Source organism: Nocardia tenerifensis NBRC 101015 (genome assembly GCF_000308715.1).
GTDB lineage: Bacteria > Actinomycetota > Actinomycetes > Mycobacteriales > Mycobacteriaceae > Nocardia > Nocardia tenerifensis.
The window spans coordinates 1-44,872 of sequence record NZ_BAGH01000600.1; the positions used below are offsets into that span (position 1 = coordinate 1).

Here is a 44,872-nt window from a genome sequence, read left to right on the forward strand (position 1 = left end):
TGCCCCGAGTTCGGCGTTGCTCGGCGCGGTGTCGGCGAGCGATCGAAGGATCGCGAAGACGTCGCCGTCCAGGTCGACCGCGCCGGACACATAGGCCCGCCCGATGCCGAGTTCGCCTGGGGCCCAGACCATATGGCTCAACGCGTCCCGAGACCGGATGCGGATGGTGCCCGCGCAGGCTCCCTCGGGTTCGATCGTGCTGCCGTCCCAGAGCTCGAAGCGAATCGTCGAGCGAGCCCCCAGTACGGCCCGGGCCAACGGTGCTAACACGGACGCGACAGTCGTCTTGTTGCCCATGCGTCCACTATGGCCCGCGCCGCCCGCCGACCTCGGCAACCACCGGCCAGGAGTGTCGGCGTCAGTCGAGCATTTCGCGAGCGTAGAGGGCATACACGGCCGCGGTCCGGCGCAGCTTCAGCTCATCGACGTACTCGTTCGGCCCGTGTGAGACGTCGAGCCTGCCCGCCCCGTACGCGAACGCGGGGATGCCGAGCTGGGCATACCAGCGGGTGTCGAGGATGCCCGCGCACATCTCGAAGGCCGGCTGCTCGCCGGTCACGCGCGAGACGCACTGAGCCAGCGCCTGTCCCGCCGGATCATCGCGCTCGGTGCCGGCCGGCGGCTGGAACTGGGTCACCTCGACGGTCACCTCGGCGCCGATGTCGTCGGCGGCGGTCTCCAGGAGCGTCGTCAGGTTCTTCAGCTCGACCTCGAGGTCTTCCTCCGGGTTGAACCGGCTGTCGATGGTGAACCAGGTGGTGCCGGGGACCACGTTGAAGTTCGATCCGCCGCCGGAGAGCCCGCCCACCACAACCATCGAGCCGCGCGCGTCCTCGGCGTCCATCTCGAACCCCGTGTGCCTGTTCATCATCGAGCGGACGTAGTTCTCCAGCGGCGCCGCGATGCGCACCATGTGCTGGAACGAGTTGATGCCGAAGTTCGCCTGCCCGACGTGCGCCTCGCGCCCGTGCACCGTGACGCGCAGACTGACCGCACCGCGCGCGGCGTGCCAGATCTTGCCCGCGCTCGGCTCGGCCGTGACCATGGCGACCGCGCGCGGATCGATGAGCCCGTGTTCGCGCAGGTAGCCCGACCCGGCGACGCTGCCGGTCTCCTCGTCGCACACCAGGTGCACGACGATCTTGCCGTCGCCGAGCAGATCGAGTTCCCGGGCCGCGGCGGCGCCGTAGAGCATGCTCACGATCCCGCCCTTCATGTCGGCGGTGCCGCGCCCGATGATCTTGCCGTCCGCCCGCCGGGCGGTGAACTGCGCGCGATCCTGAACCGGCACGACATCGAAATGCCCATGGAAATACAGGGTTTTCGCGCCGGACCCCACGGTTGCCCGGACGATGCACGGATCCTCCTGCGCATCCACCGGCGGCACGCCGATGATCTCGCCGTCGAGACCGAGGGCCGCCATGGCGTCGGTGAGCGCGGCGGCGCAGTCGCGCAGGCCGCGCCCGGGCGGGTTCTCGGTCTCGTGCGCGACGAGGGTGGTCAGCAGTTCGGCCATCTCGTCGGCGCGCGGTTCGAGCCAGGCCTGCACACGGGTGGAGAAGTCGATCGTCACGAATTCGAGTCTCGCCGAGAACAAGCGATTGCGGGCGGGTTCATCCCGGACAACCTTCGGCGAGTCCCGGTCTTCGACTTCGGCGAGCTGACCACGGTCCGGCCGTAACGGCCGAACTGCAACTGCGCCCCGAGGTTCGTGGCGACCCCCATGACCATCACCTACGGCGATGGTCAGCTCTGCTGTTCGATTGCCTGCCGGAGCCGGTCTGCGTTCGGTCCGGACAGTTCGTAGTGCACTGTGACCGGCCGTGACGGGCCTGACTCGTCGCTAGGCGAGGGTGTCGGGACGATCTGCGCGACAAGGCTTTTCAGTTCATCGAACGTCAGTGCCCGCTGTGGTGCCGTTGGGTCGACATCATTGATGATCCCGCGTTGGATCGGTGCGGTGTTCTCGCGCGGCCACCACACTTCCAACGCCGACAAGGGGCCCGCCTCCAGGATCGCCAACAGCAGATCCTCGGTGCCGATGCAGGTGTGGCCGTGCTCGTGCGCACGGGCCGCGGCGCGGCGCAGTGCGCCGATCAACGCGGGTGCGACGCTGGTCACGGTCACCGAGGTTTCGTCGCGTTCGGTGGTGGTCATGCTCGGACAGGCTACCGGCCGTACTTCGAGTTGCCGCCGGAGTCGAACACTTCCATCGGAGATCCGTCCGGCATCGTGTAGAAGCGGGTGCCTACACACCACAGCCGGAATGTGCGGCCCGGACTGGGGCAGACCAGCTTGTCGTTGTTGGTGACCGGTTGCTCGGCGCAGCGCACGACCACCCCTCCGGCTTCTTCGCACTGCTGAATGGTGATCGCGCTCGCCTGCCCGCTAGCCACGGCCAGCGCGAGGAGCCCGGACGAGACGACGAACAATACTCTTTTCAAGAATCGTGCCGACGACATAGCCAAACCCTTTCGATTCCGATACCAGGCGGGTCTGCGTCGGCACACGGTCGTATCCGCGGCTGGCGGCGACGAGGTCGGGTACGTGCGAGCGCATCGCCGTGCGACGAGAGCTTCCCGCAACGGTCGACGGCTGGCGTGGTGACGGCCCGTGTCGCCGGGATAGTGTTGTCTGCCAACGCAACACATCGATGGTGTACCCGAGCTGGCGCGGGAACCAGAACACGATTTCGCCGAAATTGCACACTGCGGCACCGCAATTTCACACGCCTCCGTCACAGCCGACTATCCCGGCCAACGGCTCGGGTGATATCTGCGAGAACCTCACCTCGGTGAGTTCTGCCCTCGTACCCTGATCCCAACAGGGAGGGGGCCGGCGGCGATGACACGACGACGCATACTAGCGCGGTTCGACGATGAGCCCGAGCCCTCGCCCCTGCGCCGGGCCCGCCGTGCCAAGGACGTCACCCTCGAACAGGTCTGCGCGGCACTGGATCAGTTGTCGTCGACGGGCTCGTCGGGTGTGCACCCGAGCATGCTTTCCGCGTGGGAGCGCGGCCGGCACCAGACCAGCGACAAGTACCGGACCATGTTGGCCGCCTACTACAAGGTGCCAGTCGCGCAGCTGTTCGCCCACCAGGACCTCGCTGCGGCTCAGGACAGTGAAACACCGCGGCTGCTGCTCGATCACCGGCAGCTGCACCACGCGATGCTCGGCGTGGTGCGCAATGCCCGCCACTATTTGGCAGTCACCGGTTCACGCTCGCGCGACGGCGACTACCTCGCTGCCATCGAATCGGTCTTGGCCGCCCGGCCGAGCTTGGTGCACTACCGGATCCTGTTCGGGCCGCCGCGCCACGCCGTGCTGACCGATCACCTGCGTCGCCTGATCGATTTGCGTGATCCTGACGATCGCAGCCTCGGGGTGAAGACCTTGCACATCAGCATGGTCACCGCGGATATCCCTGAGCGATTCTTCGCCGCCAACGACACGACCGCGGTCGTGCCGGTGCCCTCCTTGACGTCGCTGGAGGGATTCGACACCGGGATCACCCTCGGGGTGGTCGGCGCTCGGCTCATCGACCACGCCCGCCAGCTCTATGCCGCCGGTCAGAAGGTGGAGAGCGCCGCCGACCTCGACCAGATCGCCGCACCGTGACTATCCCGCCTTCAACGCCTCGCTGATACACGGCGATGGTCTCGGCCGATTCGGTCACATGGTCTCGTGGCCTATCCTGCGAAAGACCAGCAGCGCAGCTCGACTGTCAGCCTGGACCCTGCCGGAATGCCCACCAGGAACGCGGCCCGCACCATCGACGCGAAGGAGCCCTCGTGACCTCATCGGCGACCGGCCCCGACACGGAGGTCACCCCCGTACGCCGCCAGTCTCAGAGGGAGGTCCCGTCCGTCATCGCGCTCGCTCGAGACCTGGTCCGCATTCCCTCACGCGGCGGAATCGACGACCCCGAACCTATACTCGCCTCGGTCGAGCAGTGGCTGCACGACCGAGCGGTTCCGCATCGTCGCCTGTACACCCCCGACGGCGCCCCGGCCGCGGTCCTCGTCGAGATCACAGGCGGGTCCAGCGGACCGACCTGGGTTCTCGACGCCTGCCTCGACACAGCGCCCTTCGGCGACGAGAGCGGCTGGTCATTCTCACCCACTGCCGCGGACGTTTCACCGACCGGGATGCTGCGGGGGCGCGGGGCAGCCGACTCCAAGATCGCGGCGTCGATGTTCTGTCACCTTGCCGCGGCGATCCGCCGACAGGCGCCAGAGCTCACGGGCAGCCTCGCAATTCTGCTCGACGTCGACGAGCACACCGGAAATTTCAGCGGCGCAAAAGCTTTCCTCGATGCCGTCGACTCCTCGATCATCGCCGGGGCGATGATCGGCTACCCCGGCGACAACGAAGTCGTCATCGGAGGCCGTGGCGTCTTCCGGGCACGCCTGCACACCTACGGCACCGCCGGGCACACCGGATCCTCCAAACCCACCATCGCGAATGCGGCCACCCGCGCCGCCCGGCTGGCGACACTGCTCGCCGACCTCGTGCTGCCGCGACCGGCAGTAGGCGGATTCCCGCTTCCGCCCAAGCTCACCGTCACCGAAATTCACAGCGGCGCAGGCTTTACCGCCGTCCCTGACCACGCGATCGTCTCGGTCGATATCCGTCTCACCGACGTCCTAGCCGCTGTCGACGCCGAGGAACTACTCAGCAAGACTATCTCCCAACTCGACACCACCTACCCCGCGCTCCGGCCGAGCGAGATCGAGTCAGTGTTGTCCTGGCCGCACTACCAGCTCTCGCCCACAGACCAACCCGCCGCCGCGCTCATCGAAGGAGCCCACCTCGCAGGCTTCTCGGTCCGGCCCAAGGTCGCCGGACCCTCCAACATCGGAAACCTTTTCGCTACCCGCGACATCCCGACCACCGCCGGATTCGGTCTGCCCTATACCGGACTCCACGGCACTGACGAACAAGTCGACCTCGAGAGGCTGGCCGACATCCAAGCCGCCTACCACCACGCTGTCCTCACACTCATGCGAACCGGGCACTGAAGAAGCGGGTCCGCGACGAGAAGTCCCCAGCTCAACATCGCCCGTGCAGATCGAGGATCTAGCCGGTCAGTGATTTCATCTGGGACATCCTTCGGCGATTCTCGGTCTTCGACTCGGTGTTTCGGCCTGAACCGAATCATGGTGACCGCGTCGTCGCGCGTTCATAGGCTCTGAGCAGTGACGACGAGGAGTTCGAAGATGATGGACAACGTAGCGGCGCCCGGCGGTGTCGCCGTGGCGGTGGCCCGTGTGGCCGAGGGTGTGGCGGCGGAGTGGCGGCGGGGGCGGCAGTGGCTGGCGCCGAGGTGGGCGCGCCGGGAACTTCCGGTGGCGCAGGGCTCGCCGATGCCGGCGAACGCCGAGGAACTTTTGCTGGGGGTCGACCCGCTCATCGCGGTACGGTGGCGAGGTTCTCGGTGATCGGAGGGTGCCGTGGTGCGGTATCGAGGCGTGTGGCGCAGGCCCGCCGCACGGAGCGCGGGTAGCCGCGGATGAAGCGGATCTATTGCACGCCGGACGATTTGCTGCGGGTCCGGATCGGCGCGCCGCTCGGGGCGCTCGCGGAGACCATGCTGGCGACGCGGGTGGTGCAGCGCGGCAATGTCGCGGGCTTCGCGGGCTGGCGCAGTCAGGTGCGTCGCGCGATCCCGGAGAACTTCGGGGTGCTCGCCGATATTCTGCCCGCCGACGACACGTTCCTCGACCTGATCACGCCGACCCTCGGCGCCCGGTCCATGCCCGCGGGCATCGAGGCGCTGCATCTGGCCTCGCGCGAGGAGCTCCGGCTCGAGGTGGAGACCGTCTTCCGCCGCCGCGCGGAGAAGGGCCAGACTCCGCTGCCCGCGTGGACGAGGGAGCTGTCGGACCGGGACGGCACCGCGCGCCGCACGGTCGCCGAGGCCGTGGAGACCTTTCACTCGGCCGCCTTCGGCGGACGCTGGGCGCACATCCAGTCCTACCTCGAGCAGGCCGCCGAGCGGATGGCGCGCACGATCGCCACCGAGGGCGTCGAGCAGATGTTCGCCGGGTTGGCGCCCTACGTCACCTGGCGCGCGCCGGTGCTCGAGGTGCACCGGCAGATGGATTGCCACGACGAGCAACTCGACGGCCGCGGCCTGACGTTCATTCCCTCCCTGTTCGCCTGGCCCGAGCCGATCACGCTGCACTCCATCGTCGACAAGGACATGCCGCTGATGGTGATCGTGCCGGTGCTGCGCGATATCGGCGACTTCGCCGCGGCGTGGGGCCCGCGCGCGACCAACGAGGCGCTGACCGCCCTGCTCGGGCGGACCCGGGCCGCCGCGCTCCAGGTGATCGCGGAGGGCTGTAGCACCACCGAACTCGCTCGGCGACTGGGTGTTTCGCCCGCGACGGCCAGCGAGCACGCGTCGATCCTGCGTGAGGCCGGGCTCGTCGAGAGCTGGCGGCACCGCAACGCCATGCGGCACGAGGTGACGACCCTGGGCGCCGCGCTGCTCGACGGCGATCTGAGCAACAGCGCACGCATCGCGTAATTCTTTGTGAGGCACGGGCTTAGGAGCTGTGTCGACCTCTGTCCGGCCCACCTCAGAAGTCGTCGGCGCAGCCGCAGGAGCCGCGCGTCGTCAACTCCGCGGCCAAACTGGTGACGCCCGGTTCGGCCGCGCCGCTGTCGATCTGGTTCAGCAGGAGCTCGACCGCCAATTCGCCCATGCGCCTAGTGGGTTGGACCATCGTGGTCAACCCGGGCCTGGTGTAGCGGGAGTACTCGATGCCGTCGAACCCGACGACCGCGAGATCGTCGGGGACGCGCAGGTTCGCGTCGTAGGCCGCGCGCAGCATGCCCATCGCCTGGAGATCGCTGGTCACGAACACCGCCGTCGGCGTCCGCGCGCCGCTCATGAGTTCGGCCAAGGCGCGATATCCCGCCGCCCCGCCGAATTCGGCTCGCACGACGACGCTTTCGGGCAACCCGGCGTCGCGCAGTGCCTGCCGGTAGCCCTCGACCCGCTCGTCGGCGGTGGACACGTGCGGGCCGCTGAGGCAGGCGATGTCCCGATGTCCGTGGGAGATAAGGTGATTCACCGCGATCCTGGCGCCGGCGAGCGAGTCGCACATGACGTGCGCGCAGCGCGCCGGGTCGATGATCCGGTCCACCGCGACCAACGCCATGTCGGCCGCCGCGCAGGCGTCGGCGATGCCGGACTCCCACGACGACGAGATCGCCAGCAGCCCTTCGACTCTGCGATCGATGAACGCGCGCACATACGCCCGCTCCCTGGCCTCGTCGCCCGCGGCGTTCCCGACGATCAGCGGGTAGCCCCGCGCGAACGCCGCCGCCTCGACGACCGCGGCCAGCTCGGCGAAGAATGGATTCGACCCGTCGGGAATGACCATTCCGAGCGCGTGGCCGCGGTTCATCCGCAGGCTGCGCGCCGACATGTTCGGCCGGTAGCCGAGCTGCTCGATGGCGGCTTCGATGCGGGCGCGGGTGGCGGGTGCGACGCGGCGCGGACCGTCGTTGAGGACGTAGCTCACCAGCGCGGGTGAGGTGCCTGCGAGCCGGGCGACGTCGGCTCGGGTGACTGCCATCGGGGTCACTCCTGTCGTGCTGGCAATTCGGGCGGACCGTCGAACAACCCTTGACAGCCCCGTGATTCGAGTCACACACTACACATCAATTCGTGTTGTCAACACGAGTTGAACTCGTACAGGATAGGTCGAATACCAGATGAGCACTCGATACCGGATCGGGCTTGTGGCCTTGGCACTCGTCAGCGCCGCCGCCCTCACCGCGGGGTGCGGGCGCGGCGGCGACGCCTCGTCCGACTTCAAGATCGCCGTAGTCACCCGCAACTTCACCAACCCCTACTGGGCGGCGCTGCGCGACGGCGCGCTGGCGGAGGGCAAGCGGCTCGGCGTCGACGTCGCAGTGCAGGCCGGGCAGTCCGAGACCGACGCCGACGGGGAGAACGCCCAGATCTCCACCCTCGCCGCGCAGGGCTACGACTGCTTCGCCGTGGTGCCGGTGAACGCGACCAACGTGATCACGCCGCTGGTTCCGGTGGCCCGAAAGAAGATTCCCATCCTGAACCTGGATACCCAGATCGACGCGGACGCCTCGAAGCAGGCGGGCGTCGAGTACGCGAGCTTCATCGGCTCCGACAACCTCGCGGCGGGCAAGGTCGCGGGGGAGAAGATGCTCGACGCGCTCGGCGGCAGCGGGAAGGTCATTGTGCTGCAAGGCATCGCGGGTGAGCAGAACGGCATCAACCGGGACAAGGGCTTCACCGACGCCGTCACCGGCAAGCTGGAGATCGTGCAGCGCGCGCCCGCCGACTACGAGCAGGACAAGGGCCTGACCGTCACCGAGGCGATCCTGAAGGCGCACCCCGACATCACCGGCATCTTCGCCGCCAACGACACCATGGGCCTCGGCGCCGCGCAGGCGATCAAGAACGCGGGCCGGACCGGGCAGATCAAGGTGATCTCGGTCGACGGCATCCAGGCCGCCCTGGCCGCGGTCAAGGCGGGCACCGTGTACGGCACGGTGACCCAATACCCTTACGCCGAAGGCGAACTCGCGGTGCAGGCCTGCCTCGCGCAGCACCAGGGCAAGAGCGTGCCCGCCAGGGTGGTCGCGCCGATCGCGTTCATCGGGCAGGACAATGTCGACCAGCAGATCGCCGCGTTCCCCCGGCCCATCACCACGTTCGACAATCCGCTCGCCGGGCTGGTGAACAAGTGAGCGTCGCCGAGGTGGCGCGCGCCGCGCCGGGCCGGCTCGGCGCGCGGCGCATCCCCGCCACGCTGGCCGACTACGCGGCGCCGATCGCGCTGGTCATCGTGTGGCTCGGCTTCTTCATCGCCACGCCGAACTTCTTGACCGCCAACAACATCGACGATCTGCTCGTCGCGTCGACGATCCTGACCGTGCTCGCGCTCGGCCAGCAGTTCGCCGTGGTGGTCGGCGGGATCGACCTGTCGGTCGGCGCCACGCTGCCGTGGTCGGCGGCGCTGCTCGGCTACTGCACCAGCCACGGGTATCCGGTGACCGTCGGCATCGTGGCGGCGATCGTGGGCGGGCTGCTGGTCGGGGTGGTCAACGGCCTGCTGATCGGGCACTTCCAGATGACCGACTTCGTCGTCACGCTCGGCTCGCTGAGCGTGCTCAGCGGCTGCACCCTGCTGCTCACCAGCGGCAACAGCGTGGCGGTGAACTCGCCGTTCCTGCAGAGCCTCGCGCTGGACGGTGCCGGACCGATCCGCTGGTTCTGGCTGCTCGCCCTGGTCGCCGCGCTCGGCGTGGCGGGAATTCTGTTCCGCGCCAGGGTGGGCACGCACCTGCTGGCCACCGGCGGCAATATCGACTCGGCCAGGGAGACCGGCATTCCGGTGCGTCGCATCCGGCTGCTCGCCTACAGCGCCTGCGGGCTGCTGTGCGGCGTCGCGGGTGTCATGCTGGTCGCCCGCAACGGCGGCGCGGACCCCTCCTTGCAGACCACCTATCTGCTGAGTTCGATCGCGGCGGTCGTGCTCGGCGGCTCGTCGCTGAGCGGCGGCAAGGCGTCGGTGCTCGGCACCGTGTGCGGCGCGATCCTGTTCACCTCGCTGATCAACGGATTCACCATCCTCGGCATCTCGCAGTACTACCAGCCGATCGCGGTGGGCGCGGTACTGCTGCTGGCAGCGGCCATCTCGCGATTGCGGAAGTAGGGACGTCATGACCGAACCGATGCTGGCGGCGCACGGGCTGACGAAGTCGTTCGACTCCGTCCGCGCGCTCGACGACGTCACCATGACCATTCCGGCGGGCGAGGTCACCGCGCTCGTCGGCGACAACGGGGCGGGCAAGTCCACCCTGGTCCGCTGCCTCACCGGGGTGCAGGCGCCCGACGCGGGGGAGATCCGGTTCCGCGGCGAGCCCGTCCGCCTCGGCTCGCCCGAGGACGCCAGGCGGCTGGGCATCGAGACCGTCTACCAGGATCTCGCCCTCATCGACGACCTGACCGTGTGGCAAAACCTCTTCCTGAACCGGGAACTCGTCTATCCGTCCTGGCCGATCAAGATCGTGAACCGGAAGGCGATGATCGGCCGGAGCGGGGAGATCCTGCGGGATCTCGACGTAGATGTTCCCTCGGTGCGCACCACCGTGCGCCGGATGAGCGGCGGCCAACGGCAGAGCATCGCCATCGCCCGCGCGGTCGCCTGGGGCAAGTCCATGGTGATCATGGACGAGCCGACCGCCGCGCTCGGCGTGCGCGAGACCGCGGCGGTGGAGAAACTGGTGCGCGGGCTGCGCGACCGCGGGGTCACGGTGCTCATCATCAGTCACGATCTGGCGCAGGTCATGCGCGTCTGCGACAACGTGGTGGTGCTGCGGCGTGGCCGCTCGGTGGCCGCGCACCGGGTGGGCGAGATCGACGGCGACCGGTTGGTCGCGCTGATCACCGGCGCCGCGCCGGGCAATCTCGAGACGGAGTCCGCTGTGGCACAAGAGGTCCCGTGACAGGGTCGGTCGCGGTGATCGGGTCGGTGAACCAGGACGTGGTCTGCGAGGTACCGCGGCTGCCCGGCCCGGGGGAGACCGTGCTGGCGACCGGGGCGCGGACGAACGCGGGCGGCAAGGGCGCCAACCAGGCGGTCGCGGCGGCGAAGGCGGGCGGACGGGTGGAGTTCGTCGGCCGGGTCGGCGGCGACTCGGCCGCCGTCGACCTGCGGGACTCGATGGCCGCCGCGGGCGTGAAAACCACTGGCCTGCGGGAGGTTACGGGCGCGCGAACCGGCCGGGCCTATGTGACGGTCGCGTCGGGTGAGAACCAGATCGTGGTCGACCCCGGGGCGAACTTCGCCTGGGAGTCCGGCGCGGAACTGTCCGCGATGGCCGAGGCCGAGCTGCTCGCGGCTGCGGATATCGTTGTCGCACAGCTGGAAATACCCGTTGCCGTGGTGGACTGGGCCGCCGGCGTCGCGCGGCGGTTCGTGCTGAATGCGGCTCCGGCGGCGGAACTCGGCGACGAACTCCTGAGACGGTGCGATCCGCTCGTGGTCAACGAGTACGAGCTGGCCACGATCAGCGGTGCGCCGACCGGCACCAGGGCGCAGGCGGGGCAGGCCGCGAGGTCGCTGTGCCTGCGCGGCGCACCGTCCGTGGTCGTCACGCTGGGGGCGGACGGTTCGATCCTGGCCCGTCGCACGGCGGACGCCGTGGAACTCACGTATCAGCCTGCGCCGCAGGTGGTTTCGGTGGACTCCACCGGGGCGGGCGACGCGTACGTCGGTGCGTTGTGCACCGCGCTGGCCGACGGGGTCGAACTGGGTGAGGCGGTGGCCTTCGCCACGGCCGCGGCGTCGCTGTCGGTCCGGTCGCCGGGCACCCACGACTCCTACCCGACACGAGAGCAGGTTGTCGCGGCCCGCACCGCCGTGCCGCGCGCCCGGCGACTCGACTTCGACGAATAGATGGGAAACCCGTGCGCACAGGTGGATTGATCCACGCCGGACTGATGGCGGCCCTCGTCGGCCTCCGCCACACCGACACCTTCGCCGTGAGCGACTCGGGTCTGCCCGTGCCGCCCGGCGTGCCGTTGATCGACCTCGGAATCAGTTACGGCATGCCGCGTTTCGCGCCCGTGGTCGAGCTGATCCTCGAGGAGGTCACCGTGGAGGCGGCCTGGGCGAGCGCCGACGTCGTCGCCGCGAACCCGGAGGCCGCCGACCTCCTGACGAATCGCTGGCACGCCGAGCTGATCGCGCACGACGAGTTCAAGCGCCGAATCGACCAGTGCCGCTTCGTGGTTCGCACCGGCGAGGCGCGGCCCTACGCCAACGTGCTGTTCCGCGCCGGCGTGCCGTGGTTGTGAACCGTTACCGAAGTACCGGAACGCCCATGGCGGCGAAGAATTCGGTGAGTGCGCGGGGAGCGTCCGGGGCGAAGCACATGGCGAGGCCGTCGGCGGACGCCTTCGCCGAGACCTCGGCGCGCGCGAACATCGCCGCTTCGTACCGGGCGAGCGCCGTGTCCAGGTCGCCGCGGTGCTCGACGAGGGCGCGGGCCAGTTCGAGTCCGTCGAGCATGGCCATGTTGGCGCCCTCACCGGCGAAGGGGGACATGACGTGCGCGGCGTCGCCGATCAGGGTCACGCCGGGCACCCGGGTCCAGCGGTGTCCGATCGGCAAGGCGAAAATGCGGCGGATGGCGAGGGATTCGTCGCTGCGCCGGATGAGGTTTCGTAGATCGGGGTGCCAGTCGGCGAAGTGGGTCAGCAGGTAGGCGCGGGCGGCGTGGGGGTCGGACCAGTCGAGGTCGGCGGCGGACAGCCAGTCGTCCGGCACGCGCAGGACGACGCCGAGTTCGATGTGCCTGCCGCCGTGGCCCATCAGCGCCTTGTTGTCCGAGGCGGCGAAGAACATGCCCGGCCCCGTCAGCGCGGCCGAGTCCGGAAAGCGTTGGCTCGCCTCGCTTATTCGTAGCTCCGCGTAGGTGACGCCGCTGTACTCCGGTCGCGCCGCCGACAGCAGCGGCCGGATCTTGGACCAGGTGCCGTCCGCGCCGACCAGCAGATCGACGGTGGTGTTCGTGCCGTCGGCGAAGGTGAGCCGGTGGCGGCCGTCGCCGAGCGGATCGGCGCCGGTCACCTTGTGCCCCCAGGCGATTCGGGACGGCGCGAGCGAGTCGATGAGCAGATCGCGCAGGTCGCCGCGGTCGATCTCCGGGCGGCCGCCTTGCTCGTCGCCCGGGTCGAAGTCGATGAACACGGTGCCCGCCTTGTCCAGTACCCGGGACGTCTGGCCCTGCGGGTGGGTGAGCGCGCGGAACCGCTCGTGCAGACCGGCTTCGTGCAGCGCGCGCTGGCCGGCGTCCTCGTGCATGTCGAGCGAGCCGCCCTGGCGTCGGTCTCGCGCGGAGGTGTCGGCCTCGTAGACCGTGCAGTCGATGCCGTGCTGTTGGAGGACGCGGGCGAGCACGAGTCCGCTGAGACCCGCGCCGACGACGGCGATGGAGCGTGGATATTCGGTCATGATGTTTCAACCTCCGGTACGGACGATATGTTTAAGTAGTTTACGGTGTACTCGACTAGTAAGTTACACCGTACACGACTGAGATTTTCTCGCCACTTCCCGACCAAAGACCCAGGCGTCGTTTACGACGTATACGTCGTCTACGCTGGTCAGGACCGCGATCTCCCGGGAGGCCAGCCGAGATGCCCGAACTCCAGCCCATGATCTGGGCCCGGCTCACCGAGCAGGGGCGCGGTCCCGCGCGGACGCTGGATCGCCGGAGAATCGTCGAGGCGGCGATCGCGATCGCGGACAGCGAGGGGCTCGAGGCCGTCTCCATGCGCCGCATCGGCGCACAGCTGAACCACAGCGCGATGTCGCTGTATCGGCACGTCGGCAACAAGACCGACTTGTTCGAGCTCATGTACGACGAGGTCCTCGGCGAACTCGACCTGAGTGGCGAGGGCGGCGGCTGGCGCACGAGGCTCACCGAACTGACGCGGGGCTACCGGCGGCTGCACCTGCGGCACCCGTGGATCATCGGGCTCGGGTATCGGCCGACCTTCGGCCCGAATTTTCGCAATGTCATGGAGTACGCGCTGGCCTGTGTGGGCGATCTCGGCCTCCCCATCGGCCGCATGGTCGACCTGGCCCTGACCCCACTGCAGTTCGCGCGGGGATTCGTGCAGGAGGAACTCGCCGAGGTCGAGGATCAGCGACGCACCGGATTGGACGAGGCCGCCTGGCGCAGGCACACGGCGCCCGCGATCCTGGAGCTCATCGACTCCGGCGACTACCCCACTCTCCGCCGGGTGCTCACCGAGACCGACACCCCGCCGGACTCCGACGCCACCTTCGAGGACCGCCTCACCATGATCATGGACGGCATGGCCGCCGCGCTCTCGCCGCACGAGTAGCCGAGCCCGCCCCCGGCGCCGGCATGGCCGGAAATGCTGGCGCATAACGTGTTAACCGTCGGCGGGAAGTGCGATCATCTGTTCCACCGCACTGAAGCTGCGCTGGGACACCGACGACGGGCCGACGCTCGCCATAGATCGCCGGCCCGCGTTCACCAAGCCCACCGACGCGGTGACCACGCGCTGGCAGAGCAGGCAGGGCGCATGGTCGCCGCTCGATCCCCCGATCGCCGACCGCGCACAGACCTCGGCGGGCTCGACCGTGGAGCTCTCCCGGCCTGGCAGCGCCGGCTTCTACGACGTCTACTTCCTCGCGCACGGGCAGCGCACCAAGGTCGCCGAACAGATCTACTCGATCGCCGTACCGTGAGCCGCGGCGTCCGAAAACCGCGTGAGTTAGTTCCGTTCGTGATCTAGCGTTCGGTAAATGGAGCTAGTCGTTCGCCAAAGCGATCGTAAGGCCGTCCTCGCGGCGGCGGTCACCGTGGTGCTGTGGGCCTCGGCCTTCGTATTCATTCGATTTGCGGGAGAACACTATTCGCCGGGCGCGCTGGCACTGGGGCGACTGCTCACCGCGGCCGTCGCGCTGGTGCTGATCCTGATCGTCCGGGGTGAAGGGCTGCCCGCTCGGGCCGCGTGGCCGGGGATCGTGGTGTCGGGGGTGCTGTGGTTCGGGGTGTACATGGTGGCGCTGAACTGGGGTGAGCAGCATGTCGACGCGGGCACCGCGGCGATGGTGATCAATATCGGCCCCATTCTGATCGCGGTGCTGAGCGGACTGGTGCTGCGCGAGGGGTTTCCGGCGCGGCTCATGGCGGGCATCGCGGTCGCGTTCGGCGGGGCGGTGGTGGTCGGGCTGTCGAACTCCGACGGCGGCAGCGCCGCGGTGCTCGGCGTGGTGCTGTGCCTGACCGCCGCGGCGGCATGGGCGGTCGCGGTCGTCGCGCAGAAGCCCGCGCTCGCGCACGCGTCGGCGTTGCAGGTGACCACCGGCGGGTGCGTCATCGGCACGATCGCCTGCCTGCCGTTCGCGGGGCAGCTGCTGCGCGAGGCCGCCGCCGCGCCGGTGTCCGCGACGCTGAGCATGGTGTATCTGGGTGTGTTTCCGACCGCTCTCGCGTTCACCACGTGGGCCTATGCGCTGTCGCGGACCACGGCGGGCAAGATGGGTGTGACCACCTATGCGGTCCCGGCTCTCGTGGTGCTGATGGCCTGGCTCGCGCTCGACGAGGTGCCGGGGCCGCTGGCCGTGCTCGGTGGCCTGCTGTGCCTGTCCGGCGTGGCGATCACCAGGTCACGGGCGGACAAGCCGGCCGAGCCCGAAGACGCGGTGGCACAAGAGGTGTCGAGCTCGACATAGATCCGGTGAGATGCCGGTCCGGTGGAAAGAGGTAGCGGTGGCTGGGAAGTTGTCGAGCGTTCGGGTGCGGCGCTGGGCACGCGGGCTGCCGTGAGTTCGGTGCGATGTCGGTCCGGGTGAAAGAGGTTGCGGTGGTTCGGAAGTTGTCGAGCGATCGGGTATGGCGCTGGGCGCGCGGGCTGCTCGGTGTCGTGGTCGCCGCGACCGTGGTGGTGGTCGGCGCCAATATCCGGCTGTGGACCGTCTCGTCCGGCCATCGGTACAGCGTCGACGCCGCGCCCTCGGCGCCGACGGTGATCGTGCCGGGCGCGAAGGTGGGCCCCGACGGTGCGCCGATGGCGTACCTGCGCGGCAGGCTCGACGTCGCGATCGAGCTGCTGCGGGCCGGAAAGGTCCGCGAAATCCTGGTGTCCGGTGACGCGGCGGGCACCTCCGGCGACGAGATCGCCTCGATGGCAAAGTATCTCGTCGAGCACGGCGTCGACCCCGCGCTGGTGCGCGCCGACGGCGAAGGCCTGTCCACCCGCGCCACCTGCGAACGCGCCAAGCGCCGGTACGGCGTCGAGCGGGCCCTCATCGTCACCCAGTACCAACACGTCCCGCGTGCGGTAGCCCTGTGCCGCGCCGAGGATTTGGACGCCGACGGCGTCACCGCCTACTGCGACTGCCGCCGAACAACCGTGATTCGCAACAACATTCGCGAATGGCTCGCCGCCCCCAAGGCTGTCGCCGCCATGCTCTGGCGCTGAGCCGGCCTGCCACCGACCCGGCCGACCGGCCAGTCGCACCCGCTCGCGGAATCAGCACCGCCTGTGTGCCCAGAGACGGTGCGGACCCTTGATACCAGTGTGGATTGCGGCAGCGCTCGCGCGGGGGGCGCCAGCGGCCGCATCGTTTGGCGTGAATACGCACTCGCTGCGGGCCCAGGAATGGTGCGGGTTCCTTATCAGTGCGGATTTCGACTGGCGGTCGCTCGGATGCGAGAAGGCCCCTGTCCTTCGGAAGGGAAGGAGCAGGGGCCTTTTCGTGGAAGGTTTACTTGTCCGGGTTCGGGGGGAACTGGCCCTGGGCGGTGACGGTGGTGCCGTTCAGGGTGTAGGTGACGACGGTCGGGCCGCCGGAGGGGCAGCACAGGGCGTCTTGCGGGGTCACCCAGCGGTACTGGACGGACACCGTGTTCCTGGTCTTGCCGAGCACCGTGGTGTACCCGTAGTACTTCGAGGTCGCTGTGCCGAGGTATTGGCCGTTGGTGAAGAACAGCACGTGGTAGCCGGGGTGGCTGCCGTCCCAGTCGACCAGCATCCAGGACAGGACGCCGTCACAGCCGGCCTCGATCGGGTCGTTGCTGGCCTCCAGGATGACCCACGGGTACCCGCCGGCATTGGGCGCCAGTCGGCCGACCGCGTTGCGGGCGAGCTGGGAGTTCGAGTCGAAGCACAACCCGTGTCCGCTGCCGTTGGGCGCCTGGTCGACGGGCGGGGCGGGCGCGGGCTCCTTCTGGTCGACCGGCACGCTGGCGGCCGGCGGTGCGACGGTGTCCCGAGCCGGATTCGGTTGGGGCTGCGGCGGATTGGCGGGCTGCTCGCCCGGCTGCGCGGAGGCCGGTGCGGTGCCCGGAGAGGCGGGCGCGGCCGACGGGATCGGCGTTCTGGTCGCCTGCGCTGCGGGGCTCGACTCGCACCCGGTCGCGCCGAGCACGACGCTCGCGGCCAGTGCGGCAAAAGCCCATGACTTGACGTTCATTGAAACCCCCGGAATCGGTGTGCTGGTCTGTGATTGTCTGCGTTGTCCTCGCAACGGCTCCGGTCTCCCGAGGCACGAACGCGGTCCTCCGTCCGCGAACCTGTGACGACAAACTATTCATCGGACCAATTAGGCCGGGTGTTACCGACTTTCACGTGTATCGAGAAACCAAAAATAGTGCCCCTACTGTCGGGGGCACCGACGTAACGGGTCCGAATTATCGGCGGCGCAGAGTGTCGCGTTGCCCGCGGCGGGTTCCGCCGGTAAAGATGCTGATCATCGAGCACCACCGATGACCTGGGTTTTCCGGCTGACAGCACGGCGAAACGAGGATGGACGTTGCGGAGATCGAGGGTTCCGGTAGTGCTGTCCGGCCTGCTGGTGGCGGGGTCGCTGGTCGCGGCCGCCATGATGTACGAGCCGCGCGGTGCGGAGCGAGCGGCCCCGGTCCGCGACGCCCCGGCGCGCGCGGAGATCGGGTCGGCGCTCGGCTTCGAGCCGGAGTTCCGGGCGCGGATCGCCGCGGCGGAGGCGTACGTGCGCAGCCGCCCCGGCTTCACCGGCATAGTGGTGCGCGATCGTCGCACCGGCGCGGTGTGGCGCAATGCCGATGCGGGAACCAAGATCTGGGCCTGCTCCACGTCGAAGCTGGCGATCGCGGTCGATCTGCTGCTGCGCGACGACCTCGGCGCGATCACGCTCGGCCCCGACGACCGCGAGCTGATGCACGAGATGCTGCACGCCAGCGACAACGACGCGGCGACGACCCTGTGGGAGCGCTACGGCGGGGAGAAGGCGTTCGCGCCGCGCTTCCGGTCGTTCGGCATGACCGGCCTCGAGTTCGCCGACCGGCACCCGGACTCCTGGGGTTGGATCCTGGCCACCCCGAACGATCTCGAGCAGCTGATCGATTTCACCCTGGAGCAGGTGCCCGCGCGGCACCGGAACTACCTCGTCGACGAGCTGCGCTCGGTCGACGGCGGGGACTCCCTGGACTCCGATCAGCGGTGGGGGATCTGGGGCGCGGGCGACCGGGCGGCGCCGGGCAACAAGAACGGCTGGTCCGACGACAACGACGACGGCTCGTGGCTGGTGAACTCCGTCGGATTCGTCGGCCCGCGGGAACAATTCACCGTAGCCATCATGAACAACACCAAGGTGATCGACGACGGCTACCAGGTCGGCAGGCAGACGGTCACCCGGGTGAGCGAGATCCTGTTCAAGGACTACTTCGGCTAGCGTCGACGCATTTCGAAGCGGCGCAGGGCATCTCACGCGCCAGCCGCACTCGAGGACTCAGGGCCGGTACGGCGGCGCGACGCCCCAACCCCAGTGCGGCATGGGCGCCTCCAGCGGTGGGGTGGCGCCGGGCTGGGAGTTCGCGTGGGCCAGCCGCGTGCCCCACTCGATGTAGGAGGCGAAGGCGGCGCGGAACTCCGGGTCGCCGGGCAGGCCGACCTCGTCGGCGGCGTCCATGAGCAGGTTCACCCACCGGCGGCGCTGCTGCTCGGTGATGGCCTTGCCGAGGTGCTCGCGCACCATGTGCGCGTAGCCGCCGCGCTGGGTGCTGTAGGCGTCGGGCCCGCCGAAGACCTCGGCGAGCCACATCGCGACGTACTTCGGATGCCCGGGGTCCATGCCCTGGAACAGCGGGCCGACCAGATCGTCCTTCAGGACCTCGCGGTAGAACACCTCGGTCAGGGCCTCGAAAGCCGCCGTGCCCCCGGCCCATTCGTACAGGCTCGGCACCGCGTCGGCGCTCGCCTCCGCTTCGCTGATTGCCTCGGTCATCGCCGACTCCGATCACGAACTCCATTGCCACACATCAGGCGAACGCCATCCTAACGGGCACGGCCGGACGGCGTCGGCCTCGGCGGAAAAGTGCTCAGTTCCACTGCGATTGGGTACGCGCGCGCCCGGACGAGCCGGTGTTCGCCATCGCCTGCAACTCGTCGAGGAACCGCTCCACGGCGTCGGACTTGATCTGCGGGGACTGGACCTGCTCGCGCACGCTCTCGGTGGTGTGGGCCATCACCTGCTCGGAGAAGTCGGCCTTGAGGTCGCGGATCAGCTGCCTGCGCATCAGCTCGATCTGGTCGCGACCCTGCTTGCGGACGCGATCGACCTCGGCGGCGGCGGTCTCGCGCATCTTCGCCACGATGTCGTCGGCGTCGGCGTGCGCGTCCTCGATGAGCTGGGCGAGTTCGGTCTTCGCCTCGGCCAGCCCCTCGTCGTAGACCTGTTTGGCCTCGGTCAGGCGCTGTGCGGCCTGGTCGTTCTCCTCGATCTGCTTGCGGATGTCGTCCTGTTGCTTGACCATCGCGCGCTTCACGTAGGGCGCAACGTATTTCACGATGACCCAGACGATGACCGCGAAGCCGAACAGCTGGCTGAAGAAGACCTGCCACTCGAAATGGATCTGATAGATGCCTTCGGCAAGGATGTCGCTGCTAGGAGTCATGACGACGCCCGTCCTGTCTGCTGGCCTCGGCTCGTCTCGGCCCGCCGCTCATCATCGACGCCGACCACGCGGTCGGCCAGCGACCGCGCGAGTGGCTCGACTGTTTCGCGCAGCTCGGCGGCGATCTGATCCGCCTGTGCCCGCAGTTGCGCCTCGGCCTCGGTGACGATGCCGTTGGCCTCCCGCTGTGCCTGGCCGCGCATCTCCTCGAGGATGGCCCGGCCCTCGGCTCGCGCCTTGCTCCGGATCGCGGCCGCTTCGGACCGCGTCTTCTCCAATGCCGCTTGGTGTTTGGCTTCCGCCTCGGCGAACAACTGCCTCGCCTCCCTGGTCGTAGCCAGGGTCTCCGCGGCTCGCTCTTCGCGTTCCGCCAGCACCTTGCGGATCGGCGGAACGACGAAGAACCAGATGACGGCGAGCACGATCAGGAAGATCAGCAGCTCGACGAAGAAAGTGCCGTTGGGAATGAGGAAATTCTCCGCGGCGACTACATCGGTTCTCGGAGTCATGCCCGGTTACTTGCCGGGAGTCGCGAATACGAAAAGGGCCATGAAGGCTAGATTGATGAAGTACGCCGCCTCGACCAGACCGACGGTCAGGAAGAAGATGCCGCGCAACCGACCCTCGGCCTCCGGCTGACGGGTGACGCCATTGATCAGCGCCGCGCCCGCGAGGCCGTCACCGATGCCCGCGCCGATGGCGCCGCCCGCCATGATGATGCCGCCGCCGATGAGGGCGCCCTGGATGATGGACGCGGTGGTTGGGTCTGCCATTTTCTACTTCCTATTCTCCGTTGTTGGCACGATCGGCAACTCGCCGATCAGTGGTGTTCGTCTTCCAGTGACATCGACTGACTGAAGTACAGGACTGTCAGCAGCGAGAAGATGAAGGCCTGAATAGCGCCGACGAACAAGTCGAACAGTTTCCAGACGGCGTTGGGTCCCCAGCTGATCCAGAAGGGGAACAGCGTGATCACCGAGAGCATGACGCCGCCGGCGAACATGTTTCCGAACAAACGCAGCGAGAGCGAGAGCGGCTTGGCGATTTCCTCGATGATGTTGATGAACACCATCGGGCCCCAGCCCGTGTGGCCCTTGAGCAACTGCTTGACGTGACCGAACGGGCCGCGCCGCGCGACGCCCGCGGACTGGTAGGCGATGAATACGAACAACGCGAGCGCGTAGACGAAGTTGACGTCCGAGGCGGGCGGGGCGATCAACTCGCCGTCACCGATCTGCACCGGGAGCACGGACAGCCAATTCGACAGCAGGATATAGACGAACAGGGTGACCGCGAGCGGGAGGGCGAACGGCGCGACCTTCATGCCGATGGCGCTCTCCACCTGTTCGCGCATCATCTTCGTCGCGGTCTCGAAGAACAACTGCACGGCGTTGGGCACCCCGGAGGTGATCTTGAACCGCAGGAACAGGGCGAGGCCGATGACGATGAGCGCCGCGACCCCCGTCGACACGATGGTGTCGACGTTGAACGACATGCCGAAGGCATGCGCGACCGCGTGGTGGCCGACCTTGATCTTCGGTTCCTCGGCGGGCGCCTCCTCGGCCAGCAGTGCGACGCCGGAGGCCAGCTGGGTAAACGAAATGGCTGAGATCGTCATGGCGTCTGGCGAAGCCCTTTCAATTCAGGCAGGACAGTGTTGAAGACCAGGGCGACTTGAAAGAGCGCCAAGCCGAAGAAGATTCCGACGCCATTGGGTCGCGCGAAGAAAGCGATCAGGATGGCGACGGCGGTAATGCCGAGCAGTCGCAGCGCCGAGGAACCTACCAAACGCTGCTTGCTCGGGGCTTCGGAACTGGCGATTCTCGTGACGGCCCACAGGGTGAGTTGGGCATTCAACCAACCGACCGCGAGTCCCGCGCAGATGAAGGTGCCGAGCAGCAGTCGGTCGATGAGGCCCGTTATGCCCAGTGCCAGCACACCCAGAGCGATCGCGGCAATGGCCGCGCGCCGTATTTGGATCCTATTCACGTCCACACCGACACCGCCCTCGCCCATACCCCCACCTCATAGTGGGGGACGTGATGAATCGTAAGCATACACATCCCAACCTCCCTGCGTGGCAAGGTTTTTGATCTTTGTTGTCTTGATCTTGATAATGGCTACAGACATCATCTGGTTACTGTCTCGAACCGTTCTTCGCGCACGGCTCGGCCATGTCCGGAGCCATTCATGAAGTCCCGCAGAGCCTTTTTGTCAGCGAGCTGACGTGGGAGAAGCCCGCCGCTCGCGGAAACAACTCGGACGCGATCGATTGACCCGGGATCTGCGTGCGAGAGTATAGCCAGTACGATGGTAAATCGTTGGCAACACAGCGACACTCGCCGGACGGCTTACCGATGACGTGTCACGACCGATTTTCGGTTTGTCCGGACTTGTTCGATTTGTCGCTTTTGTCCGAGTTTTGGATGCTGAATACTTGCTGCCGAGCACATTTCGGCCCCTCCACGAGGCGAGTCCGGCTCGGGCAAGTGCACAAGAGCCATTCCGGGCCACCGCCGTCCCCCAATGCCGCAACCATTCCCTCGGACCACGTTCCCGGTGACCCGATTGGGATCAGACCCCACTCGCACGGCCGCCCCATTGTGATCGGTCCCAGATTTGGCGGTTGACCTGTGATCGCTTGCATACCTGCGGGTTCCATGGGCATTCGAAGTTGAGGAGACTTCGAGTAACAGAGAGTTGTTTGCGATGAGGCCTGAGTTCGCGGCGTTGGCAAGGGATTCGGTGCTGGCAAAGGGTTCGGAGGGCGGCGGGGCCGCGCTGGACCAGGTCATCGGACTGACCGTCGCCGCGGCGGTGATCGCGGCCGGCCTGTTCTGGCTGGCCTACCTCCATCGCACCCGCCGGATCACCTGGCTGAAGGACACGGCGGATCGCCTCGGGCAGTGGGGGAATCGGCCGGGGTGGGTCGCCCTGCCGATCGCGCTGTTCATCACCACCATCCTGACGGCGATGTTCGGCTTCATCTGGGATGTGAGCCTGCACATCGGCAAGGGCCGCGACCCGGGGCCGCTGGCCAATCCGGCGCACTACTTCATCCTGGTGGGCCTGTTCTTCCTCTTCATCGCGGGCATGCTGGCCGTCATCCTGCCGCTGGACGAGAAGCCCGGCCCGGCGGCCATCCGCATCACCCGCACCTGGTACGCGCCGGTGGGCGGGGTGCTCATGGCGGCGGTGGGGTTGTACGCCCTCGTCGGGTTTCCGCTCGACGACATCTGGCACCGGCTCTTCGGTCAGGACGTCACCCTTTGGGGCCCAACGCATCTCATGTTGATCGGCGGCGCGGGGATCTCGCTGGTCGCGGTGCTGCTGCTGGAGTTCGAGGGCAGGCTCGACCGCCCCGACCCGGATCGCCCCGACGGCCGGTTCCTGTGGATCTTCCGATCGTTCGCGTTCGGCGGCCTGTTGATCGGGTTGTCGGTGTTCCAGGTCGAGTTCGACTTCGGCGTGCAGCAGTTCCGCCTGGTCTTCCACCCGATGCTGATCACCGTCGCGAGCACGGTGGCCCTGATCGCGGGGCGCTACACGCTCGGGCGGGGGAGCGCGCTGGTCGCCGTCGTCTTCGCGTTCCTGATCCGCGGCGTGCTGGCCGTGCTGATCGGCCCGATGATCGGCGAGCCGCGCAATGTGTTCCCGCTGTATCTCGGCGTCGCGGTGGTGGTGGAGCTGATGGCGCTGCTGCCGCTGATCGACAAGCCGCTGTGGTGGGGCGCGCTAACCGGCCTGGCCGCGGCGACCGCGGGCATCTGGCTCGAATCGCTGTGGGTGCGCGGCATGTTCGTCGATCACTGGCCGAGCGGCATGTGGCCCGAGCTGCTCGCCATGACGGTGCCGGTCGGCGTGGCAGGCGGCGCGCTCGGCGCGCTGCTCGGCATGGTGCTGCGGGGTGAACCCCTGCCGCGGCGACCCCTGCGACGGGGCCTGGTCGTCGCGGCGGTGCTGATCGCCGCCGCGGCCACCGCGAACGGTCTGCGCATCGACGTCCCCGAGAACGCCTCCGCAGCGGTGCGGCTACAGGACGCCGAGCCTGCGCACGGCGCCCGGATGGTGACCGCCGATATCACGCTCTCCCCGGCCGATCTCGTCCGCGACGACCCGGAGTGGGTCCAGATCCTCGCCTGGCAGGGTGGGGACGGCTCGGCGAGTCCGGGCCGGGGACTGGTGGTCGATCAGCTGCGTCAGGTCGGGCCCGGTCATTACGTCAGCACGAAACCCGTTCCGGTCTCGGGCAATTGGAAGACGGTGCTGCGGCTGCAGGACGGCCGCATGCTGACCGCGTTGCCGGTCTACCTGCCGAACGACCCCGGCATCGAGGCCGAGGAGGTGCCCGCGCTCGCCGAGTTCACCCGGCCGTTCGTCGCCGAGATCACCGTGCTCCAGCGGGAACGTTCGTCGGACTATCCGTCGTGGTTGTTCACCGTCGCGTCGTTGGTCGTGCTGGTCTGTTCGCTGGTGATAATCGCGGCGCTGTCGTGGGGCGCGGCCAGAATCAATCTGGCCTACCGCGCCGACGTGCGCGCGGAGCGGATGGCGCAGGCGGTCCGCCGATGAGTCACGCGCAGCAGGTCGACGTGCTGGCCAGTCACTCCATGCTGCTGGCGATTCCGGCCTTCGTGCCCGCGCTGGCGGTGGTCGGCGTCATCGTCGCCATCGCCATGCGTGATCGGCGGGCCGAGCGGCGCGAGGGGGAGCAGGCGGCGCCCGACGCTGCGGACTCGATAAAACGGGAGGAGAGATGATGATTCGCACGGCAGCCGTGCTCGTCGCCGCGGCCGCGGTGGTGAGCGGGTGCGGCACCTCGGCCGACGACCCGGCCGCGCGAACCTCGGCGAGCGTCTCGGTCGATCTGCCCGCCGAGGTGACGATTTCGGTCCGGATCGCGGGCGGCTCCGTGACGCCGACCAACACGCGGACCGAGGCGAGGGTATTCCAGCCGATCGTCCTCGAGGTCGACAGCGACGCGGCCGACGAACTGCACGTGCACTCGGAGCCGAGTCAGACCTTCGCGGTGGAACCCAAAGCCGGGCAGAGGTTCCAGTTCACCGTCACCGTGCCGGGACGGGTCGACGTCGAGCTCCATCACGCCGGTAAGACGGTGACCACGCTGCTGATCCGGCAGTGACCCCGTCGCTCGCCCACGGGCTCAACGGCTCGGCCGACCTGCCGATTCCGCTGACCTACGCGCTGGTCGGCGCGGCCTGGGCATTGACCTTCTCGTTCGCGATCCTGCTCGTGGCGTGGCGGCGGCCGCGCTTGGACCCGGACGCGCCGGGCCGGTTGCTGCCCGCGCCGATTCGCCGGCTGCTCGACGCTGCGGCGCTGCGGATCGTGTTGGCGGCGCTCGGCGTCGCCGCGGCGATCGTGGTCGGGCTGATACTGGCGTTCGGTTCGGCGTCCCCGCAACGCAATCCGGTTCCCGGCGTGTTCTATATCTACCTGTGGGTCGGGGTGATGCTCGCGTCGCTGCTGGTCGGTCCGGTGTGGAAGATCGTCTCGCCGATGCGGGCGCTGCACCGGTTCGGGTGTTTCGTTGTGCGCCGTGATCCGGAGCACGGAGTGTTCGACTACCCCTCGTCCTGGGGATGCCGGCCTGCGGTGCTCGGCTTGTTCGCGTTCGTATGGCTCGAACTCGCCTCGCCGGATCCGGGTTCCGTCGCGGCCGTGGGCTGGTGGCTGCTCGGCTACGCCGTGGTGACGCTGACGGGTCTGGCGCTGTTCGGCACGGTATGGGCCGAGCGCGCCGACCCGTTCGAGGTGTACAGCGGTCTGCTGGCGCGGCTCAGTGCCCTCGGTCGCCGCCCCTCGGGTGAGCTGGTGCTCCGCGCTCCGCTGCGCAATCTGGCGGGGACCCCGGTGCTGCCGGGCTCGGTGGCGCTCGCGGCGACCCTGCTCGGTTCCACCGCGTTCGACAGCCTCTCCGCGCTGCCCGGCTGGCGGAACCTGGTCGATTCCTGGGGCGGCGGAACGGTTTTCGGCACCACGCTCGTGCGCAGCGCGGGTCTGCTCGCCGTCGTCTCGATCGTCGGCGTCGTGTTCACCGTCGCCGCGCGCGCCACCGGCGGTCTCACCCGCGCCGAACGCGCCGCGCTGCCGGGGCTGCTCGCACACAGCATCACGCCGATCATCGCCGGCTATATCGTCGCGCACTACCTGACGTTCCTGGTGGAGAAGGGGCAGTCGACGCTGGTGCTGTTCGCGGACCCCTTCCAGAGAGGTTGGGATATCGGAGGATTGGCGCACTTTCAGGTGCGCTATGTGCTGTCCGAGCATCCGGCGGTGCTCGCCACCACGAAGGTGCTCGCCGTGCTCACCGGTCACGTCCTCGGCGTGACGGCCGCGCACGACAAGTGCCTGCGCGTGCTGCCGCCCCGGCACCGCGCCACCGGACAGCTCGCGCTCATGCTGACCATGGTCGGCTACACCTTCACCGGCCTGTACCTGCTGTTCGGCGGGTGATCAGCCGGGGACGTACGGTTCGCCGTCGGCCTTCGGCGGCCGCACCTGCCCGACCGCGCCCGCGACGGCGATGACCGTCAGCAGGTAGGGCGTCATCTGCAGCACCTCGGTCGGGATGGGCGTCGCCAGCACCTGGAGCTGACCCTGCAAAGCCTTGGTGAAGCCGAAAAACAGTGCGGCACAGGTCGCGCCGAGTGGATGCCAGCGGCCCATGATCACCGCGGCCAGCGCGATGAACCCGTTGCCCGCCGTCATCTCCTTGGTGAAACCGCCCGTCGACCCGATCGTGAAGTAGGCCCCGCCCAGCCCGGCCACCGCGCCCGCGAGGAGCACCGCCTGATACCGGACCCGCAGCACCTTGATCCCCACCGTGGCGGCGGCGCGCGGATGCTCGCCGACCGAGCGGACCCGCAGCCCCCAGCGCGTCCGGTACAGCACGAACCCGAGGACGGCGACCGCGATGACCATCGCGTACACCAGCGCGGTCTGATCGAAGACGGTCGGCCCGATGATCGGAATGGACGACAGCACCGGAATCGCCAGCGGCTGCAGGGTTCCCGGGTTGTTGAAGCGGGCCGGGCCGTCGGTCAGCCCGGTGAGCTGATCGAACAGGAAGCCGGTGATGCCGGTCGCGAACACTACGAGCACCACGCCGAGCACGATCTGATTCACCAGGTAGCGAATGGAGAACACCGCGAGCAGCCAGGCCACGAACACCCCCGCGACCACCGCGGCCACCGCCCCGACCAGGAAGCTGCCGCTGACCGTCGCGAGGATCGCCGCAGCGAACGCGCCCGCCAGCAGCTGACCCTCGATGGCGATATTGATGACGCCCGCGCGTTCGCACAGCACACCGGCCAGGGCGCCGAGGATGAGCGGCGTCGACAAGGCCAGGGTGCCTTGAATCTGGTTGGTGAGCGGGAAGATCTTGCCCGACGCCGCCCAGCACACGAACGTCACCACGAACGCGACGCCGAACACGGTGAACAGCGCGGCCGCCCACCGGCCGGTCAGGCCGCGCCACAGGTGCGCGACCGCGATGGCGAGGGCGAGCACCGACAGCACCAGCGCGGTCGGCTTGGCCGGCACGTTCAGGTCGGACGGACCCGCGGCATCCGGTGCGGCCAAACGGAAGTCGACGGTGCCGGAGCGGGTGTACACCGCGAGCCCGACCGCGGTGATCGCCAGGACGAGCAGCAGGAGGCCGAGGCGCAGGCGCTGCCGGTGCTTCTCCGGCGACTCCAGCGCGCGGGCGGCGGCCGTGGTCGTCGCCATTCAGTTCCACCCCTTCGCGAGGACCGCGTCCGCGCGGTCGGCCCGGATCCGGAAGACGGCGCGCACCAGCGCGGGCGCCGCGACCAGCACGACGATCACCGCCTGCAGCACGGTCACCAGGGTGAGCGGCGTTCCGGTGGCCGCCTGCATCTCGTTGCCGCCCGCGTTCAGCGCGCCGAACAGCAGCGCCGCGTACACCGTGCCGAGGGGGCTGCCCCGGCCGAGCAGCGCCACGGTGATGCCGTCGAAGCCGAACGAGCCGGCGATGCCGTTGGTCAGCGGCAGGTCGGTGCCGAGCACCTGCTGCGCGGCCGCGAGCCCGGCGAGGCCGCCCGCGAGGAGCATGGCCAGCACGTACGCCCGGCCCACATTCATCCCGGCGGTGCGGGCCGCGTCGGGGTTGGCGCCGACGGCGCGCAGCTGGAAGCCCAGCGTCGAGCGCGACAGCAGCCACCACACGAACGCGGCCGCGCCGAGCGCGACCAGCAGCCCGAGATGCAGCCGGGTGTCGCCGAACCGCGGCAGCTGCGCGGTCTCGTCGACCACCGGGCTGATCGGCTCGTTGCGGCCGGGGCGCTGCAGCGTCGAGGTGGTGAGCAGCCAGGTGAGCGCGTAGAGCGCGACATAGTTGCCCATGATGGTCGAGATGACCTCGTGCGCACCGGTTCTCGCCTTCAACAACCCGACGATCCCGCCCCACAGCGCGCCGCCCGCGATACCGGCCAGCAGCGCGACCACCACGTGCAGCACCGGCGGAAGATGCACCGCGAAGCCGACCCAGCCCGCGAACAGCGCGCCCGCGATGAGCTGACCCTGCGCGCCGATATTGAACAGGCCGGTGCGGAACGCGAGCGTCACCGCCAGGCCCGTGCAGATCAAAGGTGTTGCCGCGACCAAGGTTTCGGCGATCTGATGCTTCCCGCCGAACGCGCCGAGGAACAGGGCCTTATAGGTGTCGGTGACCGCGGTGGCCGCCGCCGAGACCGTGTCCATCGGCCGCGCGAAGAAGTAGCCGAACGCGCCCGTCACGTGCGGGTCGCTGACGATGATCAGCAACGCGCCCACGACGAGCGCGAGCAGCACCGCCAGCGCGCTGACGATCAGCTCCCGCACCCAGGGCCGGTCGAGCGCGGCGCGCACCCCGCCCTTCCACGCGGCCCCGGTCACGGTCGCCCCTCCGGTAGCGCGCCCGCCATCATCAGGCCGAGCTGATCGCGCGGGGTATCCGGGCCGACGACGCCGACGATACGGCCGCGATACATGACGATGATCCGATCCGAGAGCGCGTAGATCTCGTCCAGCTCGGTCGAGACGATCAGCACTGCGGTGCCCTGATCCCGTTCCCGGACAATGCGTTTGTGCACGAACTCGATCGACCCGACGTCGAGCCCGCGGGTCGGCTGCCCGGCGATCAGCACCTCCAGCGGGCGCGAGAGCTCCCGCGCGAGCACGACCTTCTGCTGATTGCCGCCGGAGAGCGTGCGCACCGGATCGGTGATCGAGCGGGTCCGGATGTCGAACTCCTCGATCCGCCGGGCGGCATTGCGTTTCACCGCCGACTGCGACAGCACGCCGTGCCGGGAGAACTCCGGGCGGTCGATCAGATCCAGCACCAGGTTCTCCGCGACGCTGAACGTGCCGATGCAGCCGTCGTGCGAACGGTCCTCGGGCACATAGCCGATGCCGGCGTTCAGGTGCTGGCGCGGCGACCGGCCGACCACCTCCCACCCGCCGACGGTGATCGTGCCCGCCACCGGTTTCCGCAGCCCGAGCAGCGCGCCGACCAGCTCGGACTGCCCATTGCCGACGACGCCCGCGATGCCGACGATCTCGCCGCCGTCGACCCGGAACGACACCTCGTCGACCACCACCGACCCGGCCGAGTCGACCACGGTCAGATCCTTCACGACCAGGGTCGGGCCGGTCGGTTCGGCGGGCGTCTTGGCGACCACCAGCTCGACCGACCGGCCCACCATCAGCTCCGCGAGTTCGGCCTCGGCCGTGGTGGGTTCGACGGTGCCGACCACCGCGCCGCGGCGGATGACGGTGATCCGATCGGCGATGCGGGTGACCTCCTTGAGCTTGTGCGTGATGAAGATGATCGAGGTGCCGTTCGCGGCGATGGCGCGCAGCACGCCGATCAGCTCATCGATCTCCTGCGGCGTGAGCACGGCCGTCGGCTCGTCCAGGATCAGCACCTCGACGTTGTTGGCCAGCGCCTTGAGGATCTCCACCCGCTGCTGCTCGCCCACCGAGAGGTCGGCCACCAGCGCGTCGGGGTCCACCGGAAACCCGTAGCGCTGCGACAATTCGCGCACCCGCGTGCGCGCGGCGGCGCGGTCCAGCACGGCGAAGCCCTTGGTCGGCTCCCGGCCCAGGATGATGTTCTCCGCCACGGTGAACACCGGGACCAGCATGAAATGCTGGTGCACCATGCCGATTCCGGCGGCGATCGCGTCGCTGGGGGACAGGCACGTCACCGGCCTGTCGTCGAGCAGGATCTCGCCGTCGTCGGGCTGCAACAGCCCGTAGAGCATGTTCATCAGCGTGCTCTTGCCCGCGCCGTTCTCGCCGAGCAGGCAGTGGATCTCGCCGGGTTCTACGACGAGGTCGATGTGGTCGTTGGCCAGCAGGTCGCCGAATCGTTTTGTCAGACCGCGTAATTCGAGCCGCATATCGCTCCCGGATGACGGCCGCGGCTCACTTGGCCGCCGGCTGGGCCTTCGACGTGAGGGTGATCTTTCCGCTCGCGATGTCGGCGGCCAGCGCGGTGATCTCGCTCTTCAGCTCGGCGGGGACGGCCGCGTCGAACTCGTGGTACGGCGCGAGGCCGACGCCCTTGTTCGCCAGCGTGCCGACGTAGGCCTGATTGCTGAACTGCTTGTGGTAGGCGTCGGTGATCGTCTTGGTCACCGCGACGTCCATCGCCTTCTCCACGCTGGTCAGCAGGGAGGAGCAGTACTCGGCGGCGCTCACGCAGCCATCGGTGTCGACCCAGATCGCGTTAACTTTGCCGCCGGAAGAGTGCGCGGCCTCGAGCGCGCCGAGGCCGGCCGGCCCCGCCACCGGCAGGATGATGTCGGCGCCCTGGCTGATCAGGTCGTTGGCCTTGGTCTTGCCGATGTTCTTGTCCTGGAAGTCGTTGGTGATCACGCCCTGCTGGGTGGCCTCGTCCCAGCCGAGCAGCTGGACCTGCTTGTTCTTGGTCTTGTTGTAGTGGGCGATGCCCTCGGCGAAGCCGTCCATGAAGATGGCGACGGTGGGGATGTTGATCCCGCCGAAGGTGCCGACCTTGCCGGTCTTGGTCTGGGCCGCGGCCAGATAGCCCGCCAGGAACGAGGGCTGGGCGGAGTTGAAGGTGAGGCCCTGCAGATTCGGCAGCGGCGGGTTCTTCTGCGTATCGGTGTAGGCGTAGTCCACGATCGCGAAGTTGATGTTCGGGTTGGCCTTCGCGGCGGCGTAGGTTGCGTCGCCCTGCTTGAAGCCGATCGTCACGATGATGTCGCACTTCTGCCGGACCATCGTGTTGATGTTGGTCGGATAGTCGTTGTCGGACTTCGACTCCAGCTGCGCCTTCGAGATGCCGAGGGCCGAGACGGCGTCGGTGACGCCCTTGAAGGAGGTCTGGTTGAACGACTTGTCGTCGAACCGGCCCGAGTCCGACACCATGCAGGCCTTGAAGTCCTTCGCGCCCGCCTCGCCGTTCTTGCCCTCGTCGGACGGCGGGCTACCGCACGCCCCGACGGTCAGCACCAGAACACCGGCAGCGGTGAGGGTGTGCAGCCACCTACCCATAATTGCCTCCTGAAACGCGATGCCCCGCAACCCGACTCCGCGAGACCTGCCGAGAGAGGGCGGTGGTGGTGGGAGTTTAGGACCGCGGAACCGATCTTGACTCGGTTTCCGCGGCATCGGGTCAGGGGGCCGGGAGGCTAAACGGAACGCAGTACCAGGACCGTGATTTCGCTCGGCGCGAAGACGCGCAGCTGGGGACCCCAGAAGCCGGTGCCCCGGCTGGTGTAGAGCTGAGTGCGCTCGCCGTGGCGGCTCAGACCCGCGACGACCGGCTGATCGAGGCGCACCAGGTAGTGGAACGGCCAGATCTGGCCGCCGTGGGTGTGGCCCGAAATCTGCAGTGCCACCCCCGCGGCCGCGGCGGCGGCGATCTGCTTGGGCTGATGGGCCAGCAGCACCACGGGCAGGCTCGGGTCGGCGCCCTCGAGCGCGGTGGGCAGGTCGGGTCCGTGGCCGGGCAGTCCGACGCCGGTCGGGTCGTCGATGCCCGCGATCACCAGCCGGTCACCGCCGCGGGTCACCGTTCGATGCGCGTTGTGCAGGGGCGTCCAGCCGATCGAGGCCATGTGGTCGATCCAGCCCTGCGCGTCGCCGAAGTACTCGTGGTTGCCGGTGATGTAGAACCGGCCGAGCGCGGCCTCCACCTTGCCGAGCGGGTCGACCTGCGGGTGCCGCTTCGCGACCGAGCCGTCCGCGAGATCGCCCGCGTGACAGGCGATATCGGGGCGCTGCGCGTTGACGACGTCGACCACCCGCTCCGACCAGCCCAGTCGATCCAGCGCGGCGAAGTGCGTATCGGTGACGACCACCAGGCGCAGTCCGTCGAGACCGCGACCCAGGCCGGGGATCGGCACCTCCGTCGTGCGCACCCGGGGCACCCGCCGCGCCTCGATGATTCCCCAGACCACCAGCGCGATCGACGCCGCGAGCACGCCCGCCGCGACCACGCGGGAGCGAGCCGGATCGTGCACGCCCGCGACGGCCAGCCCCAGCCCGGCGATGTTGCCGATCACCGACCAGCTGAACACCACCCAGGCCACGCCGAGCAGGGTGTCGCCGACGATCGCGGCGACATCGGACTGGGCCGGGCCGTGGCCGAGGAACATCGCCGCGGACAGGCAGGCGAACGCGAGCAGGAACACCGCGGTGCCCAGCCAGAACAGCGGGCCTGTTCCGTCGGTCGGCGCGCCCACCAGCGTCAACCATGGAACGATGAACAGGATCGCGGGTATCGCCAGGAACAGGGCAACGCGGGGAACGTACTTCACCAGACCATCCTCGTCGGCGCGGCGCCGGTGCCCCGCAGGCGCTGTCGACGATAACAGTGTGGGCGTTCTCGCCCTGGCCTGGCTGCTCTCGCCGGCGGTAGGCAAACCGCGCGACCCGCGGCTGCGTTCGATCGTGGCGGTGGTCGCCTGTTGGACGGCGGGGCCGGCGACCAAGCGCGCCGCGCGGCACGCCGACGGCGGGTTGGTCCGAATCAGCCCGTACCTGGCCCACATTCAGGCCGCCGACGCGGAAGAGCCGAGCACGCCAACGGAATCGGCGCGCCAGCTCAGGCAGGCCCTGCACGCGCGCCCGCGGTGTAGCGTGCCGGGCCGGCCGATGCCGATCGCCAGGCTGGCGGCCGAGGGGCTCGACGCGGACGTGGACGAGCTGCTCGTGCCGGCGGGGGCGCTGGGGTCGACCGTTTACGTTCGCACCAGGCGCGCGCCCCACGTGGTGCGCACGGTCGCGCCGGGGGCGAGCCGGATGAGCCCGTCGCCGGTCCGAAAAGCGTTGGGCGGACACGTCATCGGTTCCACGGCCAGGCCGGTGCGCCGCCGCGACGGGGCGAGCGTGTCGGCCGAGAACAGCTGCACCACCGGGTAGGAGTCGTCCATCCAGAGCTCGGCGACCGCTCCGTCGTCGCCGCGCAGCCGAACCCGGGCGAGTCCGTCGGCGTCGCGGGCCAGATCGGTGAACGGGTCGTCGAACACCAACGCGCCCACCGGTTTCGGCGTCGTGAAGTCGTACGGCGTGCCCCGCACCGGCTCGGTGCCGACCGGCAGCCCGCGGTCGGGGTCGGTGACGATCCGGGTCGCCGCGTCGAAATGCAGGACGGCGTCGTCGATTCGGCCGCAGCCCGGCGACAGGTACGGGTGCTGGCCGCAGCCGTACGGCGCCGCGGTATCGCCGAGGTTGGTCGCGGTGGTGGTGACGGTGAGACCGTCGTCGGACAGCGCGTAGCAGATGGCGACGTCGAGATGGAACGGGTAGCCCTTGCGCGGATGCAGGGTCGTCCGCATGGTGATCTCGTTCTCGTGCGCGTCGGTCGCCCGCCACGGCCGCCAGCGCAGCAGCCCGTGTATCGCGGTGCGCTTGGCGGGCTCGGTGAGCGGAAGCTGATGGTCGACGCCGTCGAAGCGATACGCGCCGTCCGCCAACCGATTCGGCCACGGGATGAGGGCGGTGCCGCGGCCGCCGTCGGCCATCGCCGCGACATCATAGGGCTCGAGCACGTCCCGCCCGGCGACCCGGAACTCCCGGATCCCCCCGCCCACTTCGACGATCACCGCCCGCTGGTCGCCGAGGCCGATCGAGAACTGCTGTCCGGACGGTGGCGGGGTCATGAGAGGACGGTACCGGCGTCATCGATCGCCGCGGCGATCAGGCGCGCTGACGGCTCGCGCCCGACCGCGCAACCGGAGGAAATCCTCAGCCTGAAATCCGTAAATTGTTACCGCCCAAGGGATTCCGGTGTGTTACGGTTCGTCGGACGCGGGGGTTCGTTTCCCCGCTTATTCACAGGGGAGCTCATGGCCGAAATATTGCAGGCCGATCTCGACGCGCTGCGCGGGCTCGGCAAGGCCCTCACCGGACGCGCGACGGCCATCGCCGGCCTCGAGATCGACGCGCGGACCACCATGCCGGACTCGCCGATTCAGCAGGCCATGGCCGCCGTCGGCCCGGCCGCGCTCGCCGCGTTCGGCGCGCTGAAGAGCAATATCGAACAGATGGCCGCGGTGACCAACTCCGGGGTGAGGGCGTATAGCGACGTCGAACAGGCCTTCGTCGAGCAGGTCCGCACACTGGACCCGCCGCGGCATGCCCGGGTGCCGGAGTGACGACGATCAGCCACGTCCGCGCGTGTATTCCGACGACCATGGTGACCTACGGCTCCCAATTAGCCGATCGCAGTGCCGATTTCGTGCGCGAGGTGGACGGCATGGGGCGCGACGTCGATACGGTGGCGAAGGGTTGGAAAGGCGAGGGTGCCGCGGCGGCATCGCTACGCGCGGTCAGCGAGAAACTGACGGGGACCTTCATCGATGAGGTCGCGGTCCGCGTCGGGCAGTACTTCGCATCGTATGGCCTGCAACTGGATCTCACCAAGAGCTCGCTGCTGGCGATAGTCGACAACGAGGCGGCCGCCGCGGGTATGAAGATCGCCGACGACGGGGCCGTCACCCCGCCCAAGTATCCGGGTAACCCGCCGCTCGCAACGATCATGCAAGGGAAACTGAACAGCGAGGCCAGCGGTTTCCAGGAAAGGATCAAAGACCTGCTGAAGGTCTTCGGGGAGGTGGAGGAGGAGGCGGCCGAAGCGATCAACAAGGGCGTGGAAAGGCTGGAGATGCTGACGAAGTCGCCCGCGGCGGCCATGCCCCAGCTCTCCCTGCTGAAACCGCTGCACTCGACCGACGGCCGCTACCAGATCGAACCGTTACCGTGGCCGGCCATCCTCCACGACGACACATTCATCTACAACACCAAGAGCGGTAATTTCGACGACTGGCTGAACAAACAGAAGTGGATGGCGAAACTGCACGGGGGCGAGTATTTCAAGAATCTCGACGACGCCACCGCGTTGTACCGCCATTATTGGGACAACAACGGCAAGCCGAAGAAATTCGACTACGACGAGGCCTACAACGAGGACAAGTCGGTCAAGTACGCGGTGGACTGGGAGATCAGCCGCTCGGCTGTCGCCGCCGACCAGTTCGTGCGCACCGGACGCGACAGGTTCCAGCTGACCGGCCAACCAGTCGCCGTCGGGTCGAAACAGGCCGCCCGTGATTACGGTATCCACTACCCGGTGACCGAGAACTGGCAGAAGGCAATCGGCGGTTATCAGCAGTTCAGTCATTCGACCGTGCGGGTCGAGGGCAACCGCGTGACCATGGACATCACGGTGGAAGCCCAGGACTACTACGACTTCGACAATGGCAAGTCCGACCTCGGCACCGGCGCCAAGGACTCCGAGAACGGCCGGTTCACCGAGATCGGCTGGGCGAAGCCGTTCGAAACGCACGGCAGGATCACCAGGACCCTGTCGTGGGAGGTGGGTCACCCGCCGTCCACCGCGACGGTCGACGGCGGCTCCGAGCCACAACGCAATCCGGGGCGCGAGGATCGCACCGACAACCGCAACTCCGGCGACGGCAAGCGGGCACCCGACAATGACCGCGACACCGGCGCAGAACGGCCCAAATGACTGTGCTGGCAGGGCGTCTGGCCCCCGCCGTCATCGCGACGGCGGTGCTGGCCGCGCTCGGCTGCACCTCGCCGACCGGCGAGTCCACCCCGAAGGAAAGGACCGGTCAGGTGTCCGACGCCGTCCGCTCCGACCCCGAGACATTGATCAAGTATTTTCCGCTCATCGGGCACCCCGCGTCCGTCTCGTGGATCGCCTGGGACAACTCCGCCGGCGCGCCCGGCCCGACCATCTACTGGGTCGACGCGGTGGTCGAGCTCGAGCCCGACACCGCGGCGCGGCTGCGCAGCCGTTACGCGCCCACCGAGTCCGTCGCCGCGCCGGTTCTCAAAGAGGGCCTGCGCCAAGCGGTTCCGAGCGGCGCCTACGTCACCGGGCCGGAGTTCGACGCCGCGCTGGGCGGGTCGGCGGAGTGGAACGGCACGGCGCGCGGATACCTGCACCCCGACCGGCCGCTGCTGGTCTTCCAGGCGTCGGCCGGCGGCTGACCGCGCGAGTAGTTCCGATCGAGTGAGGTTTGCGTGCACGATCCCACGCACGACGAGTTGGGCATGAAGGTACAGCGCGCCCAGTACCAGTTGGCGCAGATCCGAGGGGTCGGCAAGGTCGACGGGGTCAGCGTCGAGGTGGACGCGGAGAACCGGCTGGTGTCGCTCAACGTGCCGAACGCCGAGCGCATCATCGCCGCCTACGACGCCGCGGTGCGCGACCTACAGCCCCAGGTGGACGAGGCGATGCGGGAACTCGCCGAAGATCCCCAGGTGAGTTCCGCACGCATCTTCACCGAGGCCAACTCCGCCCGCTTGGAGGCGGAGCGCCGCGAGCGAGAACGGTCCAGCGGCGGCTTCCTCGAATCCGGTTGGTGACCCGAGCTTTCGCTGGGGTCGAAGTGATTGTCGCCGTGCGGCTTCCGGTGCCGAGGCGACATCGCTCAGGGGATCCGGGCCACCGCGCCGAGCATGGCGACCGCCTCCGGCCTGGGGTGCGGCCGCCACTCGCCGGGCCGCCACGCCATCACCGAGCCGACGCCGGGCGAGACGAGGTCGAGACCGGTGAAGAAGCGGGCGAACTCCTCGGTCGTGCGGAGCCGGAACGGAACGCCGCTGCGCTGGTTGGCGGCGTTCGTGTCGGCGAGCTCCTCGGCGGACATGTGGTCGCTGGTGGCGTGGGACATCACCAGGTAGCTGCCCGACGGCAACGCGTCGCACAGCGTGCGCACAAGCTCGTACGGGCTTGCGTCGTCGGTGATGAAATGCATGATGGCCACGAGCATCAGCGCCACCGGCCGGTCGAGGTCGAGCATCCGGGACTCGTCGAGTTTGCGAAGGATGTCGGCCGGGTCGCGGACGTCGGCGTCGAGGTAGGCGGTCGCGCCCTCGGGTGAGCTGTCGAGCAGCTCGCGGGCGTGCAGCAGCACGATCGGGTCGTTGTCCACGTAGACGACGCGCGACTCGGGGGCGATGCTCTGCGCGATCTCGTGCACGTTGCCCGCGGTGGGCAGGCCCGTGCCGATATCGAGGAACTGCCGGACGCCCGCCTCGGCCAGGTAGTCCACCGCGCGGCGCAGAAAGCTGCGATTCTCCAGCGCGGCCAGGCGGATGGTGGGAAACGCCTCGGCCACCACGTCGGCCGACGCGCGGTCGGCGGGGAAGTTGTTCTTGCCGCCCAACCAGTAGTCGTACCGGCGCGCCGGATGCGGCTTCGACACGTCGATCCCCGCGGCGGGTGGTTCCGAGTCCACAACGACCTCGATTCATCTCGTCGGCGGCGAAGGTGGTGCCGCAACCATACCGACGATGCCCGGCCCACTGAGCGGACCGAACCGGCACGTCGGGTGGGGCGCTCTCCGATATACACAGCGGAGAGGAGGGCACCATGAACCGATACTGGCCCATAGCCCGCGAAGCACTGACGATCGGCTCACCGTTCGGCCCGCGCGAGGGCGGATTCCACGCCGGACAGGACTTTCCCGCGCCCGACGGCACCCCGATCTACGCCTGCGCGGGCGGCACCGTGCTGTACCTCGGCGCCGCCTCGGGGTACGGCGAGTGGATCGTGATCGACCATCCCAGCGCGGACGGCGGCGGGGTGAGCGAATACGGCCACATGTGGGACGCGCACGCGACCGGGCTCTCGGTCGGCGACCGCGTCGAGGCGGGGCAGCTGATCGCCTACGTCGGCAACAACGGCGGCTCGACCGGTCCGCATCTGCACCTCAGCGTCATGCCGTACGGGTACGACCCCGACGCCAAGATCGACCCGATGGGGTGGCTGGGCGCCGCCGGGTTTCCCGAGGAGGAGTTCTTCTGGGCTCTCAGCGACGACGAACAGCGCGAACTGCTCGATCGGACCCGGGCGGTCTGGGCCCAGCTGTGCGGACCCGTCGGCGCGGGCTGGCCGCAGCTCGGCCGCAATCCGAACGGCACCGACCGCACCGTCGTCGATGCGCTCGCGGCACTGCCGCCGGTGCGGCATGCGACGCCGCCGCCGGTGAAAAGGCCGGGTTGACCGCGCCGCCCGCGGCGGGCAAGGTGAGCCGATGGGCAGTGAAGAGGTCCGCGACGGGGTAACGCTGACCAACCTCGACAAGCCGCTGTTCGACGGCGCCGAGGCGACCAAGCGCGATCTGGTCGACTACCTCGAGGGCGTCGGCGAGCGGCTCGTGCGGCAGCTGCGGGACCGCCCGCTGTCGGTGCTGCGGGTCCGCCCCGGCCAGGAACCGTTCATGCAGAAGAACCTGCCCAAATACACCCCGGAGTGGCTGCCGCGGGTGACTCTGTGGGCCGAGTCCTCGCACCGCGAGGTGACCTACGCGCTGGGCAACGACGTCCGCACCCTGCTGTGGTTCGGCAATCAGCGGGCGGTCGAGTACCACCCGACGCTGCTGCTCGCCGAGCACAGTAGGGGCCCAACCCATTTGATCCTCGACCTCGACCCGCCGCCGGATCAGCCGTTCCGGCAGGCGGTGCTCGCCGCGAAGCTGATTCGCGAGGCGCTCGCGAACGACGGACTCGCCGGCGCGGTGAAAACCAGTGGCGCCAAAGGCGTGCACGTCTTCGTGCCGTTGCGGCCGGGCCAGGCCATCGACGACGTCGCGGCGGCCACCCGCGCGGTCGCGGCCCGCGCCGAGCGCCTCGACCCCGATCTCGCCACCACCGCCTTCATCAGGGAGGACCGCGGCGGCCGGGTCTTTCTCGACTCCACCCGCGCGGGCGGCGCGACCGTCGTCGCCGCCTACAGCCCGCGCATCCGGCCGGGCACCACCGTCTCGTTCCCGGTCGCCTGGCCCGATCTCGACAATGTCGCCCCGCGCGATTTCACGATCCGCACCGCGCTCACCCAGCTCGGCGATCGGGACCCGTGGGCCGAGGAGATGCCTGAGCCTCAGGATCTGCCCGCCGATCTCGTCGCGGAGGGCCACACGATTCCCGTCGCGCGCGTCCAGGCGATGCACGAGGGTAAACGCAGGGCACGCGCGCGTCGGGAGAACAAAGCCGCCGAGTCGTGAACCGGCGCGACCGCGAATTCGCTTGCCCTACAGGGACAGTCACGAGTGCCAGTGGCCGCCTGTGCGGCCGTGCCCGGCAGGCCGGGAAGTCGCGGTAGCGGCTCGAGCCGGCAGCTTTGGCCGGTGCTGTCGGGCCCGCTGGGAATGTCTATGAGCTCGCGATGGTTTCACCAGTCCCGGCGCTCCGGCGCGGGAGATGGAGCTATCGGGAGAAGGGGCAGCGATGCCGGTCAATGACCTACCTCGGGTCGAGCACAGGTTCGTCGAGGTCGATGGGGTTCGGGTGTTCTACCGGCAGGCGGGACCCGCGGACGCGCCGGTGCTGTTGCTGCTGCACGGGTTTCCCTCGGGCTCGCACCAGTTCCGCCGGTTGATCGACGCGCTCGGCGGTAGCTACCGGCTCATCGCGCCGGACTACCCCGGCTTCGGCCACACCGAGGCGCCCGAGTCGTTCACCTACTCCTTCGACCGGCTGGCCGACATCATCGAGGGATTCCTCGAGCGCCTCGAGCTCACCCGATTCTTCCTCTACGCCTTCGATTTCGGCGCGCCCGTCGGCTTCCGGATCGCGACCCGCCGCCCCGAATGGGTCGCCGGACTGGTGATCCAGAACGGAAACGCCTACGAGGAGGGCCTGTCCGAGGGCGCCCGCGAGTTCGTCGCGCTGCGCCCGGACCAGCCCGGGGCCGAGGCCACCATCCGTGACCTGCTCACCCTGCCCGGCACCCGCGGCCAGTACGAACACGGCGTCTTCGACACCGACCTCCTCGCGCCGGACGGCTGGACCCTCGACCAGCACTTCCTCGATCTGCCCGGTCGCAAGGAAGCCCAGGTCGCGCTGGCCTTCGACTACCACTCCAACGTCGAGCAGTACCCGCGCTGGCAGGAGTGGCTGCGCACCACCATGCCGCCGACCCTGATCCTCTGGGGCCGCAACGACCCCTTCTTCCCGGAGACCGGCGCGCACGCCTACCTGTACGACGTGCCCGACGCCGAACTGCACGTCTTCGACACCGGCCACTTCGCCCTCGAGGACAGGCTGCCCGACATCGCGCCGCTCATCGCCGACTTCCTCGACCGGCACTGGCCGAAGGACTGACTACCCGTCGCCGTGCACCGCGGCCCCGACGAATCCGCCCGAACCCGCGAGCAGCCGCCGCGCCGTCGCCACGTCGACCCCGGCCAGCTGCATGACGATCGCGGTCTTCGGGTGGCCGTCGGCGGCGTCCAGCAGCGCGGCGGCGGTGACGGGGTCGGCGCCGGTGGCGTCGGCGATGATGCGCCGGGCCCGGTCGACCAGCTTGGCGTTGGTCGGCTTCACGTCCACCATGAGGTTGCCGTAGACCTTGCCGGACCGCACCATGGTCGCGGTCGAGAGCATGTTGCACACCATCTTCTGCGCCGTGCCCGCCTTCAACCGCGTGGAGCCGGTCAAAACCTCGGGGCCCGTGTCGATTTCGATGCCGACGTCGGCGTGGCGGGTCAGCTCCGCGTCGCGATTGCAGGAGACGCCGACTGTCGCGGCGCCGAGGGATCGACCGTGGCGCAGGGCGCCGATGGCGTAGGGGGTGCGCCCGCTGGCCGCCAGCGCCACGACCACGTCGTCGGCGGTCAGGTCGATGCCGGTCAGGTCGTCGACGGCGCGGGCCGGATCGTCCTCCGCGCCCTCGACCGCGTGCGCGAACGCCTCGGGGCCGCCCGCGATGAGGCCGATGACCTCGTCGGGCGCGGTGCCGAAGGTGGGCGGGCACTCGACCGCGTCGAGCACGCCGAGCCTGCCGCTGGTCCCCGCGCCGGCGTAGATCAACCGGCCGCCGCGCCCGCGCGCGGCGACGATCAGCTCGACCGCCCGGACGATCTCCGGAATCGCCTGTGCCACAGCCGAAGCGATGCCCGCGTCCTCGGAGTTCATGGTGCGCAACAACTCCTCGACCGACATGGAGTCGAGTGCGGCGGTCCGCGGATTCGCCTCTTCAGTCGTCAGTGTGCTGATGTCATTCACTTCGCCTCCTGTGGTCATACGCAATGCCGTCGAACGAAGCAGGGGCGATCACGGCGCCTTCCGGTTGCCGCGGGGGATGCGTCGATCCGCCACCGCGTCATAGGTCCGGCGCAGCGCGATCGCCGCGGCCGGAGTGCGTTGCAGCACACCGATATACAGCGCGTCGACGATGAGCAGCTGGCTCATCCGGCTCGCCATCGCGGCGGAGCGGAAGCCGTCCTCGCGCCCGGCGACCAGCACCGTGTGCGCCGCCGCCCGGGCCAGCCGGGACTGCGCGCCCGCCGTGACGGCGACGGTCGTCGTGTGCCTGCCGACCGCGCGGTCCACGGCGTCGATGATGGCGGCGGTCTCGCCCGAGTGGGAGAACGCGATGATCACGTCGCCCGCCTCGAGCAGGCTGGCCTGCACGAGCGCGTCGTCCTCGGATGTGCAAGCGCCGCACCACATCCCGATCCGGGTCAGCTTCTGCGCCATGTCCATCGCGACCAGCCCGGAGGCGCCGATGCCGATCAGCTCCACCCGCCGGGCGTGCACCAGCGCGTCCACGACCGCGGCCATGGTCGCCGGGTCGGCCAGGTCTGCGGTGGCCACCATGCCCTCGGTCTCGAAGGCGGTGAGCTTGTGCAGGACCTTCGACAGCGAGTCGTCGCCGGCGATGTCGGTGGCGAACACCGGGGAGCCGTCGTCCTTGCTGGTGGCCGCCAGCGCCAACCGCAGCTGCGGATAGCCTTCGTAGCCAAGGGCTTTCGAGAGCCGGACGACCGCGGAGGTGCTGGTCGAGGCGCGCTCGGCCAGCTCGCTCACGGTCAGCTGCGCGGCGGCGGCGGGGTCGTCGCGGATCACCTGGGCGACCCGCAGCCCGGTCGGCGTCAGCCGCGGGATCGCCCCGAGTAGGCGAGTGCGTACATCGTCACCCTCGGGCACGGCTCACCACCTCGAGCCGTCGCGGCGGCGCGTCCGGGGCCTCCGGCAGCGTGAGCCGGGCCGCGCCGGGCGTGATCGAGCCGAGCACCGTGGCCCTGGTCGCGCCGGTGCACTCCGCATGGCTACCCGCGAGCCCGTGCACGGTGAGGAAGCCGAGCACGGCGAAGGCCGCGGCTTCCTTCGCGGACGAGGGCAGTCCCAACTCGTCGGAGGTGCATAGGGTCGCCTTACCCAATCGCTCGCCGAGCATGCCCAGCAGCGCGGGATTGCGCGTGCCGCCGCCGGAGACGATGACTTCGTCCGGTTCGAACGGGGCCAGCGCGTCGGCGACGGTGTGCGAGGTCAGGGCGGTCATGGTGGCGACGATATCGTCCGTGGACAGCGGGTAGTCCGGCAGCACTCGCTCGAGATACGCGCGGTTGAACAGCTCTTTGCCGGTCGTCTTGGGCGGACTCGCGCGGTAGTAGCCCTCGGTCAGCAGCGTTTTCAGCAGGCGTTCGTCGACCGTGCCGCGCGCGGCGCGCTCGCCGTCGCGGTCGAAATGCTCGGCACCGCCGGTGGCCGACTCGACGGCCGCGTCGATGAGCGCGTTGCCCGGCCCGGTGTCGAACGCGACCGGGTGTGCGCCGGTGACGGTGGCGTTGGCGATGCCGCCGATATTGAGCGCGGCCGAGCGGCCGGGTCGCCCGGCGAGCCACAGCAGGTCGAACAGCGCGACCAGCGGGGCGCCCTGACCGCCCGCGGCGATGTCGCGGGAGCGGAAGTCGCTGACCACCGGCAGCCCGGTCCGCTCCGCGATCCACGCGGGCTGGCCGAGTTGCAGTGTGCCGTAAGCCTTTCCGCCGGACACCCAGTGGTAGACGGTCTGGCCGTGCGAGGCGACGAGATCGGCTGTGCCGCCGAAGATCTCGCGCGCCGCCGCGTCCGCGACCGCCGCGAACTCCTGCCCGATCGCGGTGTCGAGCCTGCACACCGTCGCCAGCTCGACCCGGCCGGGTGGCAGCGCGGCGATGAGCTCGGCGCGCAGCGACTCGGGGTAGGCGCGGCTGAGCTGTCCGGCCACCTCGACGTGAATAGTGCCGTCCCGCAACTGGATATCCGCGCCGACGGCGTCGATGGCGTCGATGGACGTGCCGGACATCAGGCCGATGACGCGCACTAGGCCACCGCCTCGGCCGGCTCGGGCGGCGTCGGCGCGGGCGCGGGATGGAACAGGCTCGCGGCCCCGCCGACGACCAGCGTGACGAGCACGCCGATCGGCACCAGCCACTGCGCGGCGATGCCCTTCTCGGTCACCTTCCCCGCGATGGTCACGTCGATCTTGACGACCCGCACGATGAACGTCATCACGATCACCGTGACCACGAACGCCACCACCGCGTCGAACTGGTTGGCGCGCTTGACGAGTCGGCCGAGCAGGAACGCGCCGAGCAGCGCGCCGTAGGTGTATCCGGCGATGGTGAGCGCGGTGAGGTACACATTGCCGGTCGTCGCGCTGAAGCCCATGGCGAACAGCGCCATCAGCACCGCCCAGACGAGCGTCATGTACCTCGCCAGCTTCAGCATCGCGTCGTCGGAGATCTCGCGGCGGGAGAAGCTGCGGATGATGTCGGCGACGGTCGAGTTCGCCATCGAGTTCAGCGCCGAGGACAGCGATCCCATGGCCGCGCCGAGGATGCCCGCGACGAGCAGCCCCGAGATCACCACCGGCAGCCCGTGCAGGATGAAGTTGGGGTAGATGTTGTCGGCGGTGGCCAGGCCGAGCTCCTTGGGCGTCTTGCCGCCGTTGTACGACCACAGCAGCGCCCCGACCAGCGAGAACGCGGCGAACTGGATGGCGACGAAGATGCCGGAGCCGATCATTGCCTTCTGGCTGTCGCGCAGCGAGCGCGTCGACAGGATGCGCTGCACGATCAGCTGATCCGAGCCATGCGAGGCCATCGCGAAGATCGCGCCGCCGATGATCGCCGTCGGCAGGGCGAAGGTGTTGGTGAGGATGTGCGCGAGGCCGAAGTCGGTGTCGAAGATGCGGAACTTGCCGTTGTGCAGCGCGTCCGACCAGCCCGACGCGCCGACGTGTCCGGTGAGCACGCCGATCGCGATGATCGCGCCGGACAGGTACAGACCCATCTGCAGGGCATCGGTCCAGATCACGGCCTTGATGCCGCCGAGGTAGGTGTAGACGACGGTCAGCAGCGTCAGCGCGATGATGATGACGTCGTAGCCGAGGTCGAGCCCGAACTCGCTGAGCAGCAACTTGATCGGGATGGCCGAGGCGAACAGCCGCACCCCTTCGGCGAGCAGCCTGGTGAACACGAAGGTCACCGAGGCGACGCCCTGCAGGTAGCGGCCGAACCGCAGCTCGAGATACTGGTAGGCGCTGACGAATCCGCCGCGCTTGTAGAGCGGGATCAGCACGGTCGCCACGACCGTGCGGCCGATGATGTACCCGATCGCCAGCTCGACGTTGCCGAAGGCCTGGTCGGTGTACGCGCCGCCGGGCACCGAGATGACGGTGAGCACGCTGGTCTCGGTGGCCACCACCGAGAAGCACACCGTCCACCACGGCATCTTGCCTTCGCCGACGAAGTAGTCGTTGCTCGATTTCTGCTTGCCCGACAGGCGAAGGCCGATCCAGGCGACGACGACCAGGTAGACGACGATGACGGCGACGTTGAGTGCGTTCATCGCAGCTCCTCGGTGACACGACCAGCAGAATGAAAGTAAGTGTCAGTGGTCACTTCAATTCTGTCAATGAGTGTCACGTGATTCGCACCACCAGCGCCTCGAGCGCCGTGCTCCGGTCGACGGCGAGCAGCGCGGCGCCGTCGATCGGGCCGCCCAGCGCGGTGCGGCGTTCGACCGCGTCCCCGATGCCCGCGTCGAGCGGATCGAGCAGCGCGGCGCCCAGATGCACCAGGCCGCCGGT

General features: G+C 68.9%; 48 protein-coding genes and 1 pseudogene. 25 read left to right on the top strand and 24 right to left on the bottom strand.

Translation table 11 applies throughout. The annotated features are described in order from the left end of the window. From ON39_RS41105 to ON39_RS41120, 4 genes and pseudogenes are all read right to left on the bottom strand, one after another. Window positions 1–270, bottom strand: a pseudogene (locus tag ON39_RS41105) (hypothetical protein); the annotation flags it as partial. Window positions 271–358: 88 nt separating this feature from the next. Next, window positions 359–1,573 (bottom strand): ArgE/DapE family deacylase, encoded by a 1,215-nt coding sequence (locus ON39_RS41110; protein ID WP_146251063.1) that lies wholly within the window; start codon window positions 1,571–1,573, stop codon window positions 359–361. A gap of 173 nt (window positions 1,574–1,746) precedes the next feature. Further along, window positions 1,747–2,157, bottom strand: a complete 411-nt coding sequence (locus ON39_RS41115) for a hypothetical protein (RefSeq protein ID WP_040742364.1) — start codon at window positions 2,155–2,157, stop codon at window positions 1,747–1,749. Window positions 2,158–2,168: 11 nt separating this feature from the next. Next, window positions 2,169–2,462: a hypothetical protein gene (locus ON39_RS41120; RefSeq protein WP_040742365.1), complete on the bottom strand. Its 294-nt coding sequence runs from the start codon at window positions 2,460–2,462 to the stop codon at window positions 2,169–2,171. 382 nt (window positions 2,463–2,844) lie between these two features. Here ON39_RS41120 and ON39_RS41125 point away from each other — a divergent pair, with 382 nt between their 5' ends. From ON39_RS41125 to ON39_RS41140, 4 genes are all read left to right on the top strand, one after another. Beyond that, a complete protein-coding gene (locus ON39_RS41125; protein WP_063713470.1) occupies window positions 2,845–3,621 on the top strand; it encodes a helix-turn-helix domain-containing protein in 777 nt (258 codons plus the stop codon). A gap of 173 nt (window positions 3,622–3,794) precedes the next feature. Then, on the top strand, window positions 3,795–5,024 hold the full coding sequence (locus tag ON39_RS41130; protein WP_211336288.1) for a M20 family metallopeptidase: 1,230 nt from the start codon (window positions 3,795–3,797) through the stop codon (window positions 5,022–5,024). 198 nt (window positions 5,025–5,222) lie between these two features. Then, on the top strand, window positions 5,223–5,444 hold the full coding sequence (locus ON39_RS41135; protein WP_040742366.1) for a hypothetical protein: 222 nt from the start codon (window positions 5,223–5,225) through the stop codon (window positions 5,442–5,444). Between the two features lie 71 nt (window positions 5,445–5,515). Beyond that, window positions 5,516–6,538 (top strand): ArsR/SmtB family transcription factor, encoded by a 1,023-nt coding sequence (locus tag ON39_RS41140; RefSeq protein WP_040742367.1) that lies wholly within the window; start codon window positions 5,516–5,518, stop codon window positions 6,536–6,538. 52 nt (window positions 6,539–6,590) lie between these two features. On the opposite strand, the gene ON39_RS41145 is transcribed toward ON39_RS41140, so the two are convergent. Further along, entirely contained in the window at window positions 6,591–7,595 is a 1,005-nt protein-coding gene (locus ON39_RS41145) for a LacI family DNA-binding transcriptional regulator (protein WP_040742412.1), read from the bottom strand. 139 nt (window positions 7,596–7,734) lie between these two features. Here ON39_RS41145 and ON39_RS41150 point away from each other — a divergent pair, with 139 nt between their 5' ends. Genes ON39_RS41150 through rbsD form a run of 5 tightly spaced genes read left to right on the top strand, consistent with a single transcriptional unit; the run spans window position 7,735 to window position 11,866 of the window. Continuing rightward, complete coding sequence (locus ON39_RS41150) at window positions 7,735–8,751, top strand: sugar ABC transporter substrate-binding protein (RefSeq protein ID WP_040742368.1); 1,017 nt, start codon at window positions 7,735–7,737, stop codon at window positions 8,749–8,751. Further along, entirely contained in the window at window positions 8,748–9,719 is a 972-nt protein-coding gene (locus ON39_RS41155; RefSeq protein WP_040742369.1) for an ABC transporter permease, read from the top strand. Before ON39_RS41150 ends, ON39_RS41155 begins: the two co-directional genes overlap by 4 nt. Window positions 9,720–9,726: 7 nt before the next feature. After that, entirely contained in the window at window positions 9,727–10,512 is a 786-nt protein-coding gene (locus ON39_RS41160) for an ATP-binding cassette domain-containing protein (RefSeq protein ID WP_040742371.1), read from the top strand. Continuing rightward, window positions 10,509–11,465 (top strand): ribokinase, encoded by a 957-nt coding sequence (locus ON39_RS41165; RefSeq protein ID WP_040742373.1) that lies wholly within the window; start codon window positions 10,509–10,511, stop codon window positions 11,463–11,465. Before ON39_RS41160 ends, ON39_RS41165 begins: the two co-directional genes overlap by 4 nt. Before the next feature lie 11 nt (window positions 11,466–11,476). Further along, entirely contained in the window at window positions 11,477–11,866 is a 390-nt protein-coding gene (gene rbsD / locus ON39_RS41170) for a D-ribose pyranase (RefSeq protein ID WP_040742374.1), read from the top strand. Window positions 11,867–11,870: 4 nt separating this feature from the next. On the opposite strand, the gene ON39_RS41175 is transcribed toward rbsD, so the two are convergent. Beyond that, on the bottom strand, window positions 11,871–13,025 hold the full coding sequence (locus ON39_RS41175) for an FAD-dependent oxidoreductase (RefSeq protein WP_040742375.1): 1,155 nt from the start codon (window positions 13,023–13,025) through the stop codon (window positions 11,871–11,873). A 182-nt stretch (window positions 13,026–13,207) separates the two neighbouring features. Here ON39_RS41175 and ON39_RS41180 point away from each other — a divergent pair, with 182 nt between their 5' ends. From ON39_RS41180 to ON39_RS41195, 4 genes are all read left to right on the top strand, one after another. Next, entirely contained in the window at window positions 13,208–13,921 is a 714-nt protein-coding gene (locus ON39_RS41180; RefSeq protein ID WP_040742376.1) for a TetR/AcrR family transcriptional regulator, read from the top strand. 172 nt (window positions 13,922–14,093) lie between these two features. Beyond that, entirely contained in the window at window positions 14,094–14,291 is a 198-nt protein-coding gene (locus tag ON39_RS41185; protein WP_040742377.1) for a hypothetical protein, read from the top strand. Window positions 14,292–14,348: 57 nt separating this feature from the next. Next, window positions 14,349–15,281 (top strand): DMT family transporter, encoded by a 933-nt coding sequence (locus ON39_RS41190; RefSeq protein ID WP_040742379.1) that lies wholly within the window; start codon window positions 14,349–14,351, stop codon window positions 15,279–15,281. A gap of 131 nt (window positions 15,282–15,412) precedes the next feature. Beyond that, a complete protein-coding gene (locus ON39_RS41195) occupies window positions 15,413–16,030 on the top strand; it encodes a SanA/YdcF family protein (RefSeq protein WP_246002808.1) in 618 nt (205 codons plus the stop codon). A 286-nt stretch (window positions 16,031–16,316) separates the two neighbouring features. On the opposite strand, the gene ON39_RS46540 is transcribed toward ON39_RS41195, so the two are convergent. Then, the gene (locus ON39_RS46540) at window positions 16,317–17,024 is read right to left on the bottom strand and encodes an LppP/LprE family lipoprotein (protein WP_051187762.1); all 708 of its coding nucleotides are present in this window, start codon (window positions 17,022–17,024) and stop codon (window positions 16,317–16,319) included. A gap of 339 nt (window positions 17,025–17,363) precedes the next feature. Between ON39_RS46540 and ON39_RS41205 the strand changes: the two genes are divergently transcribed. Beyond that, complete coding sequence (locus tag ON39_RS41205) at window positions 17,364–18,263, top strand: serine hydrolase (protein WP_246002809.1); 900 nt, start codon at window positions 17,364–17,366, stop codon at window positions 18,261–18,263. A gap of 57 nt (window positions 18,264–18,320) precedes the next feature. Here the strand turns inward: ON39_RS41205 and ON39_RS41210 are convergent, their stop codons facing one another. The 6 genes from ON39_RS41210 to ON39_RS41235 form a co-directional block, all read right to left on the bottom strand. Further along, a complete protein-coding gene (locus tag ON39_RS41210) occupies window positions 18,321–18,815 on the bottom strand; it encodes a group II truncated hemoglobin (protein WP_040742381.1) in 495 nt (164 codons plus the stop codon). Window positions 18,816–18,909: 94 nt separating this feature from the next. Further along, window positions 18,910–19,485: a F0F1 ATP synthase subunit B family protein gene (locus ON39_RS41215; RefSeq protein WP_051187764.1), complete on the bottom strand. Its 576-nt coding sequence runs from the start codon at window positions 19,483–19,485 to the stop codon at window positions 18,910–18,912. Continuing rightward, on the bottom strand, window positions 19,482–19,994 hold the full coding sequence (locus ON39_RS41220; RefSeq protein WP_040742383.1) for a F0F1 ATP synthase subunit B: 513 nt from the start codon (window positions 19,992–19,994) through the stop codon (window positions 19,482–19,484). The genes ON39_RS41215 and ON39_RS41220 overlap by 4 nt, the downstream gene beginning before the upstream one ends. A 6-nt stretch (window positions 19,995–20,000) precedes the next feature. Further along, a complete protein-coding gene (locus ON39_RS41225) occupies window positions 20,001–20,258 on the bottom strand; it encodes a F0F1 ATP synthase subunit C (protein ID WP_040742384.1) in 258 nt (85 codons plus the stop codon). A 47-nt stretch (window positions 20,259–20,305) separates the two neighbouring features. Continuing rightward, complete coding sequence (atpB, locus tag ON39_RS41230) at window positions 20,306–21,103, bottom strand: F0F1 ATP synthase subunit A (protein WP_246002810.1); 798 nt, start codon at window positions 21,101–21,103, stop codon at window positions 20,306–20,308. Further along, on the bottom strand, window positions 21,100–21,501 hold the full coding sequence (locus tag ON39_RS41235; protein WP_051187765.1) for a hypothetical protein: 402 nt from the start codon (window positions 21,499–21,501) through the stop codon (window positions 21,100–21,102). The genes atpB and ON39_RS41235 overlap by 4 nt, the downstream gene beginning before the upstream one ends. 693 nt (window positions 21,502–22,194) lie before the next feature. Here ON39_RS41235 and ON39_RS41240 point away from each other — a divergent pair. From ON39_RS41240 to ON39_RS41255, 4 genes are read left to right on the top strand one after another with little or no spacing between them, the layout of a single operon-like run. Beyond that, window positions 22,195–24,057, top strand: coding sequence for a hypothetical protein (locus ON39_RS41240; RefSeq protein ID WP_040742386.1), 1,863 nt, complete (start codon window positions 22,195–22,197; stop codon window positions 24,055–24,057). After that, a complete protein-coding gene (locus tag ON39_RS41245; protein WP_040742387.1) occupies window positions 24,054–24,245 on the top strand; it encodes a hypothetical protein in 192 nt (63 codons plus the stop codon). Before ON39_RS41240 ends, ON39_RS41245 begins: the two co-directional genes overlap by 4 nt. Beyond that, complete coding sequence (locus tag ON39_RS41250) at window positions 24,245–24,628, top strand: hypothetical protein (protein WP_040742420.1); 384 nt, start codon at window positions 24,245–24,247, stop codon at window positions 24,626–24,628. Before ON39_RS41245 ends, ON39_RS41250 begins: the two co-directional genes overlap by 1 nt. Then, entirely contained in the window at window positions 24,625–25,962 is a 1,338-nt protein-coding gene (locus ON39_RS41255) for a hypothetical protein (protein ID WP_040742388.1), read from the top strand. Before ON39_RS41250 ends, ON39_RS41255 begins: the two co-directional genes overlap by 4 nt. Here the strand turns inward: ON39_RS41255 and ON39_RS41260 are convergent, their stop codons facing one another. The 6 genes from ON39_RS41260 to ON39_RS41285 form a co-directional block, all read right to left on the bottom strand. After that, window positions 25,963–27,237 (bottom strand): ABC transporter permease, encoded by a 1,275-nt coding sequence (locus ON39_RS41260; protein ID WP_040742389.1) that lies wholly within the window; start codon window positions 27,235–27,237, stop codon window positions 25,963–25,965. It lies immediately after the preceding gene. Further along, a complete protein-coding gene (locus ON39_RS41265) occupies window positions 27,238–28,404 on the bottom strand; it encodes an ABC transporter permease (RefSeq protein ID WP_040742390.1) in 1,167 nt (388 codons plus the stop codon). Further along, window positions 28,401–29,912, bottom strand: a complete 1,512-nt coding sequence (locus ON39_RS41270) for an ABC transporter ATP-binding protein (RefSeq protein WP_040742392.1) — start codon at window positions 29,910–29,912, stop codon at window positions 28,401–28,403. Before ON39_RS41270 ends, ON39_RS41265 begins: the two co-directional genes overlap by 4 nt. A gap of 25 nt (window positions 29,913–29,937) precedes the next feature. Then, window positions 29,938–31,032 carry a BMP family lipoprotein gene (locus ON39_RS41275; RefSeq protein ID WP_040742394.1) on the bottom strand — a complete coding sequence of 365 codons (1,095 nt, stop codon included), beginning with the start codon at window positions 31,030–31,032 and terminating at the stop codon, window positions 29,938–29,940. A 137-nt stretch (window positions 31,033–31,169) separates the two neighbouring features. Beyond that, complete coding sequence (locus tag ON39_RS41280; protein ID WP_085998354.1) at window positions 31,170–32,300, bottom strand: metallophosphoesterase; 1,131 nt, start codon at window positions 32,298–32,300, stop codon at window positions 31,170–31,172. A gap of 423 nt (window positions 32,301–32,723) precedes the next feature. Next, on the bottom strand, window positions 32,724–33,644 hold the full coding sequence (locus tag ON39_RS41285; RefSeq protein WP_040742395.1) for an aldose 1-epimerase family protein: 921 nt from the start codon (window positions 33,642–33,644) through the stop codon (window positions 32,724–32,726). Window positions 33,645–33,830: 186 nt separating this feature from the next. Here ON39_RS41285 and ON39_RS41290 point away from each other — a divergent pair, with 186 nt between their 5' ends. The 4 genes from ON39_RS41290 to ON39_RS41305 are packed head-to-tail and all read left to right on the top strand — an operon-like array spanning window position 33,831 to window position 36,375. After that, window positions 33,831–34,139, top strand: coding sequence for a hypothetical protein (locus ON39_RS41290; protein WP_040742396.1), 309 nt, complete (start codon window positions 33,831–33,833; stop codon window positions 34,137–34,139). Continuing rightward, on the top strand, window positions 34,136–35,509 hold the full coding sequence (locus ON39_RS41295; RefSeq protein ID WP_051187766.1) for a hypothetical protein: 1,374 nt from the start codon (window positions 34,136–34,138) through the stop codon (window positions 35,507–35,509). Before ON39_RS41290 ends, ON39_RS41295 begins: the two co-directional genes overlap by 4 nt. Beyond that, window positions 35,506–35,997 carry a hypothetical protein gene (locus ON39_RS46545; RefSeq protein WP_110293454.1) on the top strand — a complete coding sequence of 164 codons (492 nt, stop codon included), beginning with the start codon at window positions 35,506–35,508 and terminating at the stop codon, window positions 35,995–35,997. Before ON39_RS41295 ends, ON39_RS46545 begins: the two co-directional genes overlap by 4 nt. Before the next feature lie 33 nt (window positions 35,998–36,030). Beyond that, entirely contained in the window at window positions 36,031–36,375 is a 345-nt protein-coding gene (locus ON39_RS41305) for a YbaB/EbfC family nucleoid-associated protein (protein ID WP_051187768.1), read from the top strand. Window positions 36,376–36,440: 65 nt separating this feature from the next. Here ON39_RS41305 and ON39_RS41310 read toward each other — a convergent pair whose 3' ends face one another. Then, entirely contained in the window at window positions 36,441–37,250 is an 810-nt protein-coding gene (locus ON39_RS41310; protein WP_040742398.1) for an SAM-dependent methyltransferase, read from the bottom strand. Window positions 37,251–37,384: 134 nt separating this feature from the next. Here ON39_RS41310 and ON39_RS41315 point away from each other — a divergent pair, with 134 nt between their 5' ends. The 3 genes from ON39_RS41315 to ON39_RS41325 all read left to right on the top strand — a co-directional run bounded on the left by ON39_RS41315 (window position 37,385) and on the right by ON39_RS41325 (window position 40,116). Then, on the top strand, window positions 37,385–38,017 hold the full coding sequence (locus tag ON39_RS41315; RefSeq protein ID WP_040742399.1) for a M23 family metallopeptidase: 633 nt from the start codon (window positions 37,385–37,387) through the stop codon (window positions 38,015–38,017). 31 nt (window positions 38,018–38,048) lie between these two features. Further along, the gene (locus ON39_RS41320; protein ID WP_040742400.1) at window positions 38,049–39,017 is read left to right on the top strand and encodes a DNA polymerase domain-containing protein; all 969 of its coding nucleotides are present in this window, start codon (window positions 38,049–38,051) and stop codon (window positions 39,015–39,017) included. A gap of 223 nt (window positions 39,018–39,240) precedes the next feature. Continuing rightward, window positions 39,241–40,116 (top strand): alpha/beta fold hydrolase, encoded by an 876-nt coding sequence (locus ON39_RS41325; RefSeq protein WP_040742401.1) that lies wholly within the window; start codon window positions 39,241–39,243, stop codon window positions 40,114–40,116. Here the strand turns inward: ON39_RS41325 and murQ are convergent, their stop codons facing one another. The 4 genes from murQ to ON39_RS41345 are packed head-to-tail and all read right to left on the bottom strand — an operon-like array spanning window position 40,117 to window position 44,631. Then, window positions 40,117–41,037, bottom strand: coding sequence for an N-acetylmuramic acid 6-phosphate etherase (gene murQ, locus ON39_RS41330; RefSeq protein ID WP_040742402.1), 921 nt, complete (start codon window positions 41,035–41,037; stop codon window positions 40,117–40,119). It abuts the gene before it with no gap. 30 nt (window positions 41,038–41,067) lie between these two features. Continuing rightward, window positions 41,068–41,943: a MurR/RpiR family transcriptional regulator gene (locus ON39_RS41335; RefSeq protein ID WP_040742404.1), complete on the bottom strand. Its 876-nt coding sequence runs from the start codon at window positions 41,941–41,943 to the stop codon at window positions 41,068–41,070. Continuing rightward, the gene (locus ON39_RS41340) at window positions 41,930–43,102 is read right to left on the bottom strand and encodes an anhydro-N-acetylmuramic acid kinase (RefSeq protein WP_040742407.1); all 1,173 of its coding nucleotides are present in this window, start codon (window positions 43,100–43,102) and stop codon (window positions 41,930–41,932) included. Before ON39_RS41340 ends, ON39_RS41335 begins: the two co-directional genes overlap by 14 nt. Continuing rightward, entirely contained in the window at window positions 43,102–44,631 is a 1,530-nt protein-coding gene (locus ON39_RS41345; RefSeq protein ID WP_040742408.1) for a sodium:solute symporter, read from the bottom strand. The genes ON39_RS41340 and ON39_RS41345 overlap by 1 nt, the downstream gene beginning before the upstream one ends. Between the last annotated feature and the right edge of the window lie 241 nt (window positions 44,632–44,872).

What these genes read in the sequence shown, in the direction of transcription:
- ON39_RS41225 (WP_040742384.1), bottom strand. Translation starts at nt 20,258, where the DNA reads ATGGCAGACCCAACCACCGCGTCCATCATCCAGGGCGCCCTCATCGGC.
- ON39_RS41190 (WP_040742379.1), top strand. Translation starts at nt 14,349, where the DNA reads ATGGAGCTAGTCGTTCGCCAAAGCGATCGTAAGGCCGTCCTCGCGGCG.
- ON39_RS41315 (WP_040742399.1), top strand. Translation starts at nt 37,385, where the DNA reads ATGAACCGATACTGGCCCATAGCCCGCGAAGCACTGACGATCGGCTCA.
- ON39_RS41140 (WP_040742367.1), top strand. Translation starts at nt 5,516, where the DNA reads ATGAAGCGGATCTATTGCACGCCGGACGATTTGCTGCGGGTCCGGATC.
- ON39_RS41285 (WP_040742395.1), bottom strand. Translation starts at nt 33,644, where the DNA reads ATGACCCCGCCACCGTCCGGACAGCAGTTCTCGATCGGCCTCGGCGAC.
- ON39_RS41220 (WP_040742383.1), bottom strand. Translation starts at nt 19,994, where the DNA reads ATGACTCCGAGAACCGATGTAGTCGCCGCGGAGAATTTCCTCATTCCC.
- ON39_RS41325 (WP_040742401.1), top strand. Translation starts at nt 39,241, where the DNA reads ATGCCGGTCAATGACCTACCTCGGGTCGAGCACAGGTTCGTCGAGGTC.
- atpB (WP_246002810.1), bottom strand. Translation starts at nt 21,103, where the DNA reads ATGACGATCTCAGCCATTTCGTTTACCCAGCTGGCCTCCGGCGTCGCA.
- ON39_RS41160 (WP_040742371.1), top strand. Translation starts at nt 9,727, where the DNA reads ATGACCGAACCGATGCTGGCGGCGCACGGGCTGACGAAGTCGTTCGAC.
- ON39_RS41235 (WP_051187765.1), bottom strand. Translation starts at nt 21,501, where the DNA reads ATGGGCGAGGGCGGTGTCGGTGTGGACGTGAATAGGATCCAAATACGG.
- murQ (WP_040742402.1), bottom strand. Translation starts at nt 41,037, where the DNA reads ATGACCACAGGAGGCGAAGTGAATGACATCAGCACACTGACGACTGAA.
- ON39_RS41245 (WP_040742387.1), top strand. Translation starts at nt 24,054, where the DNA reads ATGAGTCACGCGCAGCAGGTCGACGTGCTGGCCAGTCACTCCATGCTG.
- ON39_RS41290 (WP_040742396.1), top strand. Translation starts at nt 33,831, where the DNA reads ATGGCCGAAATATTGCAGGCCGATCTCGACGCGCTGCGCGGGCTCGGC.
- ON39_RS41275 (WP_040742394.1), bottom strand. Translation starts at nt 31,032, where the DNA reads ATGGGTAGGTGGCTGCACACCCTCACCGCTGCCGGTGTTCTGGTGCTG.
- ON39_RS41250 (WP_040742420.1), top strand. Translation starts at nt 24,245, where the DNA reads ATGATTCGCACGGCAGCCGTGCTCGTCGCCGCGGCCGCGGTGGTGAGC.
- ON39_RS41135 (WP_040742366.1), top strand. Translation starts at nt 5,223, where the DNA reads ATGATGGACAACGTAGCGGCGCCCGGCGGTGTCGCCGTGGCGGTGGCC.
- ON39_RS41115 (WP_040742364.1), bottom strand. Translation starts at nt 2,157, where the DNA reads ATGACCACCACCGAACGCGACGAAACCTCGGTGACCGTGACCAGCGTC.
- ON39_RS41180 (WP_040742376.1), top strand. Translation starts at nt 13,208, where the DNA reads ATGCCCGAACTCCAGCCCATGATCTGGGCCCGGCTCACCGAGCAGGGG.
- ON39_RS46545 (WP_110293454.1), top strand. Translation starts at nt 35,506, where the DNA reads ATGACTGTGCTGGCAGGGCGTCTGGCCCCCGCCGTCATCGCGACGGCG.
- ON39_RS41260 (WP_040742389.1), bottom strand. Translation starts at nt 27,237, where the DNA reads ATGGCGACGACCACGGCCGCCGCCCGCGCGCTGGAGTCGCCGGAGAAG.
- ON39_RS41210 (WP_040742381.1), bottom strand. Translation starts at nt 18,815, where the DNA reads ATGACCGAGGCAATCAGCGAAGCGGAGGCGAGCGCCGACGCGGTGCCG.
- ON39_RS41175 (WP_040742375.1), bottom strand. Translation starts at nt 13,025, where the DNA reads ATGACCGAATATCCACGCTCCATCGCCGTCGTCGGCGCGGGTCTCAGC.
- ON39_RS41270 (WP_040742392.1), bottom strand. Translation starts at nt 29,912, where the DNA reads ATGCGGCTCGAATTACGCGGTCTGACAAAACGATTCGGCGACCTGCTG.
- ON39_RS41215 (WP_051187764.1), bottom strand. Translation starts at nt 19,485, where the DNA reads ATGACTCCTAGCAGCGACATCCTTGCCGAAGGCATCTATCAGATCCAT.
- ON39_RS41145 (WP_040742412.1), bottom strand. Translation starts at nt 7,595, where the DNA reads ATGGCAGTCACCCGAGCCGACGTCGCCCGGCTCGCAGGCACCTCACCC.
- ON39_RS41345 (WP_040742408.1), bottom strand. Translation starts at nt 44,631, where the DNA reads ATGAACGCACTCAACGTCGCCGTCATCGTCGTCTACCTGGTCGTCGTC.
- ON39_RS41150 (WP_040742368.1), top strand. Translation starts at nt 7,735, where the DNA reads ATGAGCACTCGATACCGGATCGGGCTTGTGGCCTTGGCACTCGTCAGC.
- ON39_RS41320 (WP_040742400.1), top strand. Translation starts at nt 38,049, where the DNA reads ATGGGCAGTGAAGAGGTCCGCGACGGGGTAACGCTGACCAACCTCGAC.
- ON39_RS46540 (WP_051187762.1), bottom strand. Translation starts at nt 17,024, where the DNA reads ATGAACGTCAAGTCATGGGCTTTTGCCGCACTGGCCGCGAGCGTCGTG.
- ON39_RS41120 (WP_040742365.1), bottom strand. Translation starts at nt 2,462, where the DNA reads ATGTCGTCGGCACGATTCTTGAAAAGAGTATTGTTCGTCGTCTCGTCC.
- ON39_RS41125 (WP_063713470.1), top strand. Translation starts at nt 2,845, where the DNA reads ATGACACGACGACGCATACTAGCGCGGTTCGACGATGAGCCCGAGCCC.
- ON39_RS41240 (WP_040742386.1), top strand. Translation starts at nt 22,195, where the DNA reads ATGAGGCCTGAGTTCGCGGCGTTGGCAAGGGATTCGGTGCTGGCAAAG.